50 protein-coding genes and 2 pseudogenes (1 of these 52 running past the window's edge) are annotated in these 56,147 nt (G+C 64.1%); 23 read left to right on the plus strand and 29 right to left on the minus strand.

Annotated features, from left to right (window positions below; all coding sequences use genetic code 11):
* Positions 1-133: 133 nt before the first annotated feature.
* Positions 134-2,113, minus strand: coding sequence for a MutS-related protein (locus tag ACI8UR_RS02215; protein WP_411714767.1), 1,980 nt, complete (start codon positions 2,111-2,113; stop codon positions 134-136).
* 83 nt (positions 2,114-2,196) lie between these two features.
* On the opposite strand from ACI8UR_RS02215, the pseudogene ACI8UR_RS02220 reads away from it, so the two are divergent.
* Together ACI8UR_RS02220 and ACI8UR_RS02225 are read left to right on the plus strand one after the other, a co-directional pair.
* Positions 2,197-2,642 (plus strand): annotated as a pseudogene (locus ACI8UR_RS02220) (site-specific integrase); the annotation flags it as partial.
* A 228-nt stretch (positions 2,643-2,870) separates the two neighbouring features.
* Positions 2,871-4,259: a permease gene (locus ACI8UR_RS02225; protein ID WP_411714768.1), complete on the plus strand. Its 1,389-nt coding sequence runs from the start codon at positions 2,871-2,873 to the stop codon at positions 4,257-4,259.
* An 11-nt stretch (positions 4,260-4,270) separates the two neighbouring features.
* On the opposite strand, the pseudogene ACI8UR_RS02230 reads toward ACI8UR_RS02225, so the two are convergent.
* The 3 genes and pseudogenes from ACI8UR_RS02230 to ACI8UR_RS02240 form a co-directional block, all read right to left on the minus strand.
* Positions 4,271-4,536: pseudogene (locus ACI8UR_RS02230) on the minus strand (hypothetical protein); the annotation flags it as partial.
* 191 nt (positions 4,537-4,727) lie between these two features.
* Positions 4,728-7,337 carry a heavy metal translocating P-type ATPase gene (locus ACI8UR_RS02235; protein ID WP_411714766.1) on the minus strand — a complete coding sequence of 870 codons (2,610 nt, stop codon included), beginning with the start codon at positions 7,335-7,337 and terminating at the stop codon, positions 4,728-4,730.
* A 94-nt stretch (positions 7,338-7,431) separates the two neighbouring features.
* Complete coding sequence (locus ACI8UR_RS02240) at positions 7,432-8,022, minus strand: winged helix-turn-helix transcriptional regulator (protein WP_411714765.1); 591 nt, start codon at positions 8,020-8,022, stop codon at positions 7,432-7,434.
* 132 nt (positions 8,023-8,154) lie between these two features.
* Here ACI8UR_RS02240 and ACI8UR_RS02245 point away from each other — a divergent pair, with 132 nt between their 5' ends.
* Positions 8,155-8,352, plus strand: coding sequence for a heavy-metal-associated domain-containing protein (locus ACI8UR_RS02245; protein ID WP_411714764.1), 198 nt, complete (start codon positions 8,155-8,157; stop codon positions 8,350-8,352).
* A gap of 36 nt (positions 8,353-8,388) precedes the next feature.
* On the opposite strand, the gene ACI8UR_RS02250 is transcribed toward ACI8UR_RS02245, so the two are convergent.
* Positions 8,389-9,120, minus strand: coding sequence for a hypothetical protein (locus tag ACI8UR_RS02250; RefSeq protein ID WP_411714763.1), 732 nt, complete (start codon positions 9,118-9,120; stop codon positions 8,389-8,391).
* Between the two features lie 81 nt (positions 9,121-9,201).
* Here ACI8UR_RS02250 and ACI8UR_RS02255 point away from each other — a divergent pair, with 81 nt between their 5' ends.
* Positions 9,202-9,738, plus strand: a complete 537-nt coding sequence (locus ACI8UR_RS02255; RefSeq protein WP_411714762.1) for a hypothetical protein — start codon at positions 9,202-9,204, stop codon at positions 9,736-9,738.
* Positions 9,739-9,781: 43 nt separating this feature from the next.
* On the opposite strand, the gene ACI8UR_RS02260 is transcribed toward ACI8UR_RS02255, so the two are convergent.
* Entirely contained in the window at positions 9,782-10,393 is a 612-nt protein-coding gene (locus ACI8UR_RS02260; RefSeq protein WP_411714761.1) for a plastocyanin/azurin family copper-binding protein, read from the minus strand.
* Positions 10,394-10,524: 131 nt separating this feature from the next.
* Here ACI8UR_RS02260 and ACI8UR_RS02265 point away from each other — a divergent pair, with 131 nt between their 5' ends.
* Positions 10,525-10,875, plus strand: a complete 351-nt coding sequence (locus tag ACI8UR_RS02265) for a helix-turn-helix domain-containing protein (protein ID WP_411714760.1) — start codon at positions 10,525-10,527, stop codon at positions 10,873-10,875.
* Positions 10,876-10,877: 2 nt separating this feature from the next.
* A complete protein-coding gene (locus tag ACI8UR_RS02270; protein ID WP_411714759.1) occupies positions 10,878-11,177 on the plus strand; it encodes a hypothetical protein in 300 nt (99 codons plus the stop codon).
* Between the two features lie 91 nt (positions 11,178-11,268).
* On the opposite strand, the gene ACI8UR_RS02275 is transcribed toward ACI8UR_RS02270, so the two are convergent.
* The 4 genes from ACI8UR_RS02275 to ACI8UR_RS02290 form a co-directional block, all read right to left on the minus strand.
* The gene (locus ACI8UR_RS02275; RefSeq protein ID WP_411714758.1) at positions 11,269-16,461 is read right to left on the minus strand and encodes an LAGLIDADG family homing endonuclease; all 5,193 of its coding nucleotides are present in this window, start codon (positions 16,459-16,461) and stop codon (positions 11,269-11,271) included.
* Positions 16,462-16,884 (minus strand): PPC domain-containing DNA-binding protein, encoded by a 423-nt coding sequence (locus ACI8UR_RS02280; RefSeq protein ID WP_411714757.1) that lies wholly within the window; start codon positions 16,882-16,884, stop codon positions 16,462-16,464.
* Between the two features lie 116 nt (positions 16,885-17,000).
* Positions 17,001-17,168, minus strand: a complete 168-nt coding sequence (locus tag ACI8UR_RS02285) for a hypothetical protein (RefSeq protein ID WP_411714756.1) — start codon at positions 17,166-17,168, stop codon at positions 17,001-17,003.
* Between the two features lie 177 nt (positions 17,169-17,345).
* Positions 17,346-19,046: a DNA-directed DNA polymerase II small subunit gene (locus tag ACI8UR_RS02290; RefSeq protein WP_415087509.1), complete on the minus strand. Its 1,701-nt coding sequence runs from the start codon at positions 19,044-19,046 to the stop codon at positions 17,346-17,348.
* A gap of 77 nt (positions 19,047-19,123) precedes the next feature.
* On the opposite strand from ACI8UR_RS02290, the gene ACI8UR_RS02295 reads away from it, so the two are divergent.
* Positions 19,124-19,933, plus strand: a complete 810-nt coding sequence (locus tag ACI8UR_RS02295) for a S26 family signal peptidase (RefSeq protein ID WP_411715522.1) — start codon at positions 19,124-19,126, stop codon at positions 19,931-19,933.
* A 33-nt stretch (positions 19,934-19,966) separates the two neighbouring features.
* On the opposite strand, the gene phaC is transcribed toward ACI8UR_RS02295, so the two are convergent.
* The 3 genes from phaC to ACI8UR_RS02310 all read right to left on the minus strand — a co-directional run bounded on the left by phaC (position 19,967) and on the right by ACI8UR_RS02310 (position 22,419).
* Complete coding sequence (gene phaC, locus ACI8UR_RS02300; protein WP_411715523.1) at positions 19,967-21,433, minus strand: class III poly(R)-hydroxyalkanoic acid synthase subunit PhaC; 1,467 nt, start codon at positions 21,431-21,433, stop codon at positions 19,967-19,969.
* Positions 21,430-21,975 carry a poly(R)-hydroxyalkanoic acid synthase subunit PhaE gene (locus ACI8UR_RS02305; RefSeq protein ID WP_411715524.1) on the minus strand — a complete coding sequence of 182 codons (546 nt, stop codon included), beginning with the start codon at positions 21,973-21,975 and terminating at the stop codon, positions 21,430-21,432. The genes phaC and ACI8UR_RS02305 overlap by 4 nt, the downstream gene beginning before the upstream one ends.
* A gap of 126 nt (positions 21,976-22,101) precedes the next feature.
* A complete protein-coding gene (locus ACI8UR_RS02310) occupies positions 22,102-22,419 on the minus strand; it encodes an AbrB/MazE/SpoVT family DNA-binding domain-containing protein (RefSeq protein WP_411715525.1) in 318 nt (105 codons plus the stop codon).
* A 193-nt stretch (positions 22,420-22,612) separates the two neighbouring features.
* On the opposite strand from ACI8UR_RS02310, the gene ACI8UR_RS02315 reads away from it, so the two are divergent.
* Positions 22,613-23,149 carry a MaoC family dehydratase gene (locus ACI8UR_RS02315; protein ID WP_411715530.1) on the plus strand — a complete coding sequence of 179 codons (537 nt, stop codon included), beginning with the start codon at positions 22,613-22,615 and terminating at the stop codon, positions 23,147-23,149.
* Here the strand turns inward: ACI8UR_RS02315 and ACI8UR_RS02320 are convergent.
* From ACI8UR_RS02320 to ACI8UR_RS02335, 4 genes are read right to left on the minus strand one after another with little or no spacing between them, the layout of a single operon-like run.
* Positions 23,146-24,003 carry an alpha/beta fold hydrolase gene (locus tag ACI8UR_RS02320; protein ID WP_411715526.1) on the minus strand — a complete coding sequence of 286 codons (858 nt, stop codon included), beginning with the start codon at positions 24,001-24,003 and terminating at the stop codon, positions 23,146-23,148. The genes ACI8UR_RS02315 and ACI8UR_RS02320 overlap by 4 nt on opposite strands.
* Before the next feature lie 52 nt (positions 24,004-24,055).
* Positions 24,056-24,577 (minus strand): hypothetical protein, encoded by a 522-nt coding sequence (locus ACI8UR_RS02325; protein WP_411715527.1) that lies wholly within the window; start codon positions 24,575-24,577, stop codon positions 24,056-24,058.
* Between the two features lie 52 nt (positions 24,578-24,629).
* Positions 24,630-25,142 carry a KEOPS complex subunit Cgi121 gene (gene cgi121, locus ACI8UR_RS02330; protein ID WP_411715528.1) on the minus strand — a complete coding sequence of 171 codons (513 nt, stop codon included), beginning with the start codon at positions 25,140-25,142 and terminating at the stop codon, positions 24,630-24,632.
* Positions 25,142-27,397 carry an ATP-dependent DNA helicase gene (locus ACI8UR_RS02335; protein ID WP_415087510.1) on the minus strand — a complete coding sequence of 752 codons (2,256 nt, stop codon included), beginning with the start codon at positions 27,395-27,397 and terminating at the stop codon, positions 25,142-25,144. The genes cgi121 and ACI8UR_RS02335 overlap by 1 nt, the downstream gene beginning before the upstream one ends.
* A 207-nt stretch (positions 27,398-27,604) precedes the next feature.
* On the opposite strand from ACI8UR_RS02335, the gene ACI8UR_RS02340 reads away from it, so the two are divergent.
* Genes ACI8UR_RS02340 through ACI8UR_RS02355 form a run of 4 tightly spaced genes read left to right on the plus strand, consistent with a single transcriptional unit; the run spans position 27,605 to position 32,980 of the window.
* On the plus strand, positions 27,605-30,823 hold the full coding sequence (locus ACI8UR_RS02340) for a molybdopterin-dependent oxidoreductase (RefSeq protein ID WP_411715789.1): 3,219 nt from the start codon (positions 27,605-27,607) through the stop codon (positions 30,821-30,823).
* A gap of 2 nt (positions 30,824-30,825) precedes the next feature.
* On the plus strand, positions 30,826-31,500 hold the full coding sequence (locus ACI8UR_RS02345) for a 4Fe-4S dicluster domain-containing protein (RefSeq protein WP_411715790.1): 675 nt from the start codon (positions 30,826-30,828) through the stop codon (positions 31,498-31,500).
* A complete protein-coding gene (locus tag ACI8UR_RS02350) occupies positions 31,497-31,964 on the plus strand; it encodes a hypothetical protein (RefSeq protein ID WP_411715791.1) in 468 nt (155 codons plus the stop codon). Before ACI8UR_RS02345 ends, ACI8UR_RS02350 begins: the two co-directional genes overlap by 4 nt.
* The gene (locus ACI8UR_RS02355) at positions 31,961-32,980 is read left to right on the plus strand and encodes a cytochrome b/b6 domain-containing protein (RefSeq protein ID WP_411715792.1); all 1,020 of its coding nucleotides are present in this window, start codon (positions 31,961-31,963) and stop codon (positions 32,978-32,980) included. The genes ACI8UR_RS02350 and ACI8UR_RS02355 overlap by 4 nt, the downstream gene beginning before the upstream one ends.
* A 1-nt stretch (position 32,981) precedes the next feature.
* Here the strand turns inward: ACI8UR_RS02355 and ACI8UR_RS02360 are convergent, their stop codons facing one another.
* Positions 32,982-33,377: a hypothetical protein gene (locus ACI8UR_RS02360; RefSeq protein WP_415087516.1), complete on the minus strand. Its 396-nt coding sequence runs from the start codon at positions 33,375-33,377 to the stop codon at positions 32,982-32,984.
* 106 nt (positions 33,378-33,483) lie between these two features.
* Between ACI8UR_RS02360 and ACI8UR_RS02365 the strand changes: the two genes are divergently transcribed.
* Positions 33,484-33,660: a hypothetical protein gene (locus ACI8UR_RS02365; protein ID WP_411715793.1), complete on the plus strand. Its 177-nt coding sequence runs from the start codon at positions 33,484-33,486 to the stop codon at positions 33,658-33,660.
* Positions 33,661-33,708: 48 nt separating this feature from the next.
* A complete protein-coding gene (locus tag ACI8UR_RS02370; RefSeq protein ID WP_415087511.1) occupies positions 33,709-35,508 on the plus strand; it encodes a helicase C-terminal domain-containing protein in 1,800 nt (599 codons plus the stop codon).
* Between the two features lie 102 nt (positions 35,509-35,610).
* On the opposite strand, the gene ACI8UR_RS02375 is transcribed toward ACI8UR_RS02370, so the two are convergent.
* From ACI8UR_RS02375 to ACI8UR_RS02385, 3 genes are all read right to left on the minus strand, one after another.
* Entirely contained in the window at positions 35,611-35,739 is a 129-nt protein-coding gene (locus ACI8UR_RS02375) for a hypothetical protein (protein WP_411716101.1), read from the minus strand.
* Between the two features lie 72 nt (positions 35,740-35,811).
* Positions 35,812-36,831, minus strand: coding sequence for a class I SAM-dependent methyltransferase (locus ACI8UR_RS02380; protein ID WP_411716100.1), 1,020 nt, complete (start codon positions 36,829-36,831; stop codon positions 35,812-35,814).
* Complete coding sequence (locus tag ACI8UR_RS02385) at positions 36,824-37,963, minus strand: 60S ribosomal export protein NMD3 (RefSeq protein ID WP_411716099.1); 1,140 nt, start codon at positions 37,961-37,963, stop codon at positions 36,824-36,826. Before ACI8UR_RS02385 ends, ACI8UR_RS02380 begins: the two co-directional genes overlap by 8 nt.
* 178 nt (positions 37,964-38,141) lie before the next feature.
* Here ACI8UR_RS02385 and ggt point away from each other — a divergent pair, with 178 nt between their 5' ends.
* A complete protein-coding gene (gene ggt / locus ACI8UR_RS02390; protein WP_411716098.1) occupies positions 38,142-39,767 on the plus strand; it encodes a gamma-glutamyltransferase in 1,626 nt (541 codons plus the stop codon).
* Between the two features lie 31 nt (positions 39,768-39,798).
* Entirely contained in the window at positions 39,799-39,942 is a 144-nt protein-coding gene (locus tag ACI8UR_RS02395; protein ID WP_411716097.1) for a hypothetical protein, read from the plus strand.
* Positions 39,943-39,948: 6 nt separating this feature from the next.
* Here ACI8UR_RS02395 and ACI8UR_RS02400 read toward each other — a convergent pair whose 3' ends face one another.
* On the minus strand, positions 39,949-40,947 hold the full coding sequence (locus ACI8UR_RS02400) for an AI-2E family transporter (protein WP_415087512.1): 999 nt from the start codon (positions 40,945-40,947) through the stop codon (positions 39,949-39,951).
* Between the two features lie 85 nt (positions 40,948-41,032).
* Between ACI8UR_RS02400 and ACI8UR_RS02405 the strand changes: the two genes are divergently transcribed.
* Genes ACI8UR_RS02405 through ACI8UR_RS02415 form a run of 3 tightly spaced genes read left to right on the plus strand, consistent with a single transcriptional unit; the run spans position 41,033 to position 44,843 of the window.
* The gene (locus tag ACI8UR_RS02405) at positions 41,033-42,085 is read left to right on the plus strand and encodes a thiamine ABC transporter substrate-binding protein (RefSeq protein WP_415087513.1); all 1,053 of its coding nucleotides are present in this window, start codon (positions 41,033-41,035) and stop codon (positions 42,083-42,085) included.
* Positions 42,086-42,088: 3 nt separating this feature from the next.
* Positions 42,089-43,774, plus strand: coding sequence for an ABC transporter permease (locus tag ACI8UR_RS02410; RefSeq protein ID WP_415087514.1), 1,686 nt, complete (start codon positions 42,089-42,091; stop codon positions 43,772-43,774).
* A gap of 13 nt (positions 43,775-43,787) precedes the next feature.
* Positions 43,788-44,843: an ABC transporter ATP-binding protein gene (locus ACI8UR_RS02415; RefSeq protein WP_415087515.1), complete on the plus strand. Its 1,056-nt coding sequence runs from the start codon at positions 43,788-43,790 to the stop codon at positions 44,841-44,843.
* Here the strand turns inward: ACI8UR_RS02415 and ACI8UR_RS02420 are convergent.
* Complete coding sequence (locus ACI8UR_RS02420) at positions 44,835-47,210, minus strand: ATP-dependent DNA helicase (RefSeq protein ID WP_411714378.1); 2,376 nt, start codon at positions 47,208-47,210, stop codon at positions 44,835-44,837. The two genes, ACI8UR_RS02415 and ACI8UR_RS02420, sit on opposite strands and share 9 nt — an antisense overlap.
* Before the next feature lie 80 nt (positions 47,211-47,290).
* On the opposite strand from ACI8UR_RS02420, the gene ACI8UR_RS02425 reads away from it, so the two are divergent.
* Both ACI8UR_RS02425 and ACI8UR_RS02430 read left to right on the plus strand, forming a co-directional pair.
* Positions 47,291-47,710, plus strand: coding sequence for a hypothetical protein (locus ACI8UR_RS02425; protein WP_411714379.1), 420 nt, complete (start codon positions 47,291-47,293; stop codon positions 47,708-47,710).
* A 39-nt stretch (positions 47,711-47,749) separates the two neighbouring features.
* Positions 47,750-48,421: a DUF1684 domain-containing protein gene (locus ACI8UR_RS02430; protein ID WP_411714380.1), complete on the plus strand. Its 672-nt coding sequence runs from the start codon at positions 47,750-47,752 to the stop codon at positions 48,419-48,421.
* Positions 48,422-48,463: 42 nt separating this feature from the next.
* Here the strand turns inward: ACI8UR_RS02430 and ACI8UR_RS02435 are convergent, their stop codons facing one another.
* The 3 genes from ACI8UR_RS02435 to ACI8UR_RS02445 are packed head-to-tail and all read right to left on the minus strand — an operon-like array spanning position 48,464 to position 51,185.
* Positions 48,464-49,117 carry a potassium channel family protein gene (locus ACI8UR_RS02435; protein WP_411714381.1) on the minus strand — a complete coding sequence of 218 codons (654 nt, stop codon included), beginning with the start codon at positions 49,115-49,117 and terminating at the stop codon, positions 48,464-48,466.
* 3 nt (positions 49,118-49,120) lie between these two features.
* Positions 49,121-50,446, minus strand: a complete 1,326-nt coding sequence (locus ACI8UR_RS02440) for an APC family permease (protein WP_411714382.1) — start codon at positions 50,444-50,446, stop codon at positions 49,121-49,123.
* Between the two features lie 58 nt (positions 50,447-50,504).
* Entirely contained in the window at positions 50,505-51,185 is a 681-nt protein-coding gene (locus ACI8UR_RS02445) for a class I SAM-dependent methyltransferase (RefSeq protein WP_411714383.1), read from the minus strand.
* Positions 51,186-51,317: 132 nt separating this feature from the next.
* On the opposite strand from ACI8UR_RS02445, the gene ACI8UR_RS02450 reads away from it, so the two are divergent.
* A complete protein-coding gene (locus ACI8UR_RS02450; protein ID WP_411714384.1) occupies positions 51,318-51,896 on the plus strand; it encodes a hypothetical protein in 579 nt (192 codons plus the stop codon).
* Here ACI8UR_RS02450 and ACI8UR_RS02455 read toward each other — a convergent pair.
* The gene (locus ACI8UR_RS02455) at positions 51,893-52,630 is read right to left on the minus strand and encodes an HpcH/HpaI aldolase family protein (protein ID WP_411714385.1); all 738 of its coding nucleotides are present in this window, start codon (positions 52,628-52,630) and stop codon (positions 51,893-51,895) included. The two genes, ACI8UR_RS02450 and ACI8UR_RS02455, sit on opposite strands and share 4 nt — an antisense overlap.
* Before the next feature lie 84 nt (positions 52,631-52,714).
* Here ACI8UR_RS02455 and ACI8UR_RS02460 point away from each other — a divergent pair, with 84 nt between their 5' ends.
* Entirely contained in the window at positions 52,715-53,386 is a 672-nt protein-coding gene (locus tag ACI8UR_RS02460; protein ID WP_411714386.1) for an Sjogren's syndrome/scleroderma autoantigen 1 family protein, read from the plus strand.
* 7 nt (positions 53,387-53,393) lie between these two features.
* Here the strand turns inward: ACI8UR_RS02460 and ACI8UR_RS02465 are convergent, their stop codons facing one another.
* Positions 53,394-55,835, minus strand: coding sequence for a DEAD/DEAH box helicase (locus ACI8UR_RS02465; RefSeq protein WP_411714387.1), 2,442 nt, complete (start codon positions 55,833-55,835; stop codon positions 53,394-53,396).
* A 185-nt stretch (positions 55,836-56,020) separates the two neighbouring features.
* Positions 56,021-56,147: the 3' portion of a glycine--tRNA ligase gene (glyS, locus tag ACI8UR_RS02470; RefSeq protein ID WP_411714388.1), read on the minus strand. 1,658 nt of this gene lie beyond the right edge of the window; the window shows 127 of its 1,785 coding nt (coding positions 1,659-1,785); the start codon falls outside the window, past its right edge — the gene reads right to left on this strand; the stop codon is at positions 56,021-56,023.

Consider the following 56,147-nt stretch of genomic DNA (forward strand, 5'->3'; position numbering starts at 1 on the left):
GCCCGCGACACGCCCACCGCCCGCGACACGCCCACCGCCCGCGACACGCCCACCGCCCGCGACACGCCCACCGCCCGCGACACGCCCACCGCCCGCGACACGCCCACCGCCCGCGACACGCCCACCGCCCGCATCACTCGAACTTCTCCAGCAGCTCGTCGTAGAGGTCATCACCGTCCTCTTCGGCCAGTTTCTCGACGATGAGCTCCGGCGTCGACCGCGCGAGGTGGTTCTTCACCGGCGAGCGGTTCACCTGCAGTTCACCGTCCTGCAGGCCGAGCGCCTCGATGCCGTCGACCGTCACGTCGACGGCTGCAGCCTCGCGAATCTCGCCCGCCAGATGCGAGACGAACACCGCCGTCGAATCGCTCTCTTCGAGCGCCTCCAGAATACCGGCGATGATGACCGCGCTCGCCCCGGGTTCGGTTATCGATTCGAGTTCGTCGACGAGCACGAGCCGCGTCCGGTCGCCGGCGACGAGCGAGCTGAACTCCCGAAGCGTCGTTTCGAACGCCCCGGCGTCGAGCGTCCCCTGCGTTTTCGCTTGGTAATGCAGCGCCTCGAACCGTTCGACGCGCGCGGATTCGGCCGGCACCGGTAGCCCCATCTGTGCCAACACGACGACCAGAGCGACCAAATCGAGCGTCGAGGTTTTGCCACCGCTGTTGACGCCGGACAGTAGTGCGACCCCATCGACGCCGTAGTCGACCGACTCGATGTCCTCGAAACCGACGTCGAGAAGCGGCGACCGCCCGCCCTCGATTTCGAAGCCACGACCCTCGAACGTCGGGAAGGCGCAGTCGAAATCACGGGCGAACCGTGAGACGGCGAGTTCGACGTCCAGTTCGAGTGCGCCCTCGATGAGTTCGGCGGCCGGTTCGCGCATCTCCCGGAGGTCGTCCGCAAGGTCGCGTTTCAGCCCCGCCGCCCGGCGGTCGCGCTCGGCGGTCAACTCCTCGCGCAGTCGCTCGATGACGCGTTTGTCGTGTTCGACCGGAAACGTGGGGTCGTCGCCGAACGCCTGCCGGGCCATCGACTCGTAATCGTCGACCCCGAGCGCATTGGCGAAATGGTCGCGTGCGGCCTCGACCGCTTCGGCGAACTCGTCGGCCAGCTCCCGTTCCAGAAGCGAATCGGCGCCCGCGCCGCGCTCGACGAGCGACAGCAGATCCGCGCCCTCGATTGTCACGTCCCGTTTCTCGATGGCCTCCCGGAGCCGGTCGTTCGCGACGTTTTCGGCCATCGAGACGGTAGCATCCAGGTCGGCGATAGCGTCCTCGAGGTCGTCGAGCGCGTCGTCGCCTGCAACGGTGCCGTCCTCGTTGAGTCGCACGAGCGCCGCATCAAGCGCTTCGACATCACACGGAGCATCGAGGTCGGCGGCCCGATGAACTGCAGCGGCCGCGCGCAACCGCTCCCGATTGCGAGCGAAGAACGCCAGAGTTCGCTCGGGAACGACGCTTGCGGGGTCATCGAGCGCCTGCGGGTCGACCCGAACGTCACCCTCGACCTCGATTCCGGAGAACTCCTCGTCCAGCACGATGACCGTCGAGTAGCCGCGCGCGAGGTCGGCGATGCCGCGGGCGTCGTCGACCAATTCGACGCTGACCTCGGGAACCGCCTCTCGGGCTTTTGAGTACGCCTCAGCGTCGTTGGTCGCGAGACAGCGGTCACGAACCCGAACGTCGCGGGGCTGTTCGGGCGGCTCGACGCCGGCAAGCGCCTCCAACACCTCGGTCGACGGCTCACGTTCGACGGCCTCGCGCGCGAACGTCCGCACCTCTTCGATGCGTGAGGCTGTGACGCTCGGATACAGCGTCTCCAGGCGCTTTTCGGCATAGCCTGTCACCGCCCGCTCCTGTAGCAGGTCGAGCACCGATTCGTACACTTCGCGTGCCCGCGGCGTAGCGAGAAACTCCCCGTCATCGTCGTGTTGATGCCGAATCGCGGCACGGGCGATGCGGGCCGCTCGCCCTTCGCTGATGCCCGGCGCTCGGGCGAGACCGGCGACGTCACCGGCCGAAAGCGCCGCCGTCGGGTCGTCGAGTTCGGACAGCCGCTCGGCCGTCTTCGACCCGACGCCAGGAATCGCCTCCAACTCGTCGAGTTCCATCTATCATGCCTTGGGCCGTCATGGGGCAAAACTTCATCGGGGATTTTCCGATGCTAGTCTCACTTCCTGCCCCACCTCCTGCCTACCAGAAGCTCATGGATCACCAACCGAGCGCTGGCCGGTGTTCCCGACGTTCGACCAACGCACGATCGCGACGATCGTGCAGGAGGAGCTAGCCGACCGAGGGGAACACCCGGAGGCAATTGCTGAGTGCCGTGAGAAGTACGCTCGGGATCGCTTATTGGCGATCGACGAGGACATCCGGCCGCCGTCGATCACGACGGACGGCGCTCGGTCGATTCTCCAGCGACTCTCAAGCGACGCAGAGATCGACATCGACCATCCCAAACATGACTATCTCGCACCTCACGTCGGTTGACGTGGGATGGGAGAGGTTCTCGTCCGGGCCTTCGGATACACGGTCGCCGCTCGGGATCTGGACAACCCCGAGGAGATGGTTCGGGAACAGTACTCGCATATTGAGGCCGAGGAAACGGGCCGAACAGTCGCTACGCTCCAAGACTATTGACATCCTCCCCGCGCTAAAGCGCGAGGATTCCTCTGCCTTCAGGCGGAGGAAGATGTCGATGGTCGGCCACAGCGAGACAGTGGCCAGTCGTAGAGGTTGCCGCTTCACGCTTGATTCATCGATATCCGACACTGTCGACTTTCGATTCCATAATTACATTCCCTGTTGAGTTGCACTCACCTAAGGAAAACTGCATTAGTTGATGCTTGCGTTGATACAATTATGCTACTGCAGGCGTCGATGATCGATGGGGTTCTTGAGTCCCTCCGCATCGGTGTCGGGTTTCTCTGGACGGCGGCGTGGGCCATCATCATGGGCCTCACTATCACGAGCCTCGTCCAGGTCTACGTCTCCAAGGAGCGAATGGCGCAGGTGCTTGGAGACGGTGACTTCAGTGGATTGACGAAGGCAACCCTGTTCGGGGCGGCCAGCAGTGGGTGTAGCTTCGGCGCAGTCGCCATCGGGAAGGGACTCTTCAAGAAGGGCGCTCACGCGGTCAACTTCTTGGCGTTCATGTTCGCGTCGACGAACTTGATCGTCGAGCTCGGATTGATGATCCTCATCTTGCTGGGATGGGAGTTCCTTCTCGCGGAACTGCTCGGCGGCCTCGTTCTCATCGCCGTTATGGCCGTCATTGTCCATCTGACGCTGCCCGAGAACCTCTTCGATGAGGTTCGCGAAACGCTCAACGAACAGGATCAAGCATCCGGAACGATAGAAGACCCGACCTGTGGTATGGAGGGCAAAGACGAGTACACCCTCACGACTGACGGCGGCGAGACGCTGAAGTTCTGCTCAGAAGGCTGTCTGGAAACGTACCGCCAACAGGCCGCCGGCCACGGTAGCTGGCGCGATGAGTTGTTCTCGTGGGGCGGCTGGTATAAGATCGCAAATCAGTACCGTAAAGAGTGGTCGATGATCTGGAAGGACGTCATCGCGGGCTTCCTGATTTCGGGGTTCGTCATCGTGTTCGTTCCCCAGTGGGTGTGGAACACGCTCTTCCTCCAGGGAGATGGCCTCTTGGTGACTGCCGAGAACGCCATCATGGGCGTCGCCATTGCCGTCATCAGCTTCGTCGGCAGTATGGGCAACGTCCCGTTCGCCGTCGCGCTCTGGGGTGGCGGGATTAGCTTCGCGGGCGTCATCGCGTTCGTCTATGCTGACCTCATCACGATCCCCGTGTTGAACGTCTACCGGAAGTACTACGGCTGGAAGATCATGCTGTACATCCTCGGCGTCTTCTTCGTCACGATGGCGTTCACCGGCTTCCTGATGGAACTGCTGTTCAACGCCCTCGATATCGTTCCGAACCTCGCCGGCGGTGAGACGGCGACCGAGCAGACCTATTTCGAACTCAACTACACGTTCTACCTCAACCTCATCGCATTCGCCCTTACGGGATTCTTGTTGTTCGTCTACCGACGGGGACTGGGTGCGCCTGGTGAATTTAGGGATCCCGTCTGTGGGATGCGAACGGATGATGATGGATCGAGCGCGACGTACGAGAACGAGACGTACTACTTCTGCTCTCGGATCTGCAAGCAGACGTTTGAGGAGGAGCCAGACGAGTATGCAGACCACGGTTCCCGTGCGGCAGAGATGGGGCACGATCACTGACTATTCGTTTAACTCTGGAGGAACAGCAACACACTGGTACCGAACAGCGCAGAGAAGATGGTAATGAATTTTGATCGCGCGAATACATGCCCGACGAACCAGATCCAGTAATGCCCCCGGTGAAGTCGCCATACACAGTCGGATTAAGTAGTACCACTTCCGGCATCGAGAACACGCGCACGTTGATAACAAGGATCCCGAGCAAGGCGAACCCTCAAAGCGCGTCTAAACTGCGGATCCGCTCGGACGGAGGGATTGGGCCAGTGTCGTTCGTCAAGGTAGTCTGTATTGATTGGTCGGGTCAATCAAGTGGCTTCCAATCGGTGCGCGTTCATGAACCCGCGTTTCACTGTGCGGAGAGCCGTCTTCGCGGGCCCGGAGGTACGTTGGCGCAGGCTCGACTCCCTCCGAGTACTCACATGATGTCGATATGGTGAACCAAATCTGAAAAATCGGAACGCCCGGAGATTAGCGGAACCGCCCGAACAGCTTGTAGTCCTGGTTGGGCTCGTAGCGACGGAACAGGAGGCTGTTCGTCAGCACCGACACCGACGAGAACGCCATCGCCGCCGCCGCCAGTACGGGCTGCAACAGGCCCAGGGAGGCCAGCGGAATCATCGCAGTGTTGTACCCGAGCGCCCAGACGAGATTCTGCTTGATTTTCTGGAGCGTCGCGTCGGAGATCCGAATCGCCTTCACCACGTCCAGCGGGTCGTCACGCATCAGCGTCACGTCGGCCGCCTCGATGGCCACGTCAGTCCCAGAGCCGATGGCGGTTCCGACGTAAGCGACAGCTAGCGCGGGTGCGTCGTTGACGCCGTCACCGACCATCATCGCCTGCCGGCCGTCGTCCTGGATGGACTCGACTGCGTCGGATTTGTCCTCGGGGAGAACCTCCGCACGAACGTTGTCGGGGGAGATGTCGACCTGTTTGGCGACCGCGTGGGCAGTCCGCTCGTTGTCGCCCGTAATCATCATCACGTCGACGCCGCGCTCCTGAAGCGCACTCACAGCGTCCTTCGCGCTCTCTTTGACCGTGTCGGCATCGGCGACGACGCCCACGAGCTCGCCCTCGCATGCCACGAGCATTGCCGTCTTCCCCTCATTCTCCAGCCGCTCCATCGTCTCTGCGGCAGGCGATGGGTCGATATCGTTGTCCCGCAGCAGCTTTCGGTTGCCGACCAGCACCTCGCTACCGCCGACCGTGGCTCGGATCCCGTGGCCGGGGACGTTCTCGAAGGCGTCGGGCTCAGTCACGTCAAGGCCGCGCTCCTCCGCACCCTCGACGATTGCGCGAGCCAGCGGGTGTTCGCTGCCGCTTTCGGCCGTCGCAGCGAGCCGAAGCACGTCATCTTCGGAGAGCCGGTCGCGGGCGGTCAACTGCCCACCGTCAGCGGTCGGTTCGCCACCGTCGCCGACCGGTTCGCCGTTGCCACCGAAGACGACGACGTCGGTCAGTTCCATCTCGCCTTCGGTGAGTGTCCCGGTCTTGTCGAAGACGACCGTGTCGACGTCCTTCGCGCGTTCGAGGATGTCACCACCCTTGAACAGAACACCGTGCTGTGCGCCGATGGTGGTTCCAACCATCGTCGCGGCGGGCGTCGCAAGGCCGAGCGCACAGGGACACGCGATCAGGACGGACGATGCGAACACGACGATGGCGAACTCGAAGACAGTGACCGTCCCGCCAGCGGGGGCGGGGCCACCGGCGACCTGGCCCCACAGCGGGAGCCAGTCGACGAAACTGGCCAGCGCCTCGGGGAACAGGAACCAAATGGTACCCCACAGAAGGGCGTTGGCGATGACGACGGGAACGAAGTACGCGGAGATACGGTCAGCGAGGTTCTGGATATCGGGCTGGCGGGACTGTGCCTCCTTGACCGTCTGGACGATCTGCTGGAGGGCGGTGTCTTCGCCGACCTTCGTCGCCTCCACGACAAGCACGCCGTTCTCGTTAATGGTCGACCCGACGACCTCGTCGCCTTCCGCTTTCTCGACAGGGACGGACTCACCGGTCACCATCGACTCGTCCACCGCGGACTGGCCGTCGACGACCACAGCGTCGGTGGGGATTTGCTCGCCAGGCCGGATCTTCATCCGGTCGCCGACCTCGACGTCTTCGAGGGGAACCTCTCGCTCGTTGCCGTCCTCGTCGACGAGGGTTGCGGTATCGGCCTCCATCTCTAGGAGCTTCCGCAGTGCCTCGCCGGCTTGGCCCTTCGAGCGGGCTTCGAGGTAGTTGCCGAGCGTGATGAACACCAAGATTAGCGCTGCGGTGTCGAAGTAGAGGCCGCCAGCGATGGCTTCGAGGAGGACGGCGACCGAGTAAACGTAGGCGGTCGTCGACCCCAGCGCGATCAGTACGTCCATGTTGGCGCGGCCGTTCTTGACGACCGCCTTGTAGGAGTTCTTGTAGAACGGCCAGCCGAGAATCAGCTGGACGGGCGTCGCGAGCGCGAACTCGACCCAGCCGAACTCGATACCGAAGACCGTTTCCGGGACGATGGCACCCCCGAGCAGGTAGTTCTCAGCGAGGAAGAACAGCAGCGGCGCCGACAGAACCGCCCCGAGTAGCGTTAGCCGGAGCTGCTTGCGAATTTCTGCCTGTCGAGCAGCGTCTCGTGCGCTTTGGCCCGAGTCGCCCTCGCTGCCGCTTTCCTCACGGACGGGCGAGTAGCCGGCGTCCTCGATGGCGTCGTAGAGATCGTTCAGGGAAGCCTCCGCCGGGTTGTACGTGACCTGTGCTTCGTCGGTCGCGTAGTTGACGTCGGCGTTGATGACTCCCGGCGTGTCTTCGAGCGCACTTTCGTTCGTGTCGGCGCAGTTGGCACAGGTCATATCGGAGATGGAGATGGTGACAGTCTCCGAGAGCGCGCCATAGCCTGCGTCGTCGATTGCGTCGTAGATCTCTGCGAGTGAGACCTCGTCGGGGTTGTACTCGACGGAGCCCTCGTCGGTGGCGAAGTTGGCGTCCGCCTCCACCACGCCGTCGAGGGATTCGAGGGTGTCCTGTATCGTCGCCGAACAGTTGGCACAGGACATCCCCGTTATGTCGAGTTGTGTTGTTCGGGTTGTCATGCTTGTCCATTACTACGCCCTCCATACTTAGGCCAGTTACTGTTAGCAGGGAACGGGTTCAGACCCAAGGAAAATTTCGATCCCAAAGTGGCGGTCACACACCCTCCTCTAAGCGTTGATATCGCTCTTCGAACCGGGCCAAACAGGACGGGCAACAGAAGTGATAGATCTCGCCGTCGATGCGCGTTGTTTCTCCCTCGTTATCGACTGTATTGCTGCATTCAGCACATGTGAGCGCGAATTCGACACCATCGATCGCTGGCGTCCACTCAAGTTCATCCACGAGCGTCACCGAATAGTCCTGAATCTCGATGTCGTCCAAGAGAGAGTCGATCCACATGCGAACGTTCTGGGCCTCCACACGCGCATAGAACCAGAGCTCGCCTTCTGAAGTCACGAAGACGTGTTCGACTCCATCTGCGTTCCGGAGTCGCTCTCGAACCGTTTCGTGAGCAGATGCTGGAATCTCTAATTGGATAAATACTGGAACGCCTGCCCGGAGCTGTGACCGGCTGATATCGATGGTGAAGTTATTGATGACACCTGCCTCCTGTAACCGCTTGACGCGGTCGGAGACGGCCGGGCCAGATAATCCGACAGTATCGCCGATCTCGCTGTATGGTAGCCGCGCGTTTTCCGCCAGTAAAGAGAGTATCTCGAGGTCGGTCTCGTCCAAATTACGCATAGGGCGTCTTGTGACGCAGGATACTATACTGTTTCCCCAAATAAAGTTTCGATGGGAAAGAATATGGGGGGTATAACACCAGGTTCGAAGCAGAAACTGACATAGAACAGGGGTGCCTATATCCAGTTGGTTATGAGCCAGACGATCTCCGTTGAAGGGATGACCTGCGAACACTGCGAGCAGACCGTCGAAGAGGCTCTCGAAGACGTGGCAGGCGTCACAGCGGCCAACGCAGACCGAGAGGCAGAGGTCGCGAAGATCGAGGGGACTGCGGAATCAGGGGCGCTCGTGGACGCTGTTGAAGACGCCGGATACGACGCCTCGGCCTAACTCCAAAGCACCGCTGTTCGCTCTTACTCGGTATCGTTACTGGAACAGCCGGTCGGCTATTTCCGAGACATTCTCGACGCCTTCCACACGGATACCCGGAACAGAAATACTCTGGTCAGGCGGAACAAACAGCTGATCAGCCCCGAACTCACGAGCCCCACGAGCTTTCGCGTCGATATTTCCGACGGGAAGCAATGTTCCCTCAGTTCCGACAAGCCCGGTCACAAGCGTATTCGTAGTGAGAGACTGGTCTGAGAGGATACTGATAAGCCCCGCCGTGAGTCCGGCTTCCCAGCTTTTCCCCCTGAGAGCCATTCGGTCGTCGCCTGGCGGAGTAAACGAAACCAGAACATCTCGCCCGTCAAGCGAGCTATCACTCATATCTCCCGCCAGTTCGGTCGCCTCCCGAATTGCGAGCTGTATATCGTGGCGGACTTCGACGTTGTCAAGCCCGACGTAGATGTCGCCGGCACCCGGTGTAACGGCGACAGTAAATCGCACAACGATGCCGTTACCGTTCCCATCAGTTGCAGGAAGTGCATACTGAACGGACGAAGTCCCAACAGAGCTACTGGCTAGGGTGGCAAGACGTTCGGTTTTCGGCCCCTCAGCAAGCGCGTGCCCTCCAACCAGCCCACCAACACTGACGGCCCCGAGACCGGCTCCGAGTAGGAACTCTCGACGATCCAAGAGAGACTGTTCGAAATCGTCTATCGGATCCGTTCTCGTGCTCTCCGATGCGTCTTGGTCGGAATCGTTTGAAGCCATTCGTGTTGGTGGGCCCGAGAGTGGTTCGTGAGAACACAGTACAACCTCAAACGTATATAATTGGCCTCCGTTCCCCGTGGTGTGGAGACACAGCGCGTGACCTCCGTTGGTTGGGTACTCATCCTGAGTGCGCTGACAACCGCCGTCGGCACCGGAATCGCATACTGGGGCGAACAGCAGTTACTCTCCCTCGTCGATCCGGCAAAATTTTTCGTGGCAGTTGGCCTTATTGAAGAAGCGCTCGTCCGGCTCGCGCCTCTCATCGCCACGTTCTACCTCTGGAGTTATCGTCGTGGTCACCTTCTCACCAAGACGGAGGGGCTCGTGGCGACAATCGCTTCCGGAGTAACCGTCAGCTCCCTCGAACTTGCTCTCAAACTCGAATATCTGTCCGAACTCGAGCGGGCAGTTCAGTTCGATACGTTGGTGTTACCCGTTATATTCATACATCTCCCACTTGCGCTCGTCGCAGGACGGATCGCGTATGCCCTCGGTGAACGGATTCATAATAACGGGGTCGTCGGTCTGCCCCAATTATCCGGGCGAACACTAATGTCTCTGGTCTGTTCCTATCTGCTATTGGCTGCCGCCCACATCACGTACAACGTGACCCTTTGATGGAATACCGCATACTCGCAAGAAAATCTGAACCGCTTCCGATTTAGTGGCTGTCGCCGAGTGCTTCGCTGATCGTGGTATTGAGTTCCTTGAGTTTCTCCCGAACCTGATCAGATTTGTCTGCCGGCGGCTCTTCAAGCGCCACCTGCTCGTCAGGGTTAGGATCGCCGACGATGATGCTGCCGATCATGCCGAGGCTCTCGTGAGGCGTACAGTAGTAGTGATACACACCCTCAGTTTCGAAGGTATGTTCGAACGTCATCCCCTGTTCAGAGAGGATACCGCTATTCCAGGATGCGGCTCCGTCCGGGACGAGCTGGGGCTGGTCGTTGTCAGGGTGGTACGCTGTTGTCGAGTGGCTACCGTTCTCGTTCGTCCACGTTACAGTTCCGCCAACGGTGACTCGGACGACGTGCGGCTCGAAGTGATAATCCTCGCCTTCGGTTATCATCGTTACTTCGGCCGTATCAGTCGGTTCACCGACCCCTTCGCTGTGACCGCCCTCTTCCTCACTGTGTCCAGACTCCGCAGAAGTCGTTGGCTCAGAACCGCTGTCATCGCCCGATTGATTGCCCGTACATCCAGCGAGGCCGACTGCAGCGGCACCGCCTGTTAGTTGTAGTACTTGGCGACGGGTGAATAGTGAATTCGTCATAGCGTCGGTCACCTTTCATCTGCAGATACCGGGAGTTATCACAAAGGCGTGAAACCTGTTTTGCGTGGCACGCAAAACGGATCTCTATTTAAATACCCGTCTGCAAGTATCGAGTAGTGCGAGGAACAGCTGTGTCCCGCGACGACAGCGCCGATGAACTGCTGGAGCTGCTCGGTGAAGAACGGGTTCGACAGATTATCGCGGCAACGAGCCGTGAACCGTTGTCGGCCAAAGAGCTGAGTGACGAATGCGATGTCGCCCTCTCCACGATATACCGGCGTGTCGAAGACATGATCGCACACGACTTGCTCGTCGAGCGGACACAGATCCAATCAGATGGAAGCCATCACAGCCTGTACGAAGCGAACGTCGATCACCTCAACATCGAGGTCAATGATGGAGCAATCGAGGTTCGTATGCAGGTTCGTGAAGACGCTGCGGAGCGCTTTTCGCGCATTTGGAGCGACATCAGAGACACATAACCATGCACATCGGACTCGTCATCGCAAAGCTCGTCACGGTCGGCCTCGGGTTACTGATCACCTACCAAGCCTACAGGGGGTATCGAACGTATAACAGCGAACCAATGCTGTACGTGGCAGTCGGCTTCTTATTCATCAGTGTTGGAGCCGTTATTGAGGGGGTTCTCTTCGATGTCGTTGGATTGTCGATATTCCTCTCGGGAACCATTCAAACGACTATCGTCGCGGTAGGAATGTTGGTCATCCTGTATTCATTATATGGTCGTATACCACAGTCAAGCTCCAACAAGAAGCAACCATGACCGGACACTGGGAACTCATCTTAATCGGTGTACGCGTGTTCTTGCTCGCACTCGGTCTCGTGACGACGGCCATCAGTCTTCGGGCCTACCGTTACATGAAGTCGGCGATGCCGCTCTGTTTGTTGGTGTCATCTTCGAAGATGGACTCGAGCGCCCGGTCGAGGATGCGCAACCGCTGTTTCGTGTACTCCCGGCAGTCGTACTCCTCTGCGACCCGGAGGGCGGTGTCGATGTACTTGTTCACCGACCCCTGGTGAACGGTCAGGTTCACGCGGCCGCCACACTCCCGACAGTCGCCGGTCAGCGGCATCCGCCGGAACTTCTCCCCGCAGTCGAGACACCGCGTCTCCTGCCGTGAGAAGGCCCGAAGGTTCCCGATGATGTCCGGTAGGAAGTGATATTCGATGACTCGCTCGGCGACGTCGGTCTCGTCGACAGACCTGAGCTTTCGCGCCAGCTCCAGTTGGGCGTCCATCTTCTCCATCATATCCCCGAGCGTCTTATACGCCGAGAGATCGGGCCCTAGGGCGATATCGGTCGTGTCATGGGTGTGTCGGAACCCCCGATACTGGTCTTCGGTGCCGAGCGTGTCCTCGCCGAGTTGAATCAGGTCTTCGACCTCGCCGGGGTCGGCCATCTCCCGCGTCGCCTCGTAGAACTCCCGTGGATACTCCGAGACGATGTCCATGTTGTGCGCCTCGTCGTCGATTTCCGCCGGGTCGATGCGTGAAGACATGACGAGCGGCGCGTCCATCCGACCCCCACGCTGATTCGGCAGGAACGACTTCGAGAAGTTGAGCAAGCCGTCCATGAGGAGCATGACGCAGTCCTCGTCGCCGTCGCATTGCTTTTCTGATAAGTCATTCACGATGAGCGAGTGTGTCGACTCGACGCTCAGACAGTACACGGAGTCGGTTTCTGACTCCCTGTACTCGATCTCGGAAACCGAGTCAAGACACATGTCGTCGGAGCCGCCGTCGAAGACCCGTCGACTTCTCGACTGAATCTCCCGGGTGCGTCGAGATAGGCCTTCGTCCTTCCGGGTGAGATGAAAGCCAACCCGGTTCTCGAACCGGCGAGCGTCCTCCGAAGTGATGTTCAACTCGTATGTCTCCGAGGACATCTCACCGTCGTCTTTCTCGTAGAAATCCGGGAACTTCCGGTGTAACGGAACGGGTTCCGTGACTGAAACCTGCGCTTTGATTCCGAGACGGGTGAGCAGAGCGAGGAGGTCTTCTTTCAATTCTCGACTTACAGTGGTCGCCGTAACGGTCAGCCTGTCCGCGTCGATGCTCCCGTCACCACTGAAATACCCGCTCAGATAGCTGCCGATCAGTTCGGGTGTCGCGCCGAGAATACAGTCGGGAACGCGTTTCGTGTGTGCGAGGGCGCCAGCGTCGAGCACCGTATCGAAGAACGACCGAAGCAGCCGCCCCGAAACCGTCACCTTCGCGCCGTTTTCGACGTAGGGGTTCACGCCGAACTCGGCTTCCAGCACTTCAAGATAGAACTCCCTCATCTCGACCTCCGTCCCACAGAACGTCGTCTGGTGGATGGTTCCGTTCGGGGTTGTCTGTGCTCGAGTGAACCCCTCAGCAGTGTAATACCCCAGTAGGGTCGCGGTTCGTGTATTCAGCTCGATGATGCGGTTTATCTCCGTTCTATCCCGCTTCATACCCAGTTCGATGTCGTCAGGAACGAACTCGAGTAGCTCGTCGACGGTATCGAAGAGCTCCAGGAGAATCCCGACCGGGAAGCTCTCCCGATAGAGATAGTTGCTGAGTGTCTTCTCGCTCATCTCGAGGAACTCGGCGGTGCTGTACAGTGGATAGAACTCCCCATCCCAATCGCCTGCCAGTCTTTCCTCGAAGCGGTCGTAAAGCGCGTCTTTGTCCAGTCCCTTTACGGTTAGACGTTCGGTCTCGATACAGTCCGCCTCGATGAACTCCTCCAGCAGGTCGAACGTCTTCGACTGGGAGTCGATAACGTCGAGATGACTCGGGGTCACCAGTTGGTCGCTCTCGGTCAGGGCCGAAGCTCGCTTTCCGATAATCGAGTCGGCCTCCGTGTCGTAGACCTGCATCTCGTGATCCGGGGTAACGGTTAACTCCCGCCCACTTCGGGTTTCGATGCTGATCACGTGGTCGGTCGACCTGTGCTTGCTGACGGCTTCGACGGGCTGTCGAACCAGCTCGCCCTCCTCGGTTAGTGAGGGTACGTACACGTCCCCGTCGAGTTCCTGGACTAACGTACCGAAGTCGTCGGTTTCGGGGTCTTCCAGTCGCGGTTCGACCAGTGTCTGGATATCCTCGTAGTGCCACCCCTCCTCGTCCTCGTACCAGACTTTCGTCTCGGGATGGAAGCAGTTCCGCCGCTTCGCGGCGTGGAAGTACGGATGGGCGTAGCCGACCGCCGCCGAGGTGAATCCGATGACCCTCCCGACCACTGCGGCGGAGGTGTGGGGTGCCATCCCGAACACGAGTTCCCCGACGAGGTCGTCGCGGTCGTCGAGTTCGTAGTACGGCTCCATGCCGTAATACTGTTCGAGCAGGTCGTCGACGAAATCCGCCGTGCGCATCATGTGTTCGGCGGCGCCGTTCGAGAGGACGACGTCCTGTACCCGGAGTTCGACCAACTGGTCTTCGTGAGTGAGCGGCTGGCCGTGGACGTCCTCCTCGTAGCCGAGTGCCTTCAGCTGGCCGACCGAGACATCGAGTTCGGAGGCCCGCACGGAGGTGACGGGCAGGTCGGTCATGTCGTAGCGGACGGTGCCGTCCTTGAACGAGGAAACGTCGTTCTTCGCCCGGAGGACGCCCTTCTCTATCGGTTCGGGAACCTTGTGCTCCGAGGAGAGCCCCTTGACGCCTTTGAGGACATCGAAGGCGTTTTCGCGCTCCCCGACGTTCGCCAGGGCGTTGCGGTACTCCTCGTTGACGTCGATGGTCTTCATCTGGACGGCGTCGGCCTCGCGCTCACAGCGATGGCAGATCGCGCGGCCGGCCTCGTCGGGTTCGACGTCGATGTCGCAGTCATAACAGACGTAGTTGGGGTCGGTAACGCCGTTGCAGTCGGGACATCGCGCCCGGAACGTTTCGGTGCCGCAGTCGCCGCAGGTGCGACGGCCGACCTGCACCTCGACCAGGCCGGGGGTATCCTGCATCGTCTCGGCGTGTTTGCCGGCGGCGGCGACGTCTCGCTGTGAGCCACCGGCCTCGCCGATGGGGAAGAGGGTGTGGACGGCCGGCGAGAGGTCGCGCTTCTCGGATTTCTCCGGACGACCCATCCGACAGCCGATGCGGGTCGGCGCCCGCTCCTGTATCTCGAAGGGGGCAACCTCGTTGACGGCCTCGATGGCGTTCTCGCCGTCGACCCACTCGCGGGCCTCAGCGGAGAGGTCGTCCCAGGGCTTCTCGAGGTCGTCGGTGAGTCCGAGCGACCGCACCAGCGGCACCGCGTCGGGAATCGTCAGCGTCTCCTCGCCCTGGGTGTGTCCGACGAGAAGCACCTCCAGGGCCTCCCGGACGGGGTCGCTGTCCGGAAGCACGAGCGTGCGCTCGGCGAGTGCGCTTGCGCCCGCGCTTGCTTCCGTTCCTGTCACGGCATCCGTTGAACCGCCCGACTCGCGGGTCGTTCCACTCCCCGCTCGTCCTTTCGAGGTCTCTCGGTGGTCGGCCTCGCTAGCTCCATCGGCTTCGGCCCAATGGCCTTCACTTGCCGCCTCCGCGAGCGCCTCGAACCGTTCGATGTCGAGGTCGTGCCACAGATACGTGTATTCGGGATGCAGCGGCACGTCGTACTCCTCGACCCACTCCAACACCCGCTCCGTACTGGGGTGTTCGAGGTCGACGCGGGGTGCGTCTTCGAGCGCCTGGACGTCCGCGCCGGCCACCACGAGGTCGCCTTTCCACCACTCGGGCGTGTAGGAAGCGGGCGATAGCGGATGGTTATTCTCGACGAACTCGCCGTAGTTGACGAGATACTCGCCCAGATCGAGGATTTCCTCGACGCCGTTTCGAATCTCCAGGGCCTCGGCGGGGTCGTCGATGTGACGGACGTCGCCGTTGGCCAGTTTGACCGTCGGCCCTTCGATCGAATCGACGGGGATGACGCCGGCGGCCTTCCCCGGCCGCTCGGTTTTGATCTGCGTTCCGGTCGCGAGGAAGTCGTCGATGAGATGCATCGTCGCGGGGTGGACGCCCGCCGTCGCGAAGCCGTGATTGCGTGCCCGGCCGTATCGGAGCCGGAAGCCACCCTCCTCGGATGGATGGCCGAACACGGGCCGCCCGGCGATGAGGTCGCGGAGGAACTTCTTGGCCGGCTCCGGCCGTGGTGGGCCATCCGGTTCGCCGTCCTCGGCCTCCTCGTCCGTTTCGGCCTCGCCTTCCTCGCCCGCCGGGCCGTCGTCTTCGTCGGCCGGTGTTTCCTCGCCCTTCGACTCCTTGTAGGAGCCGTCGATGAGGTCTTGCAGCCACGGCCAGTCGACCTCTTCCAGTTGAGAGGTGTAGCGCTGGATCTTCGGCGCCTTCTGTGCGATTCCCTCTCCGAGGACGAGACACATTCCGCCGCGGGCGTTGTTGGTGTCGACCCGTTCGAGGTCGCGGAAGCCGGACACCTCCTCGTCGCCCGTCGCCTCGCCGTCGAGCATGATGGGCATGTTCCGGGCGATGAACTTCGTCTCGGCGTCCTTCGGGGCATACTGCAGGCCGGTCTCGTCGTCGTACAGCCCGAGCTCTTCGGCGTAGCGTTCGACCTCGCTGTCGCGGGGCTGGAACTCTTCGATGCCAATGAGTGCTCGGGCGTAGTCGGCGACGAGCACCGACAGCGCCTGGGCCGTGCCGCCGGCCGAGCGAATCGGCCCGGCGTAGTAGATGTTGATGAACTCGGTACCGTCGTCGTTCTCCAGCAGCTCGACGCGGTCGATGCCCTCGATGGGTGCAGCGACGACGCCCTCAGTGAGGAGCGCGACAGCGGTTCGAACGGCGCCTTCGACCTTGCCGGCGCGGGTGTCGTAGTCGCCGACGCGCCCCTCGGCGAAGTCCTCGGCGAGTTCGAGGGCGGCCTCCTCACGCGAGAGGTCGGGGTCGTCCTCCATCTCCCGGACGCGCTCGGCGACGCCGTCGATGCCGAGGATGTTCTCGACGCGGTCGGCCATGTCCTTCGCGATGGGAATCTCGACATCCTCGGTGGGGTCGCCGCCGCGTTCGCGGGCCCGGCTGGCGACGTCCATCGCCTCATCCAGGCCGGCTTCCAACCGCTCGAAGTACGCCTCGTCGTCGTCTCGCATCTACAGCGGCCAGAGGTCGAGGTCAGTCACGTCGTCGTGAGCGCGTTCGAGCTGCGTGTCGAACTCCCGAACGTATAGCTCGCCGGCGAACGTCGTCGCCGAATCGAGGTGGCCGCCGACCATCGAGCCGTCCTCCCGAGAGAGCGTGACGTGCGTGTGCGCGAAGCGCTCACCGTCTAGGTGGGAGATGTTGCCAAGACACGATGTCACCTCGAACGGTTCGTCGAACTCGACGGGGTAGTACTCCTGAACCTCCTGGTCGTAGAAATAAATCGTCACGTCCTGCACCGCGCCGAGTCCGATGTAGAAGGCGGCGTCGATGTCCTCCTCGTCGGCGAACGCCTCGATCTGCTCGCGCCAGTCCCGTCCGTGTTCCAGTCGGGCGACGAACTCGCGGTCGCCCTCGACGCGCTGATAATCCATACTGGTGGAACGACGGCAGGGAGCAAAAAGCTGTTCTCCCGTCCGTCCCGCCGGGTGCGGCACGGCGCTGTCGCTGTGTCGTCTGCGTCAACCCCCACCCGAACGCGGCCGCTCGGTTATCGCCAGCCGTCTACGTCGACTGTGGCCTCCGTCGACATGGCGAGATAGGCCTCCTCTCGACAAAGCTCGGCGATGATGAGTTTCTCACCGTCTGCAGCATCGTCGATGGACGCCATGACCTCGCATTCGGAAACCGTAACCGGAGTGGCCGTGTCCTGTGCCATGTATGTGCATAGTTGACAGTAGGTATATAACGCTAACGATGTGACGCCGTGTCATACCGTGGTTTGCCGCTTCATTTATGCCGATTTTATGTACCATTGGATATCCAACAGTTTTGAGAGCACATCGAGGAACTGATCGCCGTCGTGCCATCGGCCGTCGACGAACGCCAGCGGCGCTCAGGAGAACTTGTGGACGGTCATATCCAGCGTGTCCAGATCGAGGACGGGCGCGAAGCCAGCGTCGGGGTCGATGTTGACGCTTTTCTGGAAGTCGGTCTGGGCCTGCCAGCAGCCGGAATTCACGGCGAGGACGTTCCGATACTTGCCCCAGCCGAGTTTGTGGACGTGGCCAGTGTGGAACACGTCGGGCACCTCGTCCATGACGAGGTAATCCTTCTCTTCGGGCGCCAGCCGGGTGTGGCTCCCGAACTGCGGGGCGACGTGGCGTTTCTTCAATAGCTGGTACATCGCCTTGTGTGGCTCGTCGTAGTTGGCTTTCTCTTCCGGGAGTTCGGCGATGACCTCGTCCAGCGAGACGCCGTGGTACATCAGGATGGAGACACCCTCGATGGTGACGACCGCGGGGTTCGAAACGATGCGGGCGTCGTGGGCCGTCATGATGTCGCGGAGTTCCTCGTCGAAGCCCGGCTGGGGCTCGGCCAGCCGTACCGCATCGTGGTTGCCGGGTATCATGACGATCTCGATGTCGCCGGGCACCTGTTTGAGGTATTCCGAGAACCGCTCGTACTGGTCGAAGATGTCGATGATGTCGAGCTCCTCGTCCTGGTCGGGGTAGACGCCGACCCCCTCGACCATGTCGCCGGCGATGAGCAGATATTCGATGTTGGCGGCATCCTCGGTGTGAAGCCAGTCGGTAAACCGATTCCAAGCGTCGGCCATGAACTCCTGGCTGCCGACGTGGACGTCGCTGATGAGCGCAGCCTGGACGTGGCGGTCGGCCGTCGAGGGCTCGTAGGTGCGCGGAACGTCGGGGAAATAGAGGTCGTCGACGAACATGATGCTGCCGTCGTCCGAGAGCGTTCCGTCGACGGCGATGACCTCGTCGTACAGCAGTTCGTCGACGAGTCCCGCGATGGCTTTGTCCTTCATGACGAGGCAGGGGAACACGCCGGTCGTATCCTCCAGTTCGATGAGCCAGTGGCCGCTGGTGGTCGAGCGGATGTCCGAGACCATGCCGACCATGCCGGCGTCGCCGCCGCCGGGGCTCGCTTCGAGCGCCGTCGCATTCCGGTGGTTGATCCGACCCCGAAGCTTCCCAGCGAGCCGCTTGTAGCGGTCGCGAAACGTCGTGACGAAATCCCCGTACTCGCCGGTTCCGGTCGACCGACCGGTCATGTTGTTGCCGATCTCAAGCGACCGAAGCGCCGGGTCTGCGCTCCGCCCCGACGCCGACCCCTTCGTTTCAACTGGAACATCGCCCCTGTCGATTGCCGGTTTCGACATTGTGGTTCCAGTTGAAACAGAGGGGTCGTCACCCGTCGACGGTTCCGTGCTCGGCGCCGATCCCTCGTCGGTACTGCTCTCGACGCTCGTTTTAGCCCCTGAAGCAGCCCGCTTCGCCGCTTTGGCGGCCGGAGCGTGGTCGTCGTCCGTTTCACGGTTCTCGTCTGACGAAATCGGGTCGCGCCGACCGTGGTCACTGTCGTCTCCCGGCGCCGCCGGCGACCGGGTTTCGAGTGCGTCATGAACGTCCGCGGCGGTGAGTTTCAGCGCGTCCTCCGGCGTCGCCTCGACGGCGAGCAAAAGCGCTTCCGCAGGGTTGTCGGCGCCTGCGAGCAGCGTTATCGCCTCGCGGTCGGCCGTGTAGCCGTGGCTCGCGAGTTCCTGGGCGAGGCGAGCCGGCTCCTCGAGTGGCACACCCGCAGGTAGCCGGCAGCGGGCAAAAGGCTAGCGAACCCAGAACGTTCAAACCTGCCGGGACGCAAGAAGGCTCAATGACCGATTCAGGGGACGGAGCCCGTACCGACGCTCCGTCCGAGGCCGCTGACACACCGGCTGACGGCCCGAACGGCGTCGTCGGGTGGCTCAAGTGGTTTTGGACGACGGAGAAACCGTCCGTCATCTACATTCGCGATGTCGTGACGAGCGTCGCGGCCGTGCTGCTCATCGGGCTGGTACTGTTCGGCATCAGCGGCATCTGGCCGCCGATGGTGGCCGTCGAATCCGGCAGCATGGAGCCGAACATGGTGCGTGGCGACCTCGTGTTCGTCGTCGATAACGACCGCTACGTCCCCGAAGAGGCCCCGATGTATCAGGGCGAATCGACCGGCGTCATCCCCGCCGACACCGCCGCCGAAACCGGACACGAGGAGTTCGGCCGCAACGGCGATGTCGTCGTCTATATGCCGAACGGGAACGACAGACGCACACCAGTCATCCATCGGGCGATGCTGTGGGTCACGGACGGTGAGAACTGGTACGACCGCGCCGACAAAAGCGCCGTCGGCGGCGCCGACAACTGCGATGAACTCAACCACTGTCCGGCGCCGCATGCTGGCTTCATCACGCTCGGCGACGCGAACCCACAGTACGACCAGCAATCGACGCTGTCGGCGCCAGTCCGCCCGAGTTGGGTCATCGGCACGGCCGAGATGAAGGTGCCGTATCTCGGCCACGTCAGACTCGCCTTCTCCGGGCAGGTGGCACCGCCGGTCGACCCCGTTACGGCGGAAAACAGTTCGGCTTCGATGTCCGCACCGTCCCCGGCGATGCCCCCGGCGGGAACGCCCCGCCCGGTCGCCTGATACGAGCGATACTGCCGCCCGCTGCTCCGTCGATTACCCTTGGGCCTGTTCTATCCAGTCTTCCGCGCGACTGACGCCGACACCCGCCGCGTCGGCAACGGTTTCGGCATCCGATTCCGCCAACTGGACGAGCGTCTTGATGCCGTCCTCACGGAGTCGCTCGGCGTACGTCGGCCCGATACCGGAGATTTCCTCCAGGTCGGAACCCTCCGTTCCGGCGGGCCCGACGTCCTCTGCGGCGATTTCCGCTTCGGCTTCCTCGGCGACGGCCTCCTCGATGGCTTCGGCTTCCTCTTCGATGGCCGCCTCCTCTTCGGCGGCCTCGACCTCGACGTCGATTTCCTCGATGCCGATCTGGTCGGTCGCCTCCTCGACGGCGTCCTCGACCGTTTCGAGGTGTTCGAGGTCGTCGGTCGACTTCTCGATGTACCATTCGGCCCCCCGCGGCCAGACGTCGCGGTGGCTCGACCCCGAGACTGCGAGGCCGATGTGGCCGGTCGCGTACTCGATGGTCTCGGTGTCGTCGCTGCCGACGACCTCGTTGAACGGCTTGCTCGACTCCGGCGGGATGAGGTGATCGTACTCACCCATTATCTGGAGAATGGGCACCTCAATCTCCGTGATGTCGACGTGTTGCCCGCCAACGTACAGCTCGTTGTTGTAGAGCTTGTTGTCCTGATAGATGTCCTCGAGGAACTGCACGTACGTCTGGCCGGCCATGTCGATGCCCTCGCCGAGCCACCGCTCCATGCGGCCGAAGTTCTCGACGAAGTCGTCGTTCTCGATGTTGTCGTACAGCCGGACGTACTTCGAGACGTAGTTGGCGACGGGATCCATCAGCGCGAAGCCGATATCGAGCATCTCCGCGGGGACGTTCCCGAACACGTCGACGACGTCCTGTGGGTCGTAGTATTCGTCGTCGCCCCACATCTCGAGGACGCCGCCCGTCTGGTCGAAACAGAGCCCGGCAGCCATAAGTCCGAGCGTTCGCACCTTCTCCTGGTGGAGCGCGGTGTACATGACCGTCATCGTCCCGCCCATGCAGTAGCCGAGGATGTTGATCTTGTCCTGGCCCGAGCGCTCGCGCACGACATCGACGCAGTTGTCGATGTAGCGGTTGACATAGTCATCGAGCGTGAGGTGCTGGTCGAGCCGCGAGGGCTCGTTCCAGTCGATGAGGTAGACGTCGTGGCCGGCCTCGAGCAGCCGCCGGACGACGCTGCGGTCGGGCTGGAGGTCGAGGATGAACGGCTTGTTGATGAGCGCGTACGCGATGAGAATCGGCGTCTTGTGCTGCTCTTCGGTCAGCGCCTCGTAGTGGAGGAGTTCGAGTTTGTTCTCGGTGTAGACGACCTCACTCGGCGTCATCCCGACCTCGATTTCCTCCATCTTCTCGAGCTGTTCGGCGGCGACATCGCTTTTGTCGGCGGCCTCAGTCGTCGCCTCGAACAGCTCTTGTTGGACGTTCAGCGCGAAGGAGAATGGGTTATCGGCGCTCATTCCAGTTGCTCGAGGATGTTATCGAGTTTCGTTTCGACGCTGTGCTGGCGGCGCTCGATTTCGACGAGGCGCTCGCCGACCTCCTCGATGTCGGATTGGGTCGGCATTCCAAGGTCTTCGAGCGTCTCCTCTGTCATCTCGTCGGCCTGCTCCTGCATATCCATCATCGCATTGACCAACTGTCCGTTGGCTGCCGCGAACGCCGATGTCCCCATGACCTCTTTGAACGCCTCGTTGGCGCTCTGCAGCCAGATGTCGCGGAACTCCGTCAGCGCCACGTCCTCGCCTTCGGCGGCGTCGGTCGTCCGCTCGAAGATCTGGTCTGCGGCGTCCATCCACACCTCGTAGGCGTTGCTGTACCCTTCGACGCCCGCCGCGAGGTCGTCCTGTTCGAGCATGGAGTCCTCCATCGCATCGCCCCACGACTCCATGAACGCCGCGCTTGCATCCATGTTCTGTTCGACTGATTGGGCAGCCGCTTCGTTCATGTTCTGGACGAGGCTCGTCCACTGCTCTTGCATCTCCTCGGCTTGATTGCTCATACCCTATGTATGCGATACTACGATAAAAACTGTCGCAATAGTTTTTGAGTGTTTATGCGGCAGAATTTAGGGCCACGGCGGCTCTCGACCGCATCTACCCCCGCCGCACTCGGAGTGTTTATCGGCTCATTCGTCGTCGCGGTTCCGCTTGACCGGGAGGACGACGGTCTGGACGATATCGCCTTCCTCGATGTCGAGGGCTTCACGTTCGGCGTCCGGAATGGAGATGCGCCCGCCGCTCTGGACGCGCGTTTTGAACGTCGCCATCTGGCTCATCGCGCCGAGCTGTTCGGAGACGTTGCCGAGGTCGGGCGTTCCCGAGCCGGCGCCGAGGAGGAGCTGCTGGAGCGCTTCCTGCTGTTTCTTGGTCGCCTGCTCTGACGTTTCCTGAACCGCCTTCAGGAGGTTCGGCGGCCAGATAGCGTTGTCGTTGTCGTCGCTCATACTACCGTGATATGCGGCTCCGGCGCAAATAAACGTTCCGCAGCACACCACCAGATGGCAGCCAGTTCCATTTAGTGTCTTTCACAACCTGAGACGACGCCATATTTTAGTAGGCACAGTGCGTAGCAGGGATGAGATGAGCTACACCCCCTATTCGACGTTGTTCGACACCTGGACTGAGACGTCCACTCGGATGTTCGACAGCGTCGTCGAGGCCAATCAGGCCGCCCTTTCGGCGTTCAAAGTCCCCGACAGCGAGGCTGAAGCGGACGCCGCTCGCGTCGAGGACGACATCGACCCCGCCGGCGACCTCTCTGCGTGGGACGTCGCGGTCGACGCCGCCGCCGACGTCGGTATCGGCGACAGCGTTCGTTTCACCAAAACGCTCACCGAGGCGGACGTAGAGCGGTTCGCGGCCGCATCCGGCGACACCAACCCCCTCCATCTGGACGACGAGTGGGCCGAAGACACCCGTTTCAACGGCCGTATCGTCCACGGCATTCTCGCCTCCGGGCTCATCAGCGCCGCGCTCGCGCGCTTCCCGGGCGGCATCGTCTATCTCTCCCAGGATCTGGAGTTCCGCGCGCCCGTCCGACTCGGAGACCGCGTCACCGGCACCGCCGAAGTCGTCGAAGACCTCGGTGGCGGCCGCTTCCGGCTTCGGACGACCGTCGAAACCGACGAGGAACTCGTCATCGACGGCGAAGCCGTCGTCCTCATCGAGGATTAAAGGAACGACGCGAGCACGCGATTGAACCGCTCCGGTGCCTCACGCGAGGGCCAGTGGCCACAGTTCTCGAACAGCTCCAGCGACGCGTCCGTTTTTTCCGCTCCCCGTTTTGACCACGATGCTGGCAGTAGTGGGTCGTCCTCACCGTGGACGAAAAGCGTCGGCGCGTCCAGTTCGTCCAGCTCGTCGAGATGGCACGTTTTCAGGCCACTGTAGCGGAACTCGCTGCGCTGCCAACTCGACATCGCTCGCCCGACGGCCGAATCCTGGATGGCATCGTACACGTCGTCGACGTGGTCGTCGCTCGGCGCGTCCGCCGTCAGGTTTCTGAGATGCTGCCGTACCGAACTCCGTGAGGCCTGGATGGTCGACCACCAGCCCTGTGAGGCGCCGGGCATCCGGAGCATCGCGCTCGCTGCGGGCCGCCAGGGGGCGTCCGTTCCGAGGCCGTAGCTGTCGACCAACACGAGCCGCTCGACGTCGTGTTCCAGTGCGTGGCCGAGCGCGATGCCGCCGCCCATCGAGATGCCGACCAGCGACGAGCCGTGCAGATTCAGTTCGTCGAGAAACGACGCGAGCACGTCACGGAAGAAGTCGGTCGTGTATCGCACACGCGGGCGTCCGCTCTCTCCGTGACCGGGGAGGTCGAGTGCGTACACTCGGTGGTTCGAGGCCAGTGCCGGCAGCGTGTGTCGCCAGGAGACGCTGGCTGAATCGAGGCCGATACCGTGCAACAGCACGACGGGCGGCCCCTCCCCGGCGACCCGGTAGGTGAGCTCCGTCTCGTTTCGCCCGGCACGGCCGTCGGTCGTCTCGACCGTCATCGACCGCGTCGTGGCGTTCACGGCGTCCATATCCACCGTCGATGCACTCGCCGTACAAACGGTTGTGCCTTCCGGCGAGCCGCTACCCCGGCTCCTCGTAGATATCTTCGCTTTCGGGTTCCTCCTCGCGGTCGTCGGATTCGACGGCCTCGGCGCCGTCGTAGACGCCCTCCGGCCCCTCCTCCGCTTCGTCCGGAATCGCCTCGGGCGCCGGCCGCGTTTCGGTGTCGACCGGAGACTCCTCGGCGGCTTCCAGTCGGTGGTCGGTCTCCCCGACGTCGCCGGCTTCGTCCGGTTCGAGGTCACGCTCCAGATTGAACTCACCCGGAACCCAGGCGTTGCCCGTAATCTCGTTCAACACCGCCTCGCGTGCTTCTCGCGCGGTGTCGTATTCGCGGTCGGTGAGGCGGTCGAACACGTCGCCGAGCGATTCGGTTTCGTTCGGCAACTCGACGGCCGTATCGCCGTAGCGTGCGGCGAGTTCCTCCCGCCGAACCGGATAGGCGTGCTCGTCCAGGTTCGGGTCGACCTGCTGGAGGATGTTCTCGACGATTTCCGCACGCTCCCGTTTTGCCTGCTCGGAGCGTTCCTGTGGGTCGGTCATCTGTTGCTCACTGGAAAACAGTTCAATCGGCTGCCACTAAAGAACTGCGGCGTCAGCGGTTGACGACGAGCAGCGCGACCCGTTCCCGTACCAGGGCGTCGAGGTCGGCGGTGGTCGCCGCTAACTCCGCTGCCCCGATATCAAAAAACGAGCGAACGCGGGCCTCGTCGTACTCCCCGAGCGTCTCGGCGGGGTCGACAACCCCCCGTTCCCGGAGCGTTTCGACCGCCGTGGCTTCGTCGCCAGCACCGTCGACGAGAACCACGGCGGGTGTTTCACCCTCGCTAACGCCGATATCGAGGGCCCGGTCGATCTGGCGGCGGCCGGCTGCATACAGCATGATTTCAACGCCGCGGTCGCGAGCGATGCCAGCCCCTCGCTCTCGCTCGCGGTCGGCCAACTCGACGGCCCGCTCCAGATGCTGCCGCGAGACGACGTAGTGGGCGTCGAACGCCTGCACCGTCACTCCGTGCTCCTTGCCGACGGAATCGAGCGTCGCGACGAACGCCTCCACGTCGGGGAACGCCTCACCGCCGATTTTGACGATGCCTTCGAGCAACTCCATCAGAAATCACCGAGGCTGGATTGGCCCTGTCCGTCGGCTGCGGCTTCGGTCTCCTCCTCTTCGTCCGGCCTGGCCTCGGCGTCCGGCGTCACGTCGTCCATATCAGGGTTCTGGTGGCCGGCCGCCTCAAGGACGTTCTCGGCGGTTTTCTCCCGCCCCCGAAGCGCCCCGAGAACGACCGATTTGTCCGCATTCCGGAGGTCGGCCCGCGTTTCGATGCCGGCGTCGAACAGCCGCCGGGCGCGCTTGCGGCCGACGCCCCGGACGCCCGCGAGGTCGATGAGTTCCTCGCCGACGCCGTGTTGGACGCGCTTTCTGGCCTCCCGGATGGCCGGCACGCTCGCGAGGTCGAGTTCACTCGCCAGCGACTCGGCGGCGCCAAGTAGCCACTCGGTGGTGTCGACCTTCCCGCGGATATCGCCCGGCCCGACGCCGTACCGCTCCGTAATCTCGTCTTCGTCGATTTCGCTGGCCCAGTCTTCGAGCATTCGGGCCGTCTTCAGCGCCGACAGCCAGTCCTCGAAGCGACCCTCCTCGAACTCGCTCGGGAGGTCGCCGCAGAACTCGGCTTCGCGTTCGTAGGCCAGCATGGTGTATTCCTCGCTGTCGCCCGACCGGAGATAGAGTTCGTACATATCCGGCGTCCGGCAGACGAGGTGATACAGCCCCATCGCGGTCGGGTCGGGGCTCTCTCGGAGGCCGTCGATGATTTCGGCGGCGCTCATCGGGTCGAGATACAGCCGCGAGACGGTGTGGCCGAGGTTCGTCGCCTCGATGCGGTCGTCGCGGTCGATGAACCCGTTCAGGTCGAGATACTCGAGCGTCTCGTCGACGACGCGTTCCAGGTTGTCCGACCCATCGTCCCCCTGACGATACTGCGTCGCATACAGCGTCTGGTCGAGGAAATCCAAAAGCGCCTCTCGGGAGTCGGCAAAGCCGCTTGCGACCGTCGCGAGCAGGTGTGTCCGCATCGAGGGCTCGCGTGCGAGTTTCGATTCGACCGGCTCGGGGTCGGCCCAGACGTACCGCTCGAACAACTCATCGAGTTCGTCGTGGCTGTTCGCCAAAAGGAGCGCTTCGCCGTAGGGGTCACGCCCCGGCCGGCCCGCACGGCCCATCATCTGGTGCACTTCGAGCACCGAGAGCGGCTGCATTCCCCCGGCCTCGCCGGAGTAGCGCCGCCAGTCGCGGACGACGACGCGCCGGGACGGCGTGTTGACCCCCGCAGCAAGCGTCGGCGTCGCACAGACGGTCTTGATGAGTCTATCGCGGAAGGCATCCTCGACGAGGGAACGATGTTCGCTCGCACAGCCGGCGTGGTGAAACGCCGCGCCCTTCTCGACGCAATCAGCCAGATCGGCGCTCGTTTCGGTGTCGGAGACGTCCCGAATCTCCTCGACGATGTCGGCCAACTGCGCTTTCTCGTCCGACTCGAGCAGGTCGTTCGTCGTGTTCGCGAGCCGCTTTGCGGCCCCCTCGGCGTTCCGCCGGGAGTTGACGAACACGAGCGTCGACCCCTCGTCGGCGAGCGTGTCGCGGACGATTCCTTCGGTCGGCTTCTCCGATGACTTGACGCGGAGCTCCTGCTGTGTGCCGTCCTCGAAATGCAGCGCCTGGCCGTAATGGACGCCCTTCTGGAGTTCGATGGGGCGCCATTCGGAGTCAACGAGGTCGGCGTCGAGCCACTCGGCCATCTCGTCGGCGTTACCGACCGTCGCCGACAGCGCGACGACCTGCAGGTTTGGGTTGACGCGCCGGAGTTTCGCGAGCGTCACTTCGAGCGTCGGCCCCCGGGAGGGGTCGTCGACGAGATGTACCTCGTCGGCGACGACACAATCGAGGTCGTCGATCCACGGTGCACCGTTACGGACGAGCGAGTCGACCTTCTCGCTCGTCGCGACGATGATGTCCTTCTCGGCGAGCCACTCGCCCGTATCCTCGTAGTTGCCCGTCGAGACGCCGATCTCGACGCCGAACTCCTCGAAGGCGCTGAACTCCTCGCGTTTCTCGCTGGCCAGGGCTCGTAGCGGCACGATGTAGAGCGCTTTGCCGCCGCGCTGCACCGCAGAGAGCATGGCGAGCTGGGCGATGAGCGTCTTGCCACTCGCGGTAGGAATGGAGGCGACGAGGCTGTCGCCCTGCGTCACGCCGGCCTCGACAGCCTCCGCCTGCGGTGGGTACAACGACTCGATTCCCTCCTTCCGGAGGTGGTCGGCGAACCACGACGGCACGCCGCCAACGTCGGCCACATCCATTACCGTCGGCTAGTGCGCCACCGGATTTAAACTGTCGTACTCGGTGCCGTCAGTATTCCAGACAATAAATGCACATGTTGATTTCTCTATGCGTCTCATTAATTAAAAATGGCTGGTTATGCGGGGTTCCGGCGGTACTTTCTTTGCCTTCGCTTCTGACGTTTCGAGTCGTATGCTAACTCGGCACACGCGTGCTGGGGCGGCAGGATGCCAGCCATGAGTGAACCCGTAACAATCGACCTTGACCGTCGTTCCTTCATGAAGGCGTCCGCGTTGGCCGGCGCGGTCGCTTTCGGTGGCGGTGCGACGGGACAGGTGCTGGGCGACGAGCCGGAACCGGACGGCGGCGGAGACGACGCCGAGACAGCGAAGGTGGTCTGCAACTACTGCTCCATCGGCTGTGGATTCAAAGCAGTCAAGGAAGGCAACGCCTTCGTCGGCCAGGAACCGTGGCACGAGAACCCGCTCAACAACGGCTCGCTCTGCTCGAAGGGCGCCGGAATCCTCGAAACCGAACACTCGGAGCGCCGGCTCAAACACCCCATGCGGAAAGTGGACGGCGAGTGGCGGAAGATCTCCTGGGATGAAGCCTACGAGGAGATCGCGAACACCTACGAGGATGTCGTCGAGGAGTACACCCCCGAGAGCGTCATGTTGCTCGGGTCGGCACACCACTCAAACGAATCGGCCTACGCATCCCGGAAGTTCGCTTCCTTCCTCGGAACGAACAACGTCGACCATCAGGCGCGCATCTGCCACTCAACGACGGTCACCGGCCTCGCGAACACGTGGGGCTACGGGGCCATGACCAACACTATCAACGACTACCGGAACTTCGATTTGCTCCTCATCATCGGGCAGAACCCCGCGGAGGCCCACCCGGTCGTGATGCAACACATCCTGGAGGGCCAACAGCGCGGCGGCACCATCATCTCCATCGACCCCCGGTACACCAAAACGTCGGCGCACGCCGACTACTTCTACCGGATGCGTCCGGGGACGGACGTCGCCACCATGATGGGACTCATCAAGTACGTCCGCGACCAGGGCGAGCTCGACGACCAGATGATCGACGAGCGGACGATGGGGTGGCCCGACGTCGACGCGGAACTCGACCAGTACGACCTCGAGACGGTCGCCGACATCACCTGGATCGACGAATCGAGCCTGGCGGAGATCGGCGACCTTCTCATCGAGAACAAGCCGAAGATACAGATCGAATGGGCGATGGGCGGCACCCAGCACAACAACGGCACCCAGAACATCCGGTCGTACGCGCTGGCGTCGCTCGGAACGGGGTCGGCGGCCCGCTCCGGCGGCGGCCTGCAGGTGATGCGTGGTCACGCCAACGTCCAGGGTGCGACCGACCTCGGCGTCGAGTCGTCGATTCTGCCCGGCTACTACGGCGTCGGCGGCCCCGGGTCGTGGGCCCACTGGGCGAACGTCTGGAACAAGAGTCCGTGGACATCGGGGAGCATTACCCCCGAGGAGCTCCACGACGACTACTTCGCCACGATGGACGCCGACACGTTCGAGAAGATCAACGGCGAGTCGCCCGGCCCCGTCCGTGATGAGAGCTGGCCGGACACGCGCGGGAACATGATGTTCCGTGAGGGTCTCACCGTGGCCCGGTGGTACGAAGCGGCCATCGAGCAGAACGAACGGCTCAACAGCGCCGAGCTGTACCAGCCCGACCCCGTGAAGATGGCGTTCTACTGGGGGCACTCCTCGAACTCCATCTCCGAGATGGACAAACAGCGGATGGCGATGGAGGCGCTCGACCTCCTCGTCGTCGTCGACGTGTTCCCGGCGGTCGCCGGCACGCTGTCGAAGGAGGACAACGTCCTCCTGTTGCCGGCGTCCAGCCAGTACGAACACGTCCGGTCGCTGACGAACACGAACCGCTCCGTTCAGTGGTCGGAGCGGGCCGCACCGCCCGGACACAACTCCAAGCCCGATCTCCAGATCTTCATGGAGCTGGCCGACCGACTCGGATTCGGCGAGCACTTCGATTGGGGCTCGGGCAAGGAGATCTACAACGGCCGCTCGACACACGAGGACGTCATCCGAGAGATCAACCTCGGCACCCGCTCTATCGGCTATCAGCAGCCGCCGGAGAAACTCCAGCAACACGTCGAGTACGACTACCTCTTCGACACCGACACGCTCCGGGCGGACGCCCCGGGAACGCCGGTCGACGGCGATTACTGGTCGCTGCCGTGGCCCTACTGGGGCGGCGACCACCCGGGAACGCCCATCATCTGGACGTCGGAGTTGGATCCCCGCGATGGCGGCCACGACTTCCGCTCCAGCTGGGGCACGCAGGCGCCGACGCCCGAAGAGTGGGCGGAGATGGACGTCGACAAGCCGTACCCGATGCAGGAGACGTACGACCAGGAGGGCGAGGAGGGCCTCGATATGCTGCGTGACCCCTTCGAGCCCGACTGGTGGGACGGCACCATCGAGGGTGTCCCGCAGTATCCGGCGTTCACGACGACGCTGCCGGACGACATCACGAGTCCGCACGACCAGTCGCTCCCACAGGAGTACGCACTCCGGGAGGACAAATCGGCCTTCGACGCCGCGCGCACGCTGAACCAGGAGTACGGCCACACCCACGACCTGGAGTTCTGGCGTGAGTACGACAACAAACAGCCGGACGCGCCGACGGGTCGCGGGAAGGCGCGGGCGGTCGCGTGGAACTTCCTCGATACGGTGCCCGTTCACCGCGAACCCATCGAGAGTCCGCGCCCCGACCTCGTCGAGCAGTGGCCCGCCAACGGCCAGCAGACCAACTTCTGGCGGCTCGACCAGAACAACGCGATGACCCAGGAGGACGCGATGGAGATGCTCGAATCGGAGGTCTCGGAGGGCGCACGGCGGCTCATCCTCACCTCCGGCCGGCAGGTCGAACACCAGGGTGGCGGCGCCGAGACGCGGAACAACCCGCTCACGGCTGACATCCAGCCACACATGTACGCCGAGATTCACCCTGACCTTGCCGAAGAGATGGACATCACTGGCGGCGATGACGATGTCATCATCCATCCCACTGACGACAGCAAAAGCAGCATCCTGGTGAAAGCGAAGGTGACGGAACGCCCCAACGATGAGGAGATATTCCTCCCGTACCACTGGGGCGGCGTCTTCGCCGGCAAGAGCCAGGTGGACAACTACCCCGAGGGAACGAAGCCGCTCGCTATCGGTGACTCTGCGAACATCGTGACGGCGTCCGGCTTCGACGCCGAGACGCAGATGCAGGAGACGAAAGCCGGGATGATTGTCATGGAGAAGGCAACCCCGGCGCTCATCGAGGAGTATGACATGGAGTTCATCGAGTATCCGCAGGACGAAGCCGGAATTGGCCAGCAAAAGCAGTACGACACGCGGGAGTGGAACATGAACGAGGGGTTCGGTGACGACTGACCATGGCTACCAACAACGAGAACCGAATGGGCGACGGCGTGATGAGCACCGGCGAGGGGATGCGCATCTTCCCCGACGTCGAGGCGTGTATCGACTGCGGTGGCTGTGTCGTCGCCTGCAAGCGGACGTGGGACGTTCCCGTCGACGAACAGCGCATCGAGATAACGACAATGCTGGAGGGCCAGGAGGGCGCCGACGGCTACCAGGGCGATCAGACCGCAGCACTCGCAGCCGGGGAAAGCCCCGGCGAGACGGCACTGCCGATGCAGTGTTACCACTGTGAGAACGCGCCCTGTGTGTCGGTTTGTCCGACCAACGCGCTCCAGAAGGAAGACGACGGCTTCGTGACGGTGAGCGAAGACCTCTGTGTCGGCTGTCAGTACTGCCTGTCGGGCTGTCCGTTCGGCGCGCCGCAGTTTCCGAACGGCACCGACTCGATCAGCTCCGAGGTGTTCGGCACCGGCGGCGTGATGGACAAGTGTACGGGCTGTCGCGAGCGGCAGTACGCGAAGAAGGGCCCGGCCTGCGCCGAGGAGTGTTCGACCGACGCCATCCTCGTCGGGTCGGCCGGCGACATCTCGGATGAACTGAAGAAACGGGACAGCGGGTCGTTCTTCAACGACACCGCCCTCGAGATAATCTTCGGCGAAGACGCCGATATGGTGAAAGAGGTATGAGCGAATCCGACGCAGACGCGACCGAATCGGAACCGGAACCGGAACCAGCCCCCGAACCAGAAGCCGAAGCCGAGTCGTCGGAATCGGCCGGCCTGCCCGACCGCGTCGCCTTCTGGGTGAGCGTCGTCTTCGGCCTCGCCCTCGCGACAGGCTCCGTGTGGTACGTCGGTCAGCAGGGCATCTGGTTCGAGGCGCTTCAGCGGGTGCGCCCGGCGCTCGCCGGCGGTGGCGTCGGCGCCGACTGGGAGTACGGCATCGAAATCGCGCTCCTCAACGGCCTCATCGAACTCATCCACATCGCGGACATCTTGCTGGGGATTTTCATCCTCCTCTTGGTGTTCGTCCACTGGGCGGCGTTCCACCGCCTCGCTGCACAGATGCAACCGCCAGAGGGTGAACAGACGGCAAGCGAGCCGACGATTGCTGATGGCGGGACGCCCTCGGACGGAGGTGACGGCGAATGACGAACCTCGACCACGGGAAGTTCTCCCGCGTGACGACGGTGTTCCACTCGCTTTTGGCGCTGACGGTGTTCATCCTGTTTTTCACCGGCTACGCCATCGCGTTCAACGCCGAGCTGTGGTGGCTCGTCGAGTTGATGGGTGGCAATCGAGGCGTCCTCGCCGTCCACCGAGGAGCCGGCTTCGCGCTCATCGCGCTGACCGGCTTCTGGGTGCCGTATATGCTGCTTAGCAAGTCGAAGGGCGGCGGCATCCCGTCGCTACTCCCGACGAAAGGCGACGCCGAGGCGTTCGTCCAGGATGTCCAGTTCGCGTTCGGCCGCGTCGACGAGCGGCACCCGAACGCCCGGCAGTTCGCCGGCTACAAGGCCGATGAGGTGCCGCTTCTGTCCTACATCGGGAAGGGCGTCATCGCCATCTTCACCGTTGAGCTCGTCCTGTTGATGTTTTCGGGGCTGCTCATCTGGCGGAAAACGTGGCTCATCGACGTCTACAACTCCCAGTCGGCCGTGATGGCGTTCGTCGTCTTCCACGGCCTGCTCGGCATCATCATGCTGATGGGAATCATGTTCCACACGTTCGAGCATGGGTTCCATCCGGCCTTCTACCCCGTCGAGATGAAGGCGTTCCTGCCGAAAGAGGAGACGCCGAACTTCCACGGCGACCCCGACGAGCACGAGACGACGGGCATCGAGAAACTCCGTCGTAAGGCGTCCTGGCGGTGGGTGACGAACCTCGTCGGCGTCGCGACGATTATCGGCATCATAAGCGTCACGTTGGGGTCGGCCACCTACGGCGGCTACCCCGTTCCCTCGCAACTGCAGTTCAACGAGGGCGGTCTGCTTCGAACCATCGGCATCAACATCGGCTTCCTCGTGTTGTTCCTCGGGCTGTTCCTGTCGATGTACGGGAACGTGCTCCGGGCGCGCTACCGACAGCAGAAGCGGGAAGAACGGAAGCAGTCGACGACGGCCGCAGACGGCGGTCAGCCCGACGACGCGGAAACGAGCGAGGACTGACTTACATCAGTTCCGCCGCTTCTGAAGAGAGTTCGACTGTCACGTCCTGTCGAGTTTGGTCGGCAATTTGGTCGATATTTCTCGTGAGCACGTCGAGGATATCCTCCGGTTCGGGGTAGACGAGCATATTGCCCTCCTCATCCTCCATCACGAGCTGGGTGTCGGAGAGTTGGATCTGGTTGTTCTCGATGGAGGCGACGATAGCGGGCAGCGCTTCGGCGCCGCCGGTGTCGCCTTCCTCGACGTGGGTGATGTACAGCGCGTCGATGCCGATGAGGTCTTTGTACTCCCGGATGCGCTCGGCACAGCCCACCATGTCACGGCTGACGGCGGTTTTCCGTTCGTTGCCGTGCTCACCGTTGTAGCAGTGCTTGCACACCCGCAGTTCCATCCGCATGCCCGTGGCAATGAGGAGCACGGAAATATACCTTCGGCTGCCGTCATCGGATTCTTTCGTCAGGTGTGTTACCAAGATTCAAGATGCTCGGCCGAGACGTGTCCGTATGGCGAGCATCGTGACTGACGCCTTGGCCGTGCTAATGGTGCTGTTTGCGGTCGTCGGAATGGTCGGTATCGTAGCGCTTTCGAGACAGAGCGAGATGATGTCGCGTTCCGAGCAGGCGCTCACAGTCATCGGCGCCGCCTTCATTATCGCGATGACGGCGGTCACGCTCTTTTGACGCCCGCGCAAACGATGACTTTAGGGCGGTGCCGGCGCTCCGTTCGCTGTGGATTCGTCGCGCATCGTCGATGAGTTTCCCGCACCGTCGTTTCGCGGGGCCCAAAAGCAAGCCCTCAGTGACATCCGTGACGCCTTCGAGGACGGCAACGATGTCGTCTTGGTGCGCGCGCCGACGGGCAGCGGCAAGTCCCTGCTGGCTCGCGCCATCGCCGGCTGTGCGCGCCAGCCGGGGTCGACCGACGACTCGTCAGGTGGCAGCGGCCACCCAGACGACGAGGTTGCCGGTGTCCGCCCCATCGGCGCCTACTACACGACGCCGCAGGTCTCCCAGCTCGATGACGTGGCTGGCGACGAGCTGCTCGAAGATTTGAGCGTCATCCGCGGGAAGTCGAACTACTCCTGTATCCTGCCGGGCGAAACCTCGACGCCGGTCAATCAGGCGCCGTGTGCCCGCGAACGCGGTTTCAACTGCCCGGTCAAACACCGCTGTCCGTACTTCTCCGACCGCTCCATCGCCTCGAACCGGTCTATCGCCGCGATGACGCTCGCGTACTTCATGCAGACGGCCGGCAGCGACGTGTTCGGTACCCGCGACGTGGTCGTCATCGACGAGGCCCACGGTCTCGCGGAGTGGGCCGAGATGTACGCGACCATCGAACTCTCGCCGGCCACGGTGCCGGTCTGGGACGCCTGTGAACCGCCGCAGATCGATGGCCTCTCCGACATCGAGGACTACACCGAACAGCTCACAACCGTCTGCTCGCGTCGCCAGGAGGAACTCCGCGGGAACGTCGAACTCTCGCCGGCCGAAGCTGAGGAACGTGACCAGCTCGCGGAGCTCCAGCGGGACATCGGGTGGTTCCTCGAAGACCTCCGTGACACCGAGAGCCCGACCACGTGGGTATCAGACCAGGGCGACGACCGCACGATTACCGTTAAGCCGCTCGATCCCGCCCGATACCTCCATCACACGGTCTGGAACCGCGGCACGAAGTTCGCGCTTCTGTCCGCGACCATCCTCAACAAGGAGTCGTTCTGTCGCGGCGCCGGGCTGAATCCTGCCGATGTTGCCCTAGTCGACGTGCCCCACACGTTCCCCGTCGAGAACCGCCCGCTGTACGACGTGACCCAGGGGAAGATGACGTACGAAAACCGAGACGAGACGCTGCCGAAGGTGGCCCGCACCATCGTTCGGCTGATGGCTCACCACCCCGATGAGAAGGGGTTGATTCACGCCCACTCGTATGCCATCGCCGACCGTCTCTACGAACTGCTGGACGATTTCGGCGTTACAGACCGTGTCCGCGCCCACGACAGCGAGAACCGTGATGCCGCCCTCTCCGGCTGGAAGCGCAGCGACGGCGCGGATGTCTTCATCTCCGTGAAGATGGAGGAAGCCCTCGATTTGAACGGCGATCTCTGTCGGTGGCAGGTGCTGTGTAAGGCGCCGTATCCGAACACGAACGATTCCCGCGTCGCCCAGCGGCTGGAAGACGACCAGTGGGGCTGGTATTACCGGACGGCGCTCCGAACCGTCATCCAGGCCTGCGGGCGCGTGGTTCGGGCGCCCGACGACCACGGCGCGACGTATCTCGCCGATTCGTCGCTGCTCGACCTCTTCGACCGTGCTCGCCACGATATGCCACAATGGTTCAAGGCGCAGGTCGACCGCATGGAGCGGCCGGAACTGCCGGCGTTCGATCCTGATTCGACGGGCGACGCGACGAACGAGACCTCGACGCCGGGGCGGCGCTCCGGCTCGTCGGCATCGGAATCCACGACGAACGCGCGTCGCTCCGGCTCCATCGACGACCACCCGCTCTCGGACGTCTGGGGCGACGGTTAGATGAGCGTGGCTGCCGTGGCGACCATCCACAGCACCATCAGGAGCGCGAAGAACAGCGCGAACAGTTTCTGTCTGTCCATACTCGATGTTACCGACTCTCAGTTATAAATCGTCCGTCCGCGGCCCGACCCGTTCGCCGGCCGAAAACACCGCCTCGATGTCGCTGATGGCGTCGATGCGAACCCGCGCGTCCTCGATGAGCGCGCCAGTGCCATCCACGAGCGTCCCCACAATCGACGTATCTGCTCATGTCACGGCCTGGGTACGCCACCCACAAAGGGGTTCCAAGCGGATCGGTTTCGGTCAGTCGATGCGGGCGTCCACGACCCCGTGGACGACGCCGGCGCTGTGGCTCTTCACAACGCGACTGTCGCGCACGTCAACCGTCCGACCGGCCGTCTCGGCGGCCGCTTCGAGCCGTTCGATGGGCCGTTCCGGGAATCGCGCTTCCGGCGTCGCCTCGTGGAGGTGGAGCATCCCTCCCGGAACGAGGGCGTCGAGCCCGGCGTCGAGATATTCGTGAGCCTCGTAATACCCCATCACGACCCGGTCTGCGGTCGCCTCTACGTCCCGGCAGTCGCCGAGTACAGCACGCACGCGCTCCGATACCTCGTTCAACATCGCGTTCTCGACGAGCAGCCGATACGCGTCGGGGTTGATCTCGGCGGCCGTCACCTCGGCACCGTTCCGGGCCATAGGAAGCGAGAAGTAGCCGATGCCGGCGAACATATCGAACACCCGTTCCCCGTCCGTGACGACTTCGCCCATCCGGGCGCGTTCGGCCTTGTTGCCGGGCGAGAACATGACCCGCGAGAGGTCGACGGCGTACTTCGTGCCGTGTTCTGTGTGTATCGTCTCCGTCTCGCCGCTGCCGGCGACGACCTCGGTCTGTGGCTCCCGACGCATTCCCGAGACGCCACCGCGTGCGAGGACGGTGTCGGCGTTGCCGTGCAGTTCCAAGAGTGCGTCGCCGACCTCGCGGCGGTGTTCCGCATCCAGCGACTCCTCGGCGGAGACGTCACCGAAATCCACGAGAATGACGCTGCCGATAACCGACCATGAGGACGGCGCGGCATCGATTTCCGCGGGTGAGAAGCCCCGGTCGGCGAGTACGTCCTCAAGGCCCCGCTCCCTGAGCGGTAACTGGACTGGACGCGTCTCGTCGACAGCCGTCTCGGTCGGGTCGGCGCCGACGGGAATCGCGACCCGACCGTTGTCGTACGCGGCAACGCTCCGGGTCGCGTCGTAGACGCCCTCCGAACGGAGCGATGCGATGGCGTCCTCGGTGCGAGGTTTCGGGACGATGGCCGCGAGGTCACTCATCGGGCAGGACGTGGAGCCCGTTGCGGTGTTTGATGACGGGAACCTCGTCCGCGTCGGGGTTCATATACTCCGGGCGGGGGATGGTTTTCGATTCGAAGGTTTCGGGGTCGAGCACCTGGACGGCGTGGTCGTCCTCCACGGCGACGACCGTCGTCTGATCGGCATCTGCTCGTATCCCGATCTTCCGTGCGTCTGGGTCGATTCCCTCCTCGAAACTGGCCTCGTAGCGCTCGCCCGTTTCCAGTCGCTTCCCCTTGAGATTACCGTGGGCGCTCGTGACGATGACGGGCCCTTCACCGTCACGGAGGTCGATGATATCGCCGGGCGTGTACGGGGGCAGGCGTGCGGTGAACGTGACCCGATACACATCGTTGCCGTCGCTGTCCTCGGTTACGAGCGTCGGGGCATCGGAGACGTCACCGCCCAGCTCTCGAACGATGCGGCTCGCGATGCCCTGTCCCATCTGGTTCGTCGAGATCTTCATATTCAGGCCGTCCTTCATCCGCTCTTTCTCGGTGATGAAGGCGTTGCGGTCGCCGGTCGCCTCCCGCTCGGCGATGTACGCTTCCGCGATTTCGGCTGCGCGGTCGTTCTCCGCCTTCGTCGGCGTCCGGCCGGTACCGCGAACCTGGACGATGGAGGCGTAGTAGTCACCGGCGATACGGCCACACCGGTCGCAGGTCTCACGGGCGATGTACACCGGCACCGTCACCTCCTCTGAGAGCTGCGTGTCGCGGATGACGCCGGTGAACAGACAGTGCATCCGGATGGTGTTCTCGTCGACTTGTTCCGGTTCGACGCCCCACTCGACGTCCCGGGCGTCGACGTGTACCGCGAGCCGTTCGGCCGTCTCTTCGACGGCGATGTCGGTGTAGTCGCGAGCGTCGACGTCGATCCAGCGGTTGCCGCGATGGAGGGCGCCACATCGGCTGCAAACCCGAACCTCGATGCGCTCGGGTGCGTCCACGAGGTCGAAATCCTCGAAGTAACACTCGTCACAGAGGACGGCGTCAGCGTGGCCGCTGCCACGTTCGGAGTCGGGCGGCCCGCCCGGGAGGTCGACGTCCGGTGGGCGCTCGATGGCGTCGCCACACTGCGGACAGAACGTTCCGGAACCCGAACTGGTACTCATTACCCGCTGTAGTCGATGCAGGCGTTTAAACGGCCCGCCCTGCGGTTGTCCCCGCTGATGGGTTTCCGAGATGCCGCCGACCGAGAAGCTCGGATGCTGATTTTCCTATAGAGCGACGTTCACGAAACGGGATTTCGAAAGCCGCCGCGCCTATATCCTCGCCGCTCGCACCCCCGATATGGAGACCCCCTCAGTCGACGAGTTCGGTTCACGCCGCTCGACTGTTTACGGCCCGAACGGGGCCGTCGCGACGAGCCAGCCGCTGGCCGCACAGGCCGGCCTGCGAACGCTGCAGGACGGCGGCAACGCCTTCGATGCCGCCGTCTCGACCGCCGCCGCGCTGAACGTCACCGAACCCACCTCGACCGGCCTCGGTGGCGACGTGTTCATGCTGTACAAAAGCGCCGACGGCGATGTCGGTGCGATGCGGGCCTGTGGCGGTGCCCCCGCTGGCGCCACCCGCGAGACGGTTCGTGACGCGCTCGCCGACGAGCAGGACGTCGACCCCGAAGACGCCGAGATGCCGATGACGGGCGCCCACGCGGTGACGGTTCCGGGCACCGCCCGCGGCTGGGAAGCGACCGTCGAAGAGTTCGGCCGCGGGACGCTCGCCGACGCCCTCCAGCCCGCAATCGAGTACGCGACGGAGGGCTACCCCGTCACGGAGGTCATCGCCAGCGCCTGGGAGCACGGCGAGGAACTCTTCGAGTCCGAGCACGCGCGCGACCACTACCTCGTGGACGGCGAACGCGCCCCTGAGACGGGCGAAACCGTGCGCCTTCAGAACCTCGGCGAGTCGATGCAGGCCATCGCCGAGGAGGGCGCCGACGTGGTGTACGAGGGGTACATCGCCGAGGCCATCGCCGAGGAGGTACAGGCAAACGGCGGCTTCATGACCGTCGACGACCTCGCCGACTTCGAGGTCGAATATCCCGACCCGGTTTCGACGACCTACGGCGACGCCGAAGTGTACGAACTCCCGCCGAACAATCAGGGCCTCATCGCGCTCGAGGCGCTCAACATCGCCGAGGAACTCGGCGCTCGCGAACACGACGCGGGGTCGGCCGCCCGCGTTCACTACCTCGCCGAGGCGATGAAACTCGCCTTCCACGACGGCCACCGCTACATCACCGACCCCGACTTCGAGGACATCCCGCCGCTTGCGAGCGACTCGTGGGCCAAGCAACGCGCCGAGACGGTCGGCGAGGAAGCAAACGACGACGTCTCCTTCGGCGTCCCGGACGCCAACGCCGAGGACGCCGACACCGTCCTCCTCTGTGTCGGCGACGACGAGGGCAACGTCGTCTCCTACATCAACTCCCGGTTTGCGGGCTTCGGCAGCGGCCTCGTCGCCGGCGAGACGGGCATCGCACTTCAGAATCGCGGCGCCTCCTTCTCGCTCGACGACGACCACCCGAACCGGCTCGAACCGAAGAAAAAGCCCTTCCACACGCTCATTCCGGGCATCCTGAAACGCGGCGACGACGACTGGTCGGCCTTCGGCGTCATGGGCGGCTACATGCAACCGCAGGGCCACCTCCAGACGCTCGTCCACATGCTCGATGATGGCAAGACGCTGCAGGAGGCTCTCGACGAGCCACGGTGGCGCTATCGGGAGGACGGCCGTCTCGCCGTCGAGGCCCGGATGCCGACCGAGGTGCAGAACGGCCTCATCCGCCGTGGGCACGACCTCGAAGTGCTGCCGCCCATCATGTTCGGCGGCGCCCAAGTCGTCCGAAACGAGGACGGGACGCTGTCCGGCGCGACCGAACCGCGGAAGGACGGCACTGTGACGAGCTACTGACGAAGCTGTCAAGAACCGCGACGTGGCGGTGATGACGATTGCCTCCTTTCTGCGTATCCGCGCTCTCTCGCGGTTACCGGGAGTACGCGGCCGACCGCGGTGCGGCGACGATTACCGGCGGACGGAGAAACGCATCGACGCGCTCCGGGAACTGGAGCGGGAGATGGAGACGTAAGCTGGGTCAGTCCGCGTCGGGGCTTGGGCGGTTACTCAGCAGCTTGACGACCTCCGAAAGCACCGCGACCACGAGCGGCCCGGCGATGACGCCGATGGCGCCGACCGTGAGCACGCCGCCGGTGAAGCCGACGAAGTAGAGGCTCACGGGGAGGTGTGCCCGCCGGGTCGCCAACTGCGGACGGACGACCAGGTCAGGCAGGAGACCGATGACGATTGGGCCCAGAACGAGCACGCCGAGGGCGCGCTGAGGCATCCCGAGGATGAAATCGTGGGCCGCGAGCCCGACCGCGAGGATGCCGGGGCCGAGAATCGGAATGAACTGGAAGATAGCGGAGATGACCGCCAGCACGAAGGCGTCCTCGTAGCCGAGCGCGAAGAAGATGATGAACGCGACGGGGAAGGTGATGACGGCGGTGGCGGCCTGGATGACGTACAGCGCGTATAGCGTCCCGGCGATGCGGCGATGCAGCGCCCGAATGATGTCGTGATACCCCGGTGGAGTGATTTCGAAGGCAGCCCGCCCGACAGCGTTCGGGCGCAATAGGAGCCCGTAGAGGACGATGGTGAACAGCACGAGTTCGAGCACGATGAAAATCGAGTTCGCAGCCAGCGTGAACGCAAGCTGCCGGAGGGCGGCGCTCGTCGCATCGACGACGCTGCTGATGTCGACGAGATACACGAAGCCAGCGACCTCGATGGGGAGCTCGTCGGGCAGATTGTTGAGCAACTCGATGATGGCGTTGCGGCGCTGGAACAGCATCCACGCGACGGGCGCGAACAGGGCCATAACGGCGACGAACGCGCCGGTGGTGACGAGTGCGCTGGCGGCTCGCTGCGGAACCCCCCGGTCGACGAGTCGCTCGCGAAGCGGATAGAGGACGTAGGCGACGGTAATCGCGAAGAAGACGATCGCGACAACCTCCCAGAGGATGGCGACGGCCAGGAGACCGACGGCGACCAACAGGCCGGCGAGAACGTACCGACGGCGTCGGAGGGATGACACGCAACCCGATTTATTCGCCGAGGGCAAAACCGTTTTTCCGCCCCGTAACGCGCCGCTTAAGTACATGGCGAGGTACCACCCAGTAATGCAACGACGAGCCTTCCTGACGACAGTCGGTGCCGGTGCCGCCGCGACAGCCGGCTGTCTCGGCGGTTTCCGGGGCGATTCCGGGGGCGGCACGGTCACCGTCGCCACCTACGAATCGTTCGTCGACGGCAACGACCCCGTCGGCCCGTGGTTGAAGGATGCCTTCGAATCGGCCCACGGCGGCGACGTCACCGTCGAATTCGAAGTGCCCGATAGCGGTGTCAATCAGTACATCCAGCGTGCCGACCAGGGTGCCGATATCGACGCCGACCTCTACGTCGGCCTCAACGTCGACGAACTCATCCGCATCGACGAGACGCTCGACGACGCGCTGTTCGATGTCCCGACCGCGGAACTCTCCCGACAAGACCGGATTCTCGACGAGCTCAAGTTCGACCCCGACGGCCGCGCGCTGCCGTACGACACCGGCTACATCAGTCTCGTTTACGACGAAAGCGAGGCCGAACCGCAGACGTTCGCCGACCTCACCGCCGACCGGAACCGTGGCGACCTCATCGTCCAGAACGCCCAACAGTCCGACCCGGGTCGGGCGTTCCTGCTGTGGACCATCACGCAGTTCGGTGAGGACGGCTACCTCGACTACTGGAGCGACCTGCAGGACAACGACGTTCGCGTCCTCGGGTCGTGGAGCGACGCCTACAACGCCTACCTGAGCGAGGAAGCGCCGATGGTCGTCTCCTACTCGACCGATCAAGTGTTCGCGAGCCAGGATACCGATGACCTGACGCGGCACCAGATCGGCTTCCTCAACGACCAGGGCTATGCGAACCCAGAGGGGATGGCACGGTTCGCCAACACCGATTCGCCCGACCTTGCTGCCGACCTCATGGAGTTCATGCTCACCCCCGAAGCCCAGGGACAGATCGCCATGAAGAACGTCCAGTTCCCCGCGGTCGACGACGCCGAACTCGACCCCGAGTTCGAGCAGTACGCCCACGTCCCGCCCGAACCGGTCACGTTCGCCTACGACGAACTCGCCGGCAACCTCGAAGGGTGGATCGAGGACTGGGCGCGACAGGTCGCCCAGTAACGGATGCGTTCCTGGCGGACGCGGGTACGGGCGCGGACTGAGTGGCCGTTCATCCTCACTGGCCTCGCGACGGCGGCGCTGCTCGTCGTCATGCTGTACTACCCGGTCGCCAGCGTCTTCATCGAAGCCATCGTCATCGACGGCCAGCCGTCGCTTTCGCCCCTCACCAGCGTGGTCTCCGACCCCTTCTACTGGGGGCTGTTCAAGTTCACGGCGTATCAGGCGACGCTTTCGACACTGCTCAGCCTCGCACTCGGGCTGCCGGGCGCGTACGTCCTCGCGCGATTCGAGTTTCCGGGGCGCAAAACCGTTCGGTCGCTGACGCTCGTTCCGTTCGTCCTGCCCTCCATCATGGTCGCGGTCGGCTTTGCGGCCATGTTCGGTACGCGCGGGCCGCTGAACCGCGCGCTCGCGGCCGTCGGCCTGCCGAAACTCGAACTGCTGTTCACGCTGAAAATAATCGTCCTCGCCCACGCCTTCTACAACGCACCGCTCGTCGTCCGCGTCGTCGCCGCCTCGTGGGAATCCATCGACGCCCGATTGGTCGAAACCGCCCGCAGTCTCGGCGCCTCACCACGGCGGGCCTTCCTCGACGTGGTCGTCCCACAGCTCGCCCCGGCCGTCCTCACGAGCACGCTGCTCGTGTTCATCTTCACGTTCATGTCCTTCCCCATCGTCCTCGCGCTCGGTGGGCTGGAGCTTGCGACCGTCGAGGTGTGGCTCTACGACCGCATCCGGAACCTCCGGTTACAGGAGGCGGCCGCGCTGGCCGTCCTCGAAGCCGCGATCACGCTCGGCTTGACGTACGCCTATCTCCACTACGAGTCGGGGCAGGCTGCCACGCGACAGGTCGCGCCACGACCGCGCGAGCGGCTCTCGGATGCGCTGCCCCTGGAACGCCTCGCTATCGGCGTTTACGCACTCATCATCGGCATCGTCTTCCTCGGCCCCATCATCTCGATGCTGCTCGCGAGCGTCACCGATGTCGGCGGCGGCTTCACGCTCCGCTATTACGAGTTCCTGCTCGCCCGCCGGGACGTGGTCGTCGGCACCCAACCCGACGCCGCCATCCGGAACTCGCTGCTTTTTGCTGTCGGGACGCTCATCGTAGCCGTCCCGATGGGCGTCGTCGTCGCGCTGGCGACGGCCCGCGATACCCTCACCGCACGCCTCGTCGGCACGCTCGCGATGTTGCCGTTCGCCGTTTCGGGCATCGTCGTCGGCTTCGGTCTCCTCCAAACCGTCGTCTTCGGCGTCGAGGTGTTCGGCTACGAACTCCAGGTGACCGGCGCGGTCGCCATTGTCGCCGCCCACGCCGTCGGCGCCTACCCCTTCGTCGTCCGCACCGTCACGCCCGCGCTGACCTCGATGGACAATCGCCTCGTCGAATCCGCCCGCGCGCTGGGGGCCTCACGAACCGACGCGCTTCTCGACGTCGAATTACCGCTCGTCGCGCCCGCCGTCGCCGCCGGCGCGGCCTTCGCCTTCGCCATCAGCATCGGGGAGTTCAACGCGACGGTCATCCTCGCGGAGGGCGGCAACGTCTACACGATGCCGGTCGCTGTCGAGCGGTATCTCTCCGACCGGACGCTCGGCCCCGCCACCGCGATGGGGTCGGTACTGCTCGTCGTCACGGGCGTCAGTTTCGTCATCATCGAGCGCATCGGGGAGTACGGAGGCATCGAATGAGGAGGAGTCGACGATGAGAATCGAGTTGGACGGGGTCGCAAAGCAGTACGGCCCGACGACGGCACTGGAGGACGTCTCGGTGACGGTCGCGGACGGCGAGTTCTTCACGCTTGTCGGGCCCTCCGGGTGCGGGAAGACGACGACGCTCCGGCTTCTGGCCGGCTTCGAATCGCCGACATCGGGCGAGATTCGCTTCGACGGCGAGTCGATGGCCGGCGTGCCGCCCGAAGCACGCGGCATCGGGTTGGTCTTCCAGAGCTACGCACTGTTCCCGCACATGACCGTCGCCGAAAACGTCGCCTACGGGCTCAAGTTCGCCGACACACCCGGCGGCTCGACCGACGAGCGCGTCGCGGAACTGCTTGACCTCGTTGGGCTTGCGGGCTTCGAGGAGCGCGACCCGACGGAGCTTTCCGGTGGCCAACAGCAACGCGTCGCGCTCGCACGAGCGCTCGCCCCCGACCCCGACGTGCTCCTCTTGGACGAACCCATGAGCGCACTCGACGCCCGACTCCGGGAACGGCTCCGCCGCGACGTGCGAGAAATCCAGCGCGAACTCGGCGTCACGACGGTGTACGTCACCCACGACCAGGCGGAGGCGATGGCCATCTCCGACCGCATCGCCGTTCTCTCCGACGGCAGCGTCGAGCAGGTGGGCGACCCGCGAGCCCTGTACCGGCGCCCCGAATCACGGTTCGTCGCCGAGTTCCTCGGCGAGAACAACGTCTTCGACGCGCAAGTCGTTGCCACGACCCGTGATAACACACGAACTGCAGACGAAACGGGGGGGTTGACGGTTCGCATGCAGGGGCGCGATTTCAGCCTCTCTCGGGTGGAGAACGTGTCAGATGACCGGCTGACGTTCTGCGTCCGACCGGCCGATTTCACGGTCGATGCCGGCGGCAATCAGTTGACCGCCGATGTCATCGACAGCGAGTTTCTCGGGGAGACGACTCGCGTGCATCTCGACTGGCGGGGCAACCGTGTCGTCGCCGCTGTTGACGACCCGCCCGAGACTGACGTGCTGACCGTCGGTTTCGACCCCGAGGACGCGTGGGTGCTATCCTGACTCCCAGAACCGGTCGAGGGCGACATCGAGCATGTCGGGGCTGACCGACTGGAACTCCTCGCGTTCGGCCTCGCCGAGCAGCCCGCGCACGCTGTCCCACGAATCGCGGGCGTACCGCTCGTCACAGAGGACGCGAACGCCGCGTTCCTCGGGGCCGCGAATCACGCGACCGACCGCCTGCCGTGCCTTCCGAACCGCTGGCACCGCGAGTGCGTATCTGAAGCCATCCCCGAACGCCCGGTCGTAGGCCGTCCGCACCGCCCGCGTTCGTGGGCTGGCGGTGTTGATGATGGGGACGCCACAGACGATGGCTGCCGACAGGCGGTCGCCGCGGTAGTCGACGCCCTCGGTGAGCGTCCCGCGGAGACTCGTCACGAGCACCTTCGGGCCGCCCTCGAAGAAGGCCTGTTTCAGGCTCTCGGTCGCCACGTTGCCGGTCGATTCGTCGACGAGCACCTCCTTCTCACAGTCGTCGAGCACGGAGGCGGCCCACTCGGCTTCCCGGTAGGAGGGCATCCCGACGAGGACGTTCCCCGGCGAGGCAGCGACCTGCCGGATGGCGCGGGCGTACGCCTGGCGGGTGTCCGTCTCCTCGCCGGTGTCACCGCGGTTCGAATACGTGAACTTCGGCGCGGCGACGGCGAAGGATTCGCGGTTCGATTCGGGGAATTCGAGCCCGTAGGTTCGCTCGACGACGGGGCGGTCTTCCTCCGCCTCGATGTGCCGGAGGCCGGTCACCTCCGCGAACACGTCCAGCGGCTCCAGGGTCGCGCTCATCAGGACGCCGCCGCCGAACTCCGCGAGCTGTTCGCCGATGGCGCCCGCTGGCAGGCAGTTGTGCAGCGCGAACTGGGCGGTGTAGGCGCGGCGCCACGACTCGCCCGGCTGGGTGTCGTCCCACGTCCGCTCCAGTTCGATCTCCCTGAAGAAGTCGGTGTGGTCGGCGCGATACCACAGCCCGAGCGTGCGGCCGACCGGAGGTGCCGCCCGGCGTTTGTCCTCCGCTTCCATCGTGTCGAGAATCCGGCCGGCGACCGCACAGACGCTTTCGGCGCGGCTCCAGACCCGCCCGTCGAAGCCGTTCCGCTCGGCCCACAGCGTCAAGTCGTCCGTCGCGGGCTCTTCGGGGTCACGAAGCGGAATCTCATCGTCAGAGAGGTTCGGCAGGTCGCGCCGCCAGCCCGGTTGTGTCTCGTCGAGGTGGTCGGTCACCCGGCGGTCGAGTTCGTCCTCCAGCGCCGTCAGGAACCGACGGGTATCGCGCAGTTCGCCGAGCGAGACGTCCGTCTCGTTGAGCTCCTCGCGGACGGTCGCGGCCTGCTGTTTCGCGTCCGAGCCGTGCTGGGCGCCCTGGCCGGCCTCCTCCATCGCCGCGAGCGGCTGGATGACACGGGAGAGTTCGCTTTCGGCGTCCCGGAGCGCCCGGTCTGAGACGCCGTCGCCCACTAGGTCGCGGACGCGGGGTTCGAGCATGTGCGCCTCGTCGCAGACGACGAACGTCTCGTCGTCGATGAGCGCACCCGTGAACGACTCGGCGGTCGTCGGGTCGAAGGCGTGGTAGTAGTTGCCGACGAGCACCTCGACGTGCGGCAGGAGGGCGCCCATCACCGAGTGCGGGCAGGAACCGTGGCCCGCCGACAGTTCCACGAGGTCGTCGGCTTCGATGAGGCCGAGGTCGGTCGGGTCAAACGGGACAGCTTCGACGGGGTCACCCTCCTCCGGTAGGTCAGCGAGATACTGCGCGTAGAAGGGACAGTATTCGACACCCTCGCCGGATTCGGGCATCTCCTCGGGATACGGCGTCGGCTCGCCCGAGGCTTCCAGATACGTCGCGCCGCTACCGGAGTCGGCGAGGCCGACCTGCTGGCTGCGGGCCTGTCCGGCCAGCGAATCCGGTGTCGTCTCGTCGGCCAGCCCGCGGGTGCGCTCCCGCAGGCTTTCGCATCGCTCGTAGACGTTCGTCTCGTCGATGCCGCCGGCGTTTTCGAGGTTGTACGGACAGACGTCGGCCTTCCCGACGAGTGTCATCGCCGAAATCGGGTGCCAGTCGTCGGGGAGGTTCGCGTTGATGGTGCGGAGGTCGTCCTCGAACTGCCGGAGTTGCTGTTTGACGCTCGTGAGGACGAACACGCGCTCGAAATCCGAATCGGGGTCGCGAACGAGCTCGATACCGGCGGTGAGCGCGAGCATCGTCTTCCCGGTGCCGCAGGCGCCCTCTAAGGCGAGAAAGCCGGAATCGCGCGCGGTGTCGATGGCCGTTTCGATGCCGTCGACCTGGTCGTCGTAGGGCTCCTCGTGGCCGAAGATTGGCCGCCACCCAGCAGCGGCTTCGGCGGTCGCTCCGTCGGCGGCTTCGTCCGGGGACACACCACGAGGTGACGCGTCTTCGCCTAAAGACGTGTCGGACGTGGTGGGGCTTAAGCCGACGCGCTCGCTGTACCGTGACGATGCCGCGCCGCCCGTCTTTTGAGATCGACCGCGTTCCGACGCTTGCGGGGGCGGTCGTCCAGCTCGTCGTGCTCCTCCCGCCGATGCTTCGGCGCGAAGCCACTCGCGAGGTGTTTCTCGCGGGGTTGCTTGCGGGCGTGCTTGCGGGCGCGTTGACCGGTCGCTACGGCAACGCGATGAACAACGGCCTTCTCGCGGGCGGCCTCGGCGGCGCCCTCGCCTGCCTCATCGTGGCGCTTCACGGGTCGTACGCCTCCTGGCAGCTCGGCTTCGGCCTCGACTCGGTGTTCGCCGCCCAGTACGGCTTCTACGCCGTCTGGATGTTCGTCCTCGCGGTTCCGTTCCACGCCGTCGAGGGTGCGGTCGCTGCGGCCATCGCCAACGGCGTTCGCGACCGCATCGACGCACGACGGGCGTAGTGGCGGGCCCCTTATCTGTCCCAATCGTCTCGTTCCCGTATGGACTTCGACGTCGACGCCTGGCGCGAGGAGCTCGAATCGTATCGCGCCCAGAAAGACGAGCAGTTCGCGAACGCCCGTGCCTCCCCGCTGCCGCCCGAGGAGCGCGACGGCTTCGACGGCCTCGATTACTTCGCGCCGAACCCTGATTTCCGCGTTGCTGCGACGATTGAACTCGTCGACAGCGATGAGACGGTGACCATGGAAACCACGGTCGACGGCGAGCAACTATACGAGCGCGCTGCCCGCCTCCGTTTCGAACTGGAGGACGCAAGCGGCGAGACAGCCGAACACACCCTTGTCGCATACCAGCGAATCGACTACGAGGGCGGGGTCGCGAGCGATGCGAGCGACCCCTCGACGGACGCGGATGCGTCCGTCGGCGAGTCACTTTTCGTCCCGTTCCGCGACAAGACGACCGGCCAACAGACCTACTCGGCGGGCCGGTACATGGAGCTGCACACGGAGGGCGCGTCGCAGAGCGACGCGAATTCGTCGAGCGGGGAGGGAACCGAGCCGCGAGACGGACAACTGAATGATGGCGCGACGGTGCCGCTCGATTTCAACCTCGCGTACAGCCCCTTCTGTGCGTACAGTGACGCCTACGAATGCCCGCTGCCGCCACGGGAGAACTGGCTCGAAGTGGCGGTGCCGGCCGGCGAGCGTTTCTAAGATAACAGCGAGAGTTCCACGGGTCACCCGACCCGTGGTCGTTTACCCGCGGAACAGGTTCCGAACCTCGTCGACGACGCTCGGTTCGACGGCGACGAGATATCTGTTGTCGGCGACGAGCGTCGTATCTGACGACGCGATCTCGTCGCCCGTCGCGTCGCCGATGACGAGGCTTCCCCGGGGGAGCGAAATTTCCGAGAGCTTGCGGCCGTCGATGGGGGCATCCTCGGCGACTTCCACCTCGACGATGTTGAGCGCGCCCGGCGGCGCCTCGATAGACTGCATCTCCGCGCCGACGATGGCGTTCGTCGCGACGTGGGCGCCCGCCCGCTCCGGGAACACCGTCTCGTCGACCACCTCGGCGTACTCTTCGACACTGTTGGAGGTGTTGACGCGGATGACCGTTCGGATGTCCTCGTTGCGGCGCTCGGCGAGGACGCAGGCCGCGAGGTTCGTCCCCGGATTCGGCGTGAGGCCGGCGATGATATCGGCATCGGCGGGGTTGGCCTGCTCGAGCACGTCGGGGCGGGCGCCGTCGCCCTCGATGACGGTCGCGAAGTAGGCCTCGCTGAGCTGTTGACAGCGGCGTTCGTCCTGCTCGATGACGACGACCGTGTGGCCGCCGTCGGAGAGATGCTCGGCCGTGTGGAAGCCGACTCGGCCAGCACCGACGATGATGATGCGCAGATCGCCCATAGTTCACCCTCGATGCTCGAACAGTAAATAAATCAGACCCCCGACCACGAGCCAGCCGGTGGCAATCGCCCACGTCCGCGGGCTGATGAAGAAGCTGAGGAGGAGGTTGAAACCGATGCCGAGCAGCGGCGGAATCGGATAGTAGGGCACTTCGAAGGGACGTGTGAGGTTCGGGCGCTGGCGTCGGAGTCGGATGACGGCGAGGTTGACGACGACGAACCCGAGCAGCGAAAAGAGGCTCGCGAGATTACCGACCGTCCGTACGGGGACGACGACCGTGGCGACGACCATCAGCACGGCGCTTGCGACGATGGCCACGAACGGCGTCCCGAAGCGGTGATGGAGGCGTCCCAGTCGTTCGGGGAGTTGCCCCTCTCGCCCCATCGCGAAGGCGACGCGGCTGGAGCCGATGACGACCGCGTTGAGGGCGCTGACGGTCGAAAACACCGCGCCGAAGGCGATGAGCCCCGCGCCCGTTCCGAGCAGCGGTATCGTCGGCATGAACCCCGCGGCCGCCTGAGCGATAGCTGTTTCGCCGGCCTGCCCGAGCGCGTCCGCCCCGAGCGTGCCGATGGCGACGAAGATGACGAGGAGATACACGGCGACGGTCGCGACCAGGCTCAACATGATCGCTCGCGGGATGTTCTTCTGTGGGTTCTCGACCTCCTCGGTGACCGTCGTAATGAGGTCGTAGCCCTGGAACGCGATGAACGTCAGTCCCATCGCCGGGAGCACGGCGATTGCGCCGCGGTCGGCGGGGACGAACGGCTCGAACCGCGAGAGGTCGACCGCCGAGAGGCCGAACGCGACGAACACCATGAGGATGCCGACCTTCACGAGCGTGACGATGGTTTCTGCGCCGCCGCTTGCATCCGTCGAGGCTGCGTTCAGCGCCGCGAACACCACCACGGCGGCCAGCGCGTAGCCGATTCGGACGACGTCACTGCCCGGCAGGCCGGCCCAGTAGAGGTGGACGAACTCGATGAAGTTCGAGGCGAAGCCGAGCGCGTACAGCGCGCCGGCGGCCGCGTACGTGAACCACCGTGTCCACCCCATCACGAACGAGACAGGGTCGGGAAACGCCTCGCGAACGAAGATGTACCCTCCGCCGTTCCGCGGGATGGCGCTTGCGAGCTCGGCATACGAGAGCGCGGTGAACGCCGTCACTCCGCCGTTGAGCGCGAAGACGGCGATGGCGGCGGCCCCGGCGGTCTCGGCGGCCAGCCCGGTCAACACGAAGATGCCGGCGCCGATCATCGCGCCGACGCCGACCATCGTCGCGTCGAGTAGCCCCAGGCTCTGTTGGGGCTCCCGCGTGCCGTCACTCATCACCCAGTACGTCGGCGTACGTGTTATTAAAGAATCAGGTCAGCGAGACGGTGCCCGACTACGGAGCGACGCCGACGGTCAGAAGCGTTCCGTACTCCCGATACCGTTCGACCATCGCCTCGCGTGTTTCCCAGCCGTCGATGGGGAACGCCTCGGCTGCCGGAATCTCGGTCTCGCGGTCGGGAATGGTGTCCTGCTCGGCCACGTAGAAGCCGGCCTCCCGGAACGCCTCGCGGTACTGCTCGTAACTCCACCGCGTCATGTCGATGGAGATGTTCTCCTGCCACTCGTGGGAGTGAACGTTCTCCTCGAAGTAGTTGACCGCACAGTAGAAGGTTCCGCCGGGCCGCAGCACACGTCGGAGTTCTTCCAGGGCGCCAACCGGGTCGGACGCATAGTAGAAGGCCTCCATCGAGAACACGTGGTCGACGCTGTTCGTCTCGAACGGCAGCGACTGGAAATCGCCCACCACGTACGACACCTGCGGGTCGTCGGTGTATGCCCGTGCATTCCGAACCATCTCGGGGGCGCCGTCAAGGCCGTAGGCGCGGCCGGCGTCTTTCGCCTCCCGGAGTGCGCGAGCAGCGTAGCCGCTGCCGCAGCCGAGGTCGAGCACCGTCTCGCCCGCTTCGACCGGCATCCGCGCGAGCGCGTGTTTCGCGGTGTGCCAGTGGCGCTCTTCCATCCCCTTGTCGCGGCCTTCGGCCGCCCACGCGTCGAACTCGGCTCGAACGCTCATACCGAAACGCGACGCGCCGGTGGCAAAACCCCGTCGGCTGCGAGCGGCTCGGCTATCCCGCCCCCCAATGGAGCCGCCGACCGTCACCACGCCCAACCATGATTTAAGATGGCTCCGCACACGTACTCCGGCATGGACTACGAACTCGCCATCGAGAACGCACCCGACACGATTCCGGGCGGCACCGGCATTCTCTTGATTCACCCGAGTACCGGCGAGACAGACCGAATCGATACCGATTTCTTGAAAACCGACACCGACCGGCTGCTCGTCATCTCGACGCGAACGACCGCCCGCGAGGTACAGCAGAAACTCGAATACTACGGCGTCGACGAGGAACGAGCCGACATCCTCGATACGCTCTCGGTCGAGCGGGGCTACTCGCGGCGCTCCTCCGAGCACGTCCACTACGTCTCCTCGCCGGACGACCTCGCCGGCGTTATCGACATCACCCGACAGTTCCTCACCGAGAACGAGGGGAAACGACGCATCAGCCTCGACTCGGTCACCGAGATGGCTTACTACGCCGACGAGGAACGCGCCCTGGAGGCCGTCGAGGAACTCCTCGAGCTCCTCGAAGAACACGACGCAGTCGGCCTCTTCCATCTCTCCGAGGAGGTACACTCCGAGGCCGACGTGGCGGCGTTCAAAGAGCTGTTCGACGGCATCGTCTCCCTCGATGAGGACGGCACCGTCGAGGCCGACTTCTAGAGGACGTCCGACGCGGCGTCGAGCGCCCGCTTCTGGCCCTCGACCAGATGCGTGAAGTCGGCGCCGGCGACCATATAATCGAAGCCGAGCGACCCGAGCGCGCGTATCTGGTCGGGCGTCGTCCCGAGCGTCCCGACCGGCACACCGGCCTCGTCGCCGGCCGCGAGCACGGAGTCGATAGCTGCGAGGAACTCCGCGTTCGTCCACTCCGCGAAGACGCCGAGCGCCGCCGAGAGGTCGGCTGGCCCGACGAACAACCCGTCGATACCGTCGACGGCAGCGATATTGGCGGCGTTCTCGACGCCCACCTCGCTCTCGATTTGCACGATGACAGAGCAGTCTCGATGCTCTTCGCGGACGTACGCCTCGAAGTTCCGTCCGTAGTCGGCCGCGCGGGCGGCCGCGATGCCGCGCTCTCCTTCGGGCGGATACCGCGCGGCGGCGACCGCATCCCGTGCCGCCTCGGCCGTATCGACCATCGGCACGAGCAGGCCGTCGGGGCCCAGATCGAGCAGGCGCTTGATGCGCACGGGGTCGTTCCACGGGACGCGAACGAGCGTGTCGGCGCCGCCGGCCTCGACCGCCCGCAGGCAGTCGGCGACCGTCTCCAGCCCGAGCGGCGTGTGTTCGGTGTCGACGACGACGAAATCGAAGTCCGCGCCGCCGGCGATCTCCCCGACTGCGGGGTCGGAAAGCGATGTCCACGTTCCGACCGTATCGTGTAGTTCGTCCATATCGACGCGGCGGCGTCCAGCGACAAAACGCTACGGCTTCGGCCGAGCGATGTCCTTTTCCGGCAAAAACGCGTGATTCCGTACATGAGCGATTTCGACCGGGAAGCCGAACGCGAGAAGCTTCGAGAGAAGTACGAACGTGACCAGGAGAAACGGGAGGCCTCCGAACAGATGAGCGAACTCCTCCTGCAGGGCGCGACGATGACGAACCGTCACTGTCCGTCGTGTCACTCTCCCGTTTTCCGCTACGAGGAAAAAGAGTTCTGTCCGACCTGCCAGAAGGAGGTCACTGAGGACGGCGAGTTCGTCGACGAGGATGGCGCCGCCGCCGAGCAATCCGCCGACGAAGCGCAGGCCGACGCCGCCGCCAACGGGAACGCCGACGCGACGGCCGACCGCACGCAGGCAGCGCCCAAGCAGAACACTCAGGAGACGCCCGACGAGCAGCCGACCCGCGACGCCCACGCCGAGCGCCAGCCGACGGCCGAGGCCGAACCGGAACCCGAACCACGCCGTGAAGCGCCCGAGACCCGCCCAACACCGGCACCCGACCGGCGGCCAGCCGACCCACCCGCCCGCCGCGACCAGCAGCCCGCCGAAGGCGGTGACCTCCGCGAGGCCGAGGCGTCGCTGATCCGCGAAATCACGAGCCTGACCCGGCAGGCCGAGGAAACACGAGACGTGGGTCGCGAGCGCGACCTCTTTGCCGCCGCGCGTGAGGCGGCCGAGACGCTGCAGACCGTTCGGCGGCTCTGAGCCGCGCTTACTCCTTCCCGGCGTACTCGCTGCCGGTGACTTCCCGAATCCGTTCGGCGGTCACGTCGCCGACGCCGTCGACTTCGATCAGGTCATCCTCGTCGGCGGTCATGACGGCTTCGACGCTGCCGAGATGCGCTAAGAGCGCCCGCGCGGTAATCGGGCCGACCTCGGCGATGGCGCCGACGACGTACTCCTGCTGTTCGGTCAGCGTCTTGCCGCCTTTCTCACCGTGTACCGACACCTCGCGGTCGTCGGTCTCCTGTTCGCGCGTCGCGATGACTTCGAGGAGGTCGGCCGTCTCGTCGGCGTCGGCGGTCTGCATCACGCTCGCGCCGAAATCGACCGCCAGCGAGGCGAGCGCGCCTCGGATGGCGTTCGGGTGAACGTTCCGCTCCTCGTAGAGGCGCTCACCCTCGATGATGACGAGCGGGCGGCCGTAGTAGCGGGCGGCATCGCCCACCTGCTCGAACATCGAACGGTCGCCGCCGACCAGCGTATCGAGGAAGTCCTCGACGGATTTCCGCTCGACGGCGACGCGGTCTGAGAGGACGTAATCGCCGACTGCGAGCGTTTCGAGCCGCGTTTCGACGCCCTCACGCGTCGAGAGGTCGCGGGCGATGTGGGAGTCGAGTTCCCGCTGGTCGGCGACGATCTCTATCGTCTCGCCATCCGGTGCCGCCGCAGCGATGGTGCCCTCGGGGTCGCCGTCGCTCGACTCCGCCTCACCGGCGAAATCCGTGAGGCCAACCTGGCCGTCGCTGGCGTCGGTGTCGGTGGCTGTCTCGTCTTCGGGTTCGTCCGATTCGGCTGCCGTCTCGCCGTCGGCGCTCTCGTTGTCTCTGTCGGTATCGGCGTCTTCGAACTCGCCGAGGCCGGTCTGTTTGGCGATTTCAGCCTCGATTTCCCCCTCGATGTTCTTCAGCTTCCGGAGTTCCTCCTCCATCTTCTGTTCCTCGTTTCTGGACATCCAGAAGAACGCCTCGTCGCGGGTGTCCTCAGCGAGGAGGACGACGACGCGGCCGTCGCTCGCCCGGCCGGTGCGGCCTTTCCGCTGGATGGAGCGGATGCCTTTCGGCACTGGCTCGTAGAACAGCACGAGGTCGACGTCGGGCACGTCCAGCCCTTCCTCGGCGACGCTCGTTGAGACGAGCACCTCGAACTCGCCGTTCCGGAACGCATCGAGCGTCTCCTTCTGTTCGTTCTGGGTCATCCCGTCGGAGCCTTCCTTGTCGCCCTGGCCGACGAACCGTCGGGTTTCGAAGTGCTCGCCGAGGAACTCGGTCAGGGTTTCGGCGGTGTCCCGCGATTCCGTGAAGACGATGACTCGCTCGCCGTTCTCGATGCCGAGCGTCTGGGCGAGCAGGATGCGCGTCCGCCGGAACTTCGGGTGGAGGTCGTCGAACTCCTCGGCGCGGCGCATGGCCTCCTTCACCTTGGGTTCGGAGACGAATCGCTGGCTGGCCTTCGACGACCCCGACGAGCGGGCGGCGTCGCGCTGGCGTTCGAAATACCGGCGCAGCGACTCGACGCTCTGGGTCTCGACGAGTTCGACCGCCCGCCGGAGTTTCATGATTTCGGCGTGGGCGGACATCCCCTTGTAGCCGTCACCGTTGTCGTTGTTGATGAGCTCCTGGAGTTTCGCCCGCATCGCGTTCAACTGCGATTGGGACATGTTCGGGTCGGTCGAGTTCGTCACGCCGAGGGTCTTAAGTTTCTCCAGGCGGTCGGAGATGACCTCGTTGAGCGCGTCCCGAATCTCGATGACCGTCTCCGGCAGCTCGACGCGCTCCCACTCGACCTCGGTGGTGTGGGTGTGGTCGGCCACGTCGGCGTCGTCTTCGGTCATCACCGCGACCTCCCGGAGGCCGAGGTTGTCACAGACGGTTAGAATCTCCTCTTTGTCGCCGCCCGGCGAGGCGCTCATGCTGGTGACGAGCGGGTCGTCGGCGTCGGCGTGATACCGGTCTGCGATGTAGTTGTACGCGTAGCCGCCGGTCGCGCGGTGACACTCGTCGAACGTAATGTGTGTCACGTCGGCCAGCGAGACGCGGTTCCCGACGAGGTCGTTCTCGACGACCTGTGGCGTCGCACAGACGACCCTCGCGGAGTCCCACAGTTCCGCGCGGTCGTCCGGCCGGATGTCGCCGGTGAAGACGACCACGTCCTCGTCATCGACGGAAAGTGCCTCACGGTAGAAGGTCGCGTGCTGTTGGACGAGCGGCTTCGTCGGCGCGAGCAGCAGCGATTTGCCGCCGTGTTCGGCAAGCCGATGGGCGGTGACAAGCAGGCTCACGGCCGTTTTGCCCAGCCCGGTCGGGAGACAGACGAGCGTGTGGTCGCGTTTCGCGGTGTCGGCGAGCCGGAGCTGGTAGCGACGCTTCTCGATGAAGCCGTCTTCGAGCATCGGCCCCTCGATGAACTCCGGCTCGTCCGTGGCTGTCGCCATCTGTCCCTCAGTTGGTCGCTGTACAGGATAAGGGTTCGGTCAGCACGGTGAAAGTGAAGCGCCCTCGGGACGTTCCGTCACGCGCGCGGCGTCTTCGCCACACTCATACGGATTGTTGTACCAAAGTACCGGCGAGCGGCCGGGACGGCTCGGCGTTCGCCGGGAAACGACTACAACAATCCGTATCACAAGTCAGCCAGCGTCTCGCCGTCCACGAGCCGCTCGATGGTGTCCGATAGTTCCTCGACCGCGACGCGTTTCTGCTCGGTCGAATCCCGCTCCCGAACCGTCACGGTGTCGGTCTCTTTCGTC

This window comes from Natronomonas sp. (genome assembly GCF_047616845.1).
In the GTDB taxonomy this organism is placed as follows: domain Archaea; phylum Halobacteriota; class Halobacteria; order Halobacteriales; family Haloarculaceae; genus Natronomonas.

What these genes read in the sequence shown, in the direction of transcription:
- ACI8UR_RS02215 (WP_411714767.1), bottom strand. Translation starts at nt 2,113, where the DNA reads ATGGAACTCGACGAGTTGGAGGCGATTCCTGGCGTCGGGTCGAAGACG.
- ACI8UR_RS02235 (WP_411714766.1), bottom strand. Translation starts at nt 7,337, where the DNA reads ATGACAACCCGAACAACACAACTCGACATAACGGGGATGTCCTGTGCC.
- ACI8UR_RS02240 (WP_411714765.1), bottom strand. Translation starts at nt 8,022, where the DNA reads ATGCGTAATTTGGACGAGACCGACCTCGAGATACTCTCTTTACTGGCG.
- ACI8UR_RS02245 (WP_411714764.1), top strand. Translation starts at nt 8,155, where the DNA reads ATGAGCCAGACGATCTCCGTTGAAGGGATGACCTGCGAACACTGCGAG.
- ACI8UR_RS02250 (WP_411714763.1), bottom strand. Translation starts at nt 9,120, where the DNA reads ATGGCTTCAAACGATTCCGACCAAGACGCATCGGAGAGCACGAGAACG.
- ACI8UR_RS02260 (WP_411714761.1), bottom strand. Translation starts at nt 10,393, where the DNA reads ATGACGAATTCACTATTCACCCGTCGCCAAGTACTACAACTAACAGGC.
- ACI8UR_RS02270 (WP_411714759.1), top strand. Translation starts at nt 10,878, where the DNA reads ATGCACATCGGACTCGTCATCGCAAAGCTCGTCACGGTCGGCCTCGGG.
- ACI8UR_RS02275 (WP_411714758.1), bottom strand. Translation starts at nt 16,461, where the DNA reads ATGCGAGACGACGACGAGGCGTACTTCGAGCGGTTGGAAGCCGGCCTG.
- ACI8UR_RS02280 (WP_411714757.1), bottom strand. Translation starts at nt 16,884, where the DNA reads ATGGATTATCAGCGCGTCGAGGGCGACCGCGAGTTCGTCGCCCGACTG.
- ACI8UR_RS02285 (WP_411714756.1), bottom strand. Translation starts at nt 17,168, where the DNA reads ATGGCACAGGACACGGCCACTCCGGTTACGGTTTCCGAATGCGAGGTC.
- ACI8UR_RS02295 (WP_411715522.1), top strand. Translation starts at nt 19,124, where the DNA reads ATGACCGATTCAGGGGACGGAGCCCGTACCGACGCTCCGTCCGAGGCC.
- phaC (WP_411715523.1), bottom strand. Translation starts at nt 21,433, where the DNA reads ATGAGCGCCGATAACCCATTCTCCTTCGCGCTGAACGTCCAACAAGAG.
- ACI8UR_RS02305 (WP_411715524.1), bottom strand. Translation starts at nt 21,975, where the DNA reads ATGAGCAATCAAGCCGAGGAGATGCAAGAGCAGTGGACGAGCCTCGTC.
- ACI8UR_RS02310 (WP_411715525.1), bottom strand. Translation starts at nt 22,419, where the DNA reads ATGAGCGACGACAACGACAACGCTATCTGGCCGCCGAACCTCCTGAAG.
- ACI8UR_RS02315 (WP_411715530.1), top strand. Translation starts at nt 22,613, where the DNA reads ATGTTCGACAGCGTCGTCGAGGCCAATCAGGCCGCCCTTTCGGCGTTC.
- ACI8UR_RS02320 (WP_411715526.1), bottom strand. Translation starts at nt 24,003, where the DNA reads ATGGACGCCGTGAACGCCACGACGCGGTCGATGACGGTCGAGACGACC.
- ACI8UR_RS02325 (WP_411715527.1), bottom strand. Translation starts at nt 24,577, where the DNA reads ATGACCGACCCACAGGAACGCTCCGAGCAGGCAAAACGGGAGCGTGCG.
- cgi121 (WP_411715528.1), bottom strand. Translation starts at nt 25,142, where the DNA reads ATGGAGTTGCTCGAAGGCATCGTCAAAATCGGCGGTGAGGCGTTCCCC.
- ACI8UR_RS02335 (WP_415087510.1), bottom strand. Translation starts at nt 27,397, where the DNA reads ATGGATGTGGCCGACGTTGGCGGCGTGCCGTCGTGGTTCGCCGACCAC.
- ACI8UR_RS02340 (WP_411715789.1), top strand. Translation starts at nt 27,605, where the DNA reads ATGCCAGCCATGAGTGAACCCGTAACAATCGACCTTGACCGTCGTTCC.
- ACI8UR_RS02345 (WP_411715790.1), top strand. Translation starts at nt 30,826, where the DNA reads ATGGCTACCAACAACGAGAACCGAATGGGCGACGGCGTGATGAGCACC.
- ACI8UR_RS02350 (WP_411715791.1), top strand. Translation starts at nt 31,497, where the DNA reads ATGAGCGAATCCGACGCAGACGCGACCGAATCGGAACCGGAACCGGAA.
- ACI8UR_RS02355 (WP_411715792.1), top strand. Translation starts at nt 31,961, where the DNA reads ATGACGAACCTCGACCACGGGAAGTTCTCCCGCGTGACGACGGTGTTC.
- ACI8UR_RS02360 (WP_415087516.1), bottom strand. Translation starts at nt 33,377, where the DNA reads ATGCGGATGGAACTGCGGGTGTGCAAGCACTGCTACAACGGTGAGCAC.
- ACI8UR_RS02365 (WP_411715793.1), top strand. Translation starts at nt 33,484, where the DNA reads ATGGCGAGCATCGTGACTGACGCCTTGGCCGTGCTAATGGTGCTGTTT.
- ACI8UR_RS02380 (WP_411716100.1), bottom strand. Translation starts at nt 36,831, where the DNA reads ATGAGTGACCTCGCGGCCATCGTCCCGAAACCTCGCACCGAGGACGCC.
- ACI8UR_RS02385 (WP_411716099.1), bottom strand. Translation starts at nt 37,963, where the DNA reads ATGAGTACCAGTTCGGGTTCCGGAACGTTCTGTCCGCAGTGTGGCGAC.
- ggt (WP_411716098.1), top strand. Translation starts at nt 38,142, where the DNA reads ATGGAGACCCCCTCAGTCGACGAGTTCGGTTCACGCCGCTCGACTGTT.
- ACI8UR_RS02395 (WP_411716097.1), top strand. Translation starts at nt 39,799, where the DNA reads ATGACGATTGCCTCCTTTCTGCGTATCCGCGCTCTCTCGCGGTTACCG.
- ACI8UR_RS02405 (WP_415087513.1), top strand. Translation starts at nt 41,033, where the DNA reads ATGCAACGACGAGCCTTCCTGACGACAGTCGGTGCCGGTGCCGCCGCG.
- ACI8UR_RS02410 (WP_415087514.1), top strand. Translation starts at nt 42,089, where the DNA reads ATGCGTTCCTGGCGGACGCGGGTACGGGCGCGGACTGAGTGGCCGTTC.
- ACI8UR_RS02415 (WP_415087515.1), top strand. Translation starts at nt 43,788, where the DNA reads ATGAGAATCGAGTTGGACGGGGTCGCAAAGCAGTACGGCCCGACGACG.
- ACI8UR_RS02425 (WP_411714379.1), top strand. Translation starts at nt 47,291, where the DNA reads ATGCCGCGCCGCCCGTCTTTTGAGATCGACCGCGTTCCGACGCTTGCG.
- ACI8UR_RS02430 (WP_411714380.1), top strand. Translation starts at nt 47,750, where the DNA reads ATGGACTTCGACGTCGACGCCTGGCGCGAGGAGCTCGAATCGTATCGC.
- ACI8UR_RS02435 (WP_411714381.1), bottom strand. Translation starts at nt 49,117, where the DNA reads ATGGGCGATCTGCGCATCATCATCGTCGGTGCTGGCCGAGTCGGCTTC.
- ACI8UR_RS02440 (WP_411714382.1), bottom strand. Translation starts at nt 50,446, where the DNA reads ATGAGTGACGGCACGCGGGAGCCCCAACAGAGCCTGGGGCTACTCGAC.
- ACI8UR_RS02445 (WP_411714383.1), bottom strand. Translation starts at nt 51,185, where the DNA reads ATGAGCGTTCGAGCCGAGTTCGACGCGTGGGCGGCCGAAGGCCGCGAC.
- ACI8UR_RS02450 (WP_411714384.1), top strand. Translation starts at nt 51,318, where the DNA reads ATGGACTACGAACTCGCCATCGAGAACGCACCCGACACGATTCCGGGC.
- ACI8UR_RS02455 (WP_411714385.1), bottom strand. Translation starts at nt 52,630, where the DNA reads ATGGACGAACTACACGATACGGTCGGAACGTGGACATCGCTTTCCGAC.
- ACI8UR_RS02460 (WP_411714386.1), top strand. Translation starts at nt 52,715, where the DNA reads ATGAGCGATTTCGACCGGGAAGCCGAACGCGAGAAGCTTCGAGAGAAG.
- ACI8UR_RS02465 (WP_411714387.1), bottom strand. Translation starts at nt 55,835, where the DNA reads ATGGCGACAGCCACGGACGAGCCGGAGTTCATCGAGGGGCCGATGCTC.